We start from the raw sequence: 56,181 nt of genomic DNA, 5'->3' as shown, positions 1-56,181 counted from the left end.
GTGGATGACGCTTCCGTCCTGAAGGTTCGAGCGCGCGCCGATGCGGATCAGGTTCATGTCGCCGCGAAGGACGCAATTGTACCAGATGCTCGCTTCCGGGCCCAATTCGACGTTGCCGACGATCTGGGCGCCGGGCGCGACGAAGGCGCTCGGATCGATCCGCGGGGATGTGCCTTCGAATATGTGGGCGGTCATCGTTTCAGCTGTCCCGGGCGGATGTCGTAGACGATCGTTGGGTTGAGCGCCGGAAACCGCTCGTCGTCATAATCGAGCTCGGGCCGCCGGGTCATGCCGAGCCGCTCCATCAGGCCCCAGCTGGCCTCGTTCTGGATGAAGGTGAGCGCGATCACGCGGTCCGCGCCCAGCGTTCCGAAGGCGAAATCGAGCGAGGCGATCGCCGCCTCTTTGGCGTAGCCCCGCCCCCAGCAATCCTCGCGCAGCCGCCAGCCGATCTCATGCATCCCCTCGACCGGGCTTCCGGCCGTGTCGGCGATCTTGATCCCGCAAAAGCCGAGCACCTCGCGATCGGCCTTGCGCTCGACCAGCCAGAAGGTGAAGCCCCGCTGCTCCTGCCACGGGATGATCCGCTTCGTGATCCGCTCGCTGGCCTCCGGCTCCGGCGTGACTCCGCCGAGCCAGCGCATCACCGCCGGCGTGTTGGTGTGGCGCAGGAAGGGCTCGATGTCGGCTTCGGTCCAGTCGCGCAGGATCAGCCTTTCGGTTTCGATCATCGGCGCCAGGGCATCATCGAGCGGAAGTTGATGATCGGCAGGATCGAGGCGTGATCGTCGCTCCAGCCCGCGAAGCCGGGCGTCGGCTCGATCGGCTCCCAATAGAGCCCGTCGTCGCCCGAGAGCGCGATCAGGCGGTCGATCGTCGCCGGATTGCGCGAAAGGGCGATCCAAACCGAAATGGTGGCGTTCATCGCCTCCTCGTTTCCCTCCGGCACATATTGGAGCAGGGCAGCGCGCCACCCTTCGTGCGCGGCGAGATCGGCGATCACCGGCTTGAGATCGAGATAGCGGTTCGAAATGTGGAACAGGACGATCCCGTCGCTCGAGAGGGCACGGCCGTAGACCGCCAGCGCCTCGCGCGTCAGGAGATGCATCGGGACCGCGTCGGAAGAAAAAGCGTCAACGGCAAGGATGTCGAGCGCGCCCGGCGCCTGGCGTGAAAGGCTGATCCGGGCATCGCCGAGCACGATCCGCACCTGCGGCGCGCAACGCGACAGGAAGGAGAATCGGTTGCGCGCGACCTGGACCATCGCAGGGTCGATCTCGAAGAAGGTCCACGCCTGGTTCGGCCGGGCGTAGCAGGACAGCGTTCCGCTGCCGAGGCCGACGACTCCGATCCGCGGGTGCGTGCCGAACAGGGCATCGGCATTGCTCAGCGCCAGCCCGACGCCCGAGCGGCGGGCATAATAAGACGTCGGAACCGTCTCCTGCCCCGGCACCAGGCTCTGGATTCCGTGCAATGTCGTGCCGTGGGTCAGTATCCTGGCCGTGGCCTGGCGGTTCTCGTCGAGCCGCTCGGAGACCTCGTAGATGCCGAAATAGGAGCGCGTGCGCATCCCATCGACCGAGTGGACGATCGTGGTCCAGCCACCATAGCTCAGCATCAGTGCGGCGAGGCTGGCGGCGAACGGCCAGCGCCGGCCGAGGCAGGCCAAAGCGAGCAGCGACACGGCAACGTTGCCGACCATGGTGGCAATGCCGGCCCGCTGGAGGAAACCGGCGTCGGTCAGGAAGGAGAGGAGGAAAGCGACCGACGGGATGGTGAGACAGAGCATGAAGCCATATTGCCGCGGCCAGGGCAAAAGCGGGAATTGCGGTACGAGCAGCGCGGCGGCGACGATCAGGATGGGATGTTCGTAGGCCCAGTCGAACAGAAGCGGCGCGACGATCGCGCAAAAGAGGCCGCCGAGCATGCCGCCGAGCGACATGGCCAGGTAGAAGCGGGTCAGGTGACCGACGGCGGGGCGCAGGCGAAACAGCTCCGAATGAAGCGCCACGGCGATGAAGAAGAGAAGGCCGAGCCCGAGCGTTGCCGAGAAGAACGGGCTTCGCGTGCCGTCGCTGAAGGCCAATCCGCCGGCGATCAGGATCACCAGCGGGGCGAGCATGGTCATGAAGTTCGCGACTCCGCGCCGGTGGGCGAAGGCGATGACGAAGCTCAGCAAATAGAGGCCGAGCGGAAGCACCCAAAGCAGCGGGATGGCGACGATGTCTGTGGTCAGGTGGGTCGTCGTCGAGAGCATGAGACCCGATGGCACCGCGGCGAGCGCTACCCAGTGAAGCATCTGGCGGCGCGTGGGGGCCGGGGTGGACTCTTCGGGCACCGCCTCGACTGCTTGAGCGGGGACGGTCAAGGCGCAGGCCGCGACGAGCAATACGAGGGCGGCGTAGAGCGCCGTCCACAGCCAGCTCTGCGCTGCCAGGCTCATCGTCGGCTCGACGATCAGCGGGTAGGAAAGGAGGCCCGCGAAGCTGCCGAGGTTCGACGCCGCATAGAGCGTGTAGGGCTCGCCGCGCGCGGTCTCCAGCGCGTACCAGCGCTGCATCAGCGGCGCTTGGCTCGAAACGATGAAGAAGAGCGGCCCGATCGAGGCGATCAGGAACCAGGGCACCCACAAGGCCGGCTCGGCGTCGGCCGCGGGCGAGAAGGCGATGAGGTGGATCGGCAGCCAGATGGCGGCCACGCCGAGCAGGACGAGGTGGATCCCGACCTGCCGCCGCGGCTTCAGGCGGGCGATCCAGTGGGCATAGGCATAGCCCGCCAACAGCAGCAGCTGGTAGACCAGCATCGCGCTGTTCCAGATCGACGGCGAGCCGCCGACGCGCGGCAGCGCCATTCGGGCGACCATCGGCTGGGTCAGGAACAGCAGGAACGAGCCGGTGATGATCGTGAGCAGGAACAAGGGCCGCGCGAAACGCTCGTGAACCTGGCTCGCTGCGGCGGCGTCACTCGTCACTGGCATTTCCCCTGATCGGACTGGAGCGCGGCGGCGAGGCGGCACAGGATTTCGATCGTCTCGTCGATATGCGCCAGATGGGTGCGGAACGACAAGATCGCGCAGCGCAGCCACGCCTCGCCGTCGATCTTCGTGCCGCTGAGGAACACCCGTCCCTCCTCCTGCAGGCTGCGCAGCAGGCGGTCGTTGAACGCGTTCGCGTCGCCCTTCGCCGGGCGGTAGCGGAAGGCGACGACCGAGAGATCGGGCGGAGCGCCCACCTCCCAGCCTTCCAATGCACACAGCTGTGCATGGAAATAGCGGGCGAGCTTGATCTTCTCCGACTGGGCGGCGCGAAACGCGGCGACGCCGGCGATCTGGAGCGGGAGCCAGAGCCTGAGGGCTCGGAAATGGCGAGTCAGCTCCGGCGAGAGGTCCGCCGGCGATGGGCCGACCTCGCTCTCGCCGAGCGGGCGGATGTAATCCGCGCTGGCGCTGAAAGCGTCGAGCAGATGACGCGAATCGCGGGCGACCACCGCGCCGGTGCCGTAGGGAAGGAACAGGGTCTTGTGCGGATCGAGCGCCACGGTGTCGGCCCGCTCGATCCCGCCGAGCACCGCCCGCCCCTCGTCGCACAGCATGAACAGGCCGCCATAAGCGCCGTCGACGTGCATCCAGATGCCGTGCCGGGCGCAAATGTCGGCGATTCGATCGAGCGGATCGACCGCGCCCGTATCGACCGTTCCCGCCGAGGCCACCACGAGCCAGGGCCGGACGCCCGCGGCCACGTCGCGCTCGATCGCCGCGGCAAGCGCGTCGGCCCGCATGCGATTCCGTTCGTCGGTCTCGACCAGCCGGCGCGGCGCCCTTCGCCGGCCCGCGATGTGGAGCGCCTTATCGATGCAATAATGGGCGAATTTGGTCAGATAGACCGCGCCTCCTCCCTCGGCATCGCGCGCCTCGCGGGCGGCGACGATCGCCGTCAGATTGGCCATGCTTCCGCCCGTCGTCAGCGTTCCCGCCGCGTCTTCGGGAAAGCCGATCACCCCGGCCAGCCACGCCGAGGTGGCGTTTTCGAGCCGCACCGCGCCGGGAGCGGCCGAGGCGAATCCCGCATATTTGTTCGAGGCGGCGGCGAGGAAATCGCCGAGCGCCGAATGGAACAGCCCGCCGCCCGGAATATAGCCCATGAAACGGGGCGAGGCGGTGGTGAAGCCGGGCGCGTCCACGCAGCGGGCGAGGTAGGCGAGCACGTCTTCCGCGCCGCGGCCGCCTTCGGTGAATTCGGGCTCGAGCCGCTCGTCGAACACTTGCTCGCGCGCCACGTTCGACGGGCCGTTCGCGAGGCCTTCCCAGAAAGCTTCCGCGTGATCGAAGCCCTGCCGCAGCATCGCGCCCCGCTCGCCGGCGTCCGGCTCCAGCGGCGCGGCTTCGGCGGCGAGCGCCTCGATCTCGGCGCGAAGCGCTTCGAGCATCAGGATCCGAGCAGCCGCGCGGCGTGGGCCGCGTGATAGGTGAGGACTCCCGAGCAGCCGGCCCGCTTGAACGCCATCAAGGTCTCGAGCACGAGCGCGTCGCGCTCCCCCGCGCCGGCGGCCGCCGCGGCCTCGATCATCGCATATTCGCCGGAAACCTGGTAAGCGAAAACAGGGACTTCGAAGCGATCCTTCACGCGGCGAATGATGTCGAGATAGGGCAGGCCCGGCTTGACCATCACGCTGTCGGCGCCCTCGGCCAAATCGAGCGCCACCTCGCGCAGCGCCTCCTCCGCATTGGCCGGGTCCATCTGGTAGCCCTTCTTGTCGCCCTTCAGCAGGCCGCGCGAGCCGACCGCGTCGCGAAACGGGCCGTAGAAGGCCGAGGCATATTTGGCGGCGTAGGCCATGATCTGGACGTTGACGTGGTCCGCTTCTTCGAGCGCTGACCGGATGGCGCCGACCCGGCCGTCCATCATGTCCGAAGGCGCGATGATGTCCGCGCCGGCCTCGGCCTGAACGAGCGCCTGGTCGACAAGAATCGCGCTCGTCACGTCGTTGAGCACGTAACCGCTCTCGTCGACGATTCCGTCATGACCATGGGCCGTATAGGGATCGAGCGCGACGTCGGTGAGCACGCCGACCTCGGGCGCCGAGTCCTTCAGCGCCTTGACCGCCCGGCAGATCAGGTTGCCTGGATTGAGCGCCTCGCGCGCATCCTCCGTGCGAAGCGCCGGCGGCGTGTTCGGAAACAGCGCGACGCAGGGAATGCCGAGCTCCCGCGCCTCTTTGGCCCGCTCCCCGATCCGGTCCACGCTCCAGCGCGAGACGCCCGGCAGCGTGGCGATCGGCTCCTCGACGCCGGAGCCTTCGGTGACGAACAGCGGCCAGATCAGGTCGGAAGGGGTCAGCACAGTCTCGGCGAACAGCGCCCGGCTCCAGGCGGCCGCGCGCGTGCGGCGCATGCGGATTGCGGGAAAGGCGGCGCGGCTCATCTCGCGCGAGGACTTAGCGCGCCCCACTGCACCTGCAAAGGCGCGCTTTCTTGAATGAACCCCCAATCGGTGGCATTGTCGTTTCGTCGGTGAAACGCCGGCGAGGGGGAAAATCCCGAAAGCGTCCGAGTCCTTCGTCTGCAAACGGAAAGGACAGATGATGAATACATCCAAGCTGCGCGCCTATGTTGCCGCCGGTCTGCTCGCCCTGACGATGGGCGCCACGCCCGCGCGGGCCGTTCCACCCAACCCGATTTTGTACATGACGGGCAACGAATATTATACCGTCAACGGCCAGAACTTCGTCCGCTACCGCTACGACGTGTTCAACAAGGACCAGTATCCGGCCGACATGTTCGCCGCCGCCCCGGGCCTGCCGCCATGCGGCAACAACACCAATTCGTCCCGCACCTGGGTCGATTTTTTCAACGGCCGCACGAACCAGCGTATCTACGGCTTCTGCGCGCTGGGCAGCCCAGCCAATCTCGGCTCGATCTGGTTCGCGCTGCCCGAGGGCCAGATCCCGCCGAGCTACGTCTACATCAAGATCATCGACCGCCAGACCAACACCACCTACCAGTCGAACCTGGCGGACACGACGCTCTGAGGAAGGCTCAGCCGGCCGGGTTGATCCGGCCGCCCGGCTCGGCGAGCCCTTCCGCTTCCTCGACCAGCTCCTCGGGCGGCGGAGGCGGCATGAGCCGCGCCTTGCGCCAGCCGCCGTGGAGGTAGAAGCCGATCGCCATCGCCATGTTGGCGAACGAGGCGACGGGGAAGCTTAGCCAGAGCGCGTCCGCGCCGAGCCAGGGATAGGCGCCGAGCGCGAAGCCGAGCCGCACCGGGTAAAGGCCGATGGCGAGGATGACGAGCGGCCCGATCACCGCGCCGTTGGCGCGCACGGTGCCGAAGATGATCATCGTCACTCCGAAGAGCAGGAACGGCCAGGTCGCCAGCAGCTGGATATGGCGCGCGATCGGCATCGCCGGGCTCTCTCCGCCGAGGAACAAGGCGAGCAGTGGACGGTCGGCCACCGCCAGCACCGCGACCAGCACGCCGGTGATCAGCAGGTTGTAGACGATTCCGGATCGCGTGATCGCGCCCACGCGGTCCCACTTGCCCGCGCCGATATTCTGAGCGGCCATCGCGCTCGCCGCGGCGCCCAGCGCCATCGCCGGCATCTGCACATAGGTCCACAGCTGAAGCGCGACTCCGAACGCCGCGGTCGTCTCGACGCCCTCCCTGTTGACCAGCCCCATCGTCGCCAGCGCGGAAGAAGAGACGACGATCATCTGCAGGCCCATCGGCAGGCCCTTGACGACGATCGCCTTCAGGATGGCCGGATCGGGCTTGAGATAGCCAAGCTCCGCCCCGCGCAGCCTGAGCGGCAGATCCCTCCAGTAGATGTAGATGAAGAGGCCGAAGAGAGCCACATAATTGGCGACCACCGTCGCGAAGGCCGAGCCGGCGATTCCCATTGCCGGGATCGGCCCGAGGCCGAGGATGAAGACCGGGTTCAGACCGCAATCGAGCGCCACCGCGACGATCATGAACCACAAGGGCGTCAGCGCGTCCCCCGCACCGCGAAGGCCCATCATCAGGACGATGACGATCAGGATGGCGGGCATGGCGAGGAAGATGACCCGAAGATAGGCGAGCGCCAGCGGCAGCGACTCCGCGGGCGTCGCGAGCAGCCGGAGCAAGGCCGGCGCGCCGGCCCATCCGACGATGGCGACCGCCAAAGCGAGGGGCATGAAGCCGCCGATCGCGGTGCCGATCACGCGCCGCGCCTGGTCCACGTCGCGGCGGCCCATCGCCTGGCCGATCATCACCGTCGCCGCCATGCCGAAGCCGAAGACGAAGGCCATCAGCAGGAACATCACCATATTGGCGTTGGACGTTGCCGCGAGCGCCTCCTCGCCGAGGAAACGGCCGATCCAGATCGTGTTGACCGAGCCATTGAGCGACTGGATGATCGAGGAGATCAGGGTCGGGACGGCGAAGGCCAGCAGAGTGGCGCCGATCGGGCCGGTTGTGAGGTCGCGCTGGGCGGGCCGCGAAGCCATCAGCCAAGCCTTGCCAGAGCAGCCCGATATTTTTCCGCGTCCGACGCCTTCTCGGCGTGATCGGCGCGGGCCTTCTCCACGGCCTCCGGCTTGGCGCGCTCGACGAACGAGGGATTGTTAAGGCGGGCGGCGAGCGAATCGCGCTCCTTCTCGGCGGCTTCGGCGGCCTTGGCGAGACGCGCTTGCTCAGCGGCAATGTCGATTGCGCCTTCCAGCGGCAGGATGAAAGTGGCTTCGTCGACTACCAACTGCGCAGCAGCGCCGAAAGGCGCATCTTGTCCCTGCGCCCAATTAGCTCGAGCCAGGCGTTTGAGACCGATATTATTCTTCAAGAGACGCTGGCGCGTCAATTCGCTGGAGTCGCGAACGTAGAGCGGAAGTTGGGCTCCGGGCGGAACGTTAAGCTCAGCCCTGGCGGCTCGAATCTGACTAACCAGCGCAATTAGCCAATTGACCTCTGGTCCTGCGTCCGGATCGAGCGCGCGTGCGTCAGGCATCGGCCATTTGGCGAGGATCAGCGGATAGGGCCGCTCGCCCATCGCGTTCCAAAGCTCCTCGGTGACGAAGGGCATGAATGGGTGGAGCATGACCAGGATCTGGTCGAGCACCCAGCCGGCGACGTCCTTGGTCTCCTCGTCGATCTGGCCTTTGATCAGCTCCAGATACCAGTCGCAGAAGGTCGCCCAGACGAAGTGGTAGATGGTGTTGGCGCTCTCGTCGTAGCGAAGCTCCGCCAGCGCGAGGTCGAGCGCCTGGACTGTCTTCACCGTCTCGCCGACGATCCAGTGGTTGACCGGGAGGGTGGCCGCGGGCGGCTCGATCGCCGTGGAGGCGCCGATGCCGTAGGCCTGGCAGAAGCGGGCCGCGTTCCACAGCTTGGTGGCGAAGTTGCGGTAGCCCTCGACCCGCTTCTCATCGAGCTTGATATCGCGCCCCTGGCTCTCCATCGCCGCCAGCGTGAAGCGCAAGGCATCGGCGCCGAATCGGTCGACGAGCAGCAGCGGATCGACCGTGTTGCCCTTCGACTTGGACATCTTCTGGCCCTTGGAATCGCGGACCAGACCGTGGAGGTAGAGCGTCTTCCACGGGCGCTCGCCCATGAACTGATAGCCCTGCATCGCCATCCGGGCGTCCCAGAAGAAGATGATGTCGAAGCCGGAGATAAGGACGTCGTTGGGATAGTGGCGGCGGAGGGTCTCGGTTTCCTCCGGCCAGCCGAGGGTTGCGAACGGCCAGAGCGCCGAGGAGAACCAGGTATCGAGCACGTCGGGGTCGCGGCGAAGGGCGGCGCCCTCCCCCGCCTCGGCCTGCGCATCCGCTTCGGTCTCGGCCACATAGACGTTGCCGGCGTCGTCGTACCAGGCCGGTATCCGGTGCCCCCACCAGAGCTGGCGCGAGACGCACCAGGGCTGGATGTTCTCGAGCCAGTTGAACCAGGTCTTCTTCCAGGTCTCGGGCACGACGCGGATCTCGCCCGAGCGCACCGCCTCGATCGGCTTCTTCGCCAGCGTCGCCGCGTCGACATACCATTGATCGGTCAGCCAGGGCTCGATCACCACGCCTGAGCGGTCGCCATAGGGCGTGGCGATCATCCGGTCCTCGACCTTTTCGAGCAGGCCCTCCGCCTCCAGCATCCCGACGACGCGTCCCCGCGCCTCGAAACGGTCGAGGCCGAGCAGCTCGGCCGGAATCAGGCCGTCGGCGGCCTGGATCACCTTGGCGTCGCCATCGAGCATGTTGAGCATCTCGGCCGGCCTGAACCCGGCGCGCTTGCCGACCTCGAAATCGTTGAAGTCGTGCCCCGGCGTGATCTTGACCGCGCCGGAGCCGAGCTCCGGATCGGCATGCTCGTCGGCGATGATCGGAATCAGCCGTCCGGTGATGGGGTGGCGAATCTGCTTGCCGAGCAAAGCGGCGTAGCGCGCGTCCTCCGGATGCACCGCGACCGCCATGTCGGCGAGCATCGTCTCGGGCCGGGTGGTGGCGACGTGGATGAAGCCCGAGCTGTCCTCGAGCGGATATTTGAGGTGCCAGAACTTGCCCTGAACGTCGGTGGTCTCGACCTCGAGGTCGGAGATGGCGGTCTTGAGGCCCGGATCCCAGTTCACCAGCCTCTTGTCGCGGTAGAGCAGGTTCTGGCGGTAGAGATCGACGAACACCTTGAGGACGGCGCGGCTGAAGCCTTCGTCCATGGTGAAGCGCTCGTTCGCCCAGTCGCAGGACGCGCCGAGCCGGCGAAGCTGGCGGGTGATCGCCCCGCCGCTCTCCGCCTTCCATTCCCACACCTTGGCGACGAACTCGTCGCGGGTGAAGTCGGTGCGCTTCTGCTGCTTCTCGTTCAGCTGCCGCTCGACCACCATCTGCGTCGCGATGCCGGCATGGTCCATCCCCGCGACCCATAAGGCGTCCTTACCCTGGAGCCTGGCATGGCGGGTCAGGATGTCCTGAAGCGTGACGTCCAGCGCGTGGCCGATGTGCAAGGACCCCGTTACGTTGGGCGGGGGCATGACGATCGTCCACGGCTCGGCGTCCGGCCGGTCGGGGCGGAACAGCCCCTCGCCTTCCCAGCGCGCATACCAGCGCGCCTCGATCTCGGCGGGGTCGAAGGTCTTGGGCAGCTCGCTCATGGAGGGCGCTTAACCGGCTTTCACTTTCCCGTCACTCCCGCGAAAGCGGGAGTCCAGCCTGGGCAGGAACGAGGGAGAAGAAGCGGGATTCCCGCTTTCGCGGGAATGAAGGTTACTGGGTGGACGCCTGCCGGCCCCCTCTCAGCCACTGGTTGAGCCAGCCATGGACCTCGCGGTACCACTGGATCGAGTTTTGCGGCTTGAGGATCCAGTGATTCTCGTCGGGGAAGACGACCAGCCGTGAAGGGATGTTGAGCCGCTGGAGCGCGTTGAAGACCCCGAGCGACTGGCTGTACGGGATTCGGAAATCGCGCTCGCCGTGGATCACCAGCATCGGCGTGCGCCAGTTCTGGACGAAGTTGACCGGGTTGCTGCGCTCGTAATTCGCCGCCGCCGCGGGGCTGTAATAGGGGCCGCCGAACTCCCATTCGTTGAACCAGAGCTCTTCGGTCTCATAGGCCATGGAGCGCTGGTCGAAGACGCCGGAATGGCTGACCAGGCATTTGAAGCCGTCGTTCCAGTTGCCGGCGATCCAATCGACCATGAAGCCGCCATAGGAGCCGCCGAGCGCGCAGGCGTTGGATATGTCGAGCCTGGGATCCTCGCGGCCGGCAGCGGCGAGGCCGAGGCGCAAATCCTGAAGCGGCGCCCCGCCCCAATCGCGGTTGATCGCATCGGTGAAGGCCTGGCCGTAGCCGGTCGAGCCGTGGAAATCGACGGTCACCGCGCCATAGCCCGGAGCGGCGAACACCCACGGATTCCAGCGATAGGACCAGCCGTTGCCGAACGAGCCCTGCGGGCCGCCGTGGATGAGCAGCAGCGTCGGCAAGCGCTCCGTCCCGCCGACGGGTTCGACGATCTGGCCCCAGACGGTGTCGCCATGCGCTCCGGCGAAATGGAAGCGGCGCACGCTGACGGGATCGAGCCCGTCGAGCTTGTCCGCATTGACCGCCGTGAGCCGCGCAGGACCGCCGCGGCGGGACAAACGCCACAAGTCGTCCGGAGCGGTCAGCGAATTGAGCGTGTAGAGGATCGAGCCGTCGGGCAGCGGCACGACGTTGCCCGCCGTGCCCGCCTGGGTGAGGCGGGTCACGCGGCCGCTGCCGGCATCGACCCGGAACACCGGCGTGTCGAGCGTGTCGCCGGCGGTGACGAGCAGGCTTCGGCCGTCCGGCGCCCAGGCGATCGAGCCGACCGAGCGGTCCCACGCCTGAGTCAGCGCGCGGGTTTCGCCGCTGCGCAGGTCGCGCAACTGGACGACCTGGCGGTCGGCTTCGTAGGTTGCCCTGGCCATCGCCGTATAGGCGAGCCAACGCCCGTCCGGAGATACGACCGGGCCGGTGTCCATCCCTTCATTCGCGGCGGTGAGGTTGGTCGGCGCCGCGCTGCCGTCGGCCGGAACGGCGAAGATGTCCATATTGGTCGAGTTCGGCTCGTGCCGGCCAGCCTCGCGCATGGTGAAATAGAGGGTGCGGCCGTCCGGGCTCCAGGCGATTTCCTCGGCGCCGCCGAAAGGCTTGGTCGGCGCGTCGCCGACAAGGCGCGGCGCGAGCGGAGTCCCCGCCCCCTGAGCCACGCCGTCCACCAGCGGAAAGGTGAAGATGCGCGAGCGAACGCCCGGCTCGCTCCACGTGTCCCAGTGGCGCACGAAGGTTTCGTCATAGACCCTGCCGCTGCCCTGGCCGACACGGACGGTCGGAATGTCCGCGCAATTGGCGTCGGTGCACCGCATGTCCCGATCGGCCCAGATGGCGATCCGGTCTCCGGTCGGGGCGATCGAATAGCCGGAGAGGCCGCCTTCGACGCTTGTTACCTGAGACGGGGGCTCGTTGCGTTGTTTGCGCCAGACCTGGTCGTCACCGGAACGGTTGGAGATGAAGTAAATCCACTCGCTGTCCGGCGAGAAGCTCGGCGAGCCTTCGTTATATTCCGGGGAGTTGAGCAGGCGTGCCGGTTGCGCCCCGGGTCGGCTGAGGTCCAGGAACCACAGGTCGGTGCGTCCACGATTCGCCGCGAGATCGGTCTCACGCAGCTGATAGACGAGCGTTCGCCCATCGGGCGAGACGGCCGGCGCCCCGATGCGCCGCATCGTGGCGAGGTCGGTCGCGGTGATGGGGCGGGCGAGAGCGGCCGGGGCCGCGGCGAAGGCGAGCAAAGCGAGGCTCGCGGACAGCGTCTTTCTCATGGATCGGCGGCGTAGCACCGCCACTTTAACTAAACTAGATGTCGCGGCCCGTAATCCGCGCAATCTCGCGGGTGACGAGATCCTCGACGATCTCGGGAAGATGCTGGTCGAGCCATTCCTTGAGGACCGGCCGGAGCATGTCGCGGACGATCGCTTCCAGCGCGCCGGTGTCGGCTGGAGCGTCGCTTCGCTGGCGCAAGGTGGAAAGCTTAGCGAGCCGCTGGCGGCTCGATTCCGCCGCGTCGTCGGAGAGGAGGCCGGCCGAGTCGGTCACGGGATCGTCGAGCTCGAGCACGTCCTCCTCGGTATCGGCCACCGGCTCCGGCCGCGGAACGCGCCGGCGCGGCGGCGAAAGCCCGCCGCGGCGCTCGCCGGCGCCGACGTCCTCCGCGATGACGCGCTTGATGGAAGCGAGAATGTCCTCCATCGACGGATCCTTGTGAATATCCCCCATGACGAAGGCCTTATGGCCTATTGGGGCAATTGAGTCACGGGGCTCTGTGCGCCCGGCGGGGCGGTTCGCGTCGAGACCGGCGCGATTCGCGGCCCGTCGTTCCAGTCCGACCAGCTTCGCGAATAGCGGTTGTAGTTGATCGTCGGATCGTAGAGCGGCCCGGCCTCCAGATTGAGGTCCTGGGCCTCGGCCATGCCCATCGCGTTGAGCAGCTGGAAGCCGGCGACATAGGCGTTGCGCCGCGCCGTCACGAGCAGCACCTGGCTGTTGAGCAGCTCCTGTTCGGCGTTGAGCACGTCGAGAATGTTGCGCGTGCCGACCGTCTGCTCGGCCCGCGTGCCTTCGAGCGCGAGCTGGTTGGCCGCGACGGCGACGGTCTGCGATTCGATCTCGTCGTTGGCCGCCTGATAGGTCGCATAGGCGCCGCGAACGTTGGAGATGACGAGCCGCTCGATGCCGATCGCCTGCTCGATCAACTGGCCGCGAAGTGCCTGCGCCTGGCGCACGCGCGCGCTTGCCCCACCGCCCTGGTAGAGCGGCAGGCTCATCGAGATGCCGAAGCCCGTGCTGGTGTTGCTGTCGGGAAGGATGCCGAGGCCGCCGGTTCCGTTGTTCGCGGTTCCGAGGGCATCGAAGTGGCGGGCGACTCCGGACGCAGTCACGGTCGGCAGACGGAAGCCGCGGGCGACCCTTACGTCGAAGCCCGCCGCGCGCGCCCGGGCGGCGATCGACTCGAGATCCGGATTGCCGGCCAACGCCGTCGTGGTCGCCGTATCGATATCCGCGGGCAAGGCCGGCAGCGGCGGCGGCGGCTGGAGATCGGGCGGCAGCTGGCCGATCACCCGGCGGTAATTCTCCTCGCTCGCCTGCAGGCGCCCTTCCGAGTTGGCGAGTTGGCTCCGCGAGAGCGAGAGCCGCGCCTCGGACTGAGCCACGTCGGTGCGGGTGAGATCGCCGACCTCGAAGCGGTCGCGGGTGGCCTGGAGGTTGGTTTCGAGAATGCGGACCTGGTTTTGGTTGAGCTGCCGGATCGATCGGTCGCGGATCACGTCCATGTAGGCGGCAACCGCCTCGGTGAAGACGTCTCCCTCGGTCGCGCGCAGATCGGCGCGGCCAGCCTCGACTCGGGTATTCGCCGCGCGCACCGAATTGCGAATGCGGCCGCCGGCATAAAGCGGCATCGAAACCGTGCCGCTGACGCTGAAGTCGCGCTGGTTGCTGCCGAGATTGCGGGTGACCACGTCCTGGTTGAAGCCGGCGTTCGTATCCACCTGCGGACGCCCCTCGGCGCGGGCAAGGGCGACGCTCTCGTCCGTCGCGCGCAGCGACTGGCGCTGGGCCATGATCGTCGGGTTGGTCTGGTAGGTCGCAGCCAAAGCCTCGCGCAGCGTCTGCGTCGGCCCGGCCGGGGGCAGCACGCCGCCTTCGGGCCTCGGCACCGTGCCGACCTGTGCAAAGGCGCCCCCGCCCATCGCGATCATGGCGACCGCCGCCAACATGCGTCCCCGCATCAATTCACTCCGTATCACGAAAAACTGAAGCCGCGGGGTTCGGCGAACCCGGGCAGGAAGGCCGCCGCCACGTCGGCGAAGGCGGTGAGTCCGAACGCGCCGGAGACCGAACGCCCGACGGCGAGCCGGCTGACCCCCTGATCGACGATCGCCAGCGCCATCTGACCGCCGTCCGCGAGCTGGGCGATCAGCGCCTGCGGCACGTGCTCGACCGCGCCGTCGATCAATATGAAATCGTAGGGCGCGGCCTTGACCCAGCCCTTGGCCAGCGGCCCCTTCGCTACAATCACCTGCGTTCCACGGAGCGCCTGCCTTGCGGAAGCCGCAAGGTCGTCCTCTTCCTCCAGCGCGACCACAGAGGTTACCAGCTCGGCAAGCAGGGCGGCGGCATAGCCCGTCGCGGCGCCGACCACGAGGGCATGCTCCGTCCCGCGAAGCCGCGCCTCGGTCAGCATTCGTCCCAGCGCCATCGGCGAATTGAGCGAGCGGCCCGGGGTGAGCGGCACCAGCGCATCCGCGTAAGCGAGCGCGCGCCGTTCTTCCGGCACGAAGCGCTCGCGCGGCACGCGCCCCATCGCCGCCACGACTCGAGGATCGTTGACCCCGGTCGTTCGCAGCTGGCTCGCGACCATCGCGCGGCGCATCGGCTCGAAGGCATGTTCCGTCATTGCGGTCCGTTTACTCGCACAACTGTTTTAGTGATGCAATACACTTGTTCGGTTAAGCGGCTTTTATCGGCAAGCCGGAGGAAGGCCAAGCCAAGATAAGAACCCGCAATCATTTGGTAAGCCGCAAAAGCCATGCCAGCTGTGTAATACAGAGCCGTGCGGCCCAATTTCGGCGCAACTGTCCGAAACCGGACAGGAAAGCTGTCCGGCCCCGGACGCTTTGCTATAGCCGGGCGGTGAACGAGCATGATCCCTTCGAGCGGCCGTTCGACCGCCGTCTGCGACGGTTGCGGCGCGACCGGGCGGCGGCGAGCGGCCCGGGTGCTGACTATCTGTTCCGCCGAATGGCCGACGAAATCGCGGAGCGGCTGGACCTCGTCCAGCGGCCCTTCGCGGATGCGCTCGATCTCGGCTGCGGGGGCGGTTACCTGACGGCGCTGCTGCGGGCGCGAGGCCTCGAGGTCACCCCGGCCGATGCCGGGGCGGCATATGCCGCCGGCGGAATGCAGACGGATGAGGATCGCCTCCCTTTTCCACCCGCAAGCTTCGATCTGATCGTCTCGGCAGGCGCGCTGGACACGGTCAACGATCTTCCCGGCGCGCTTGCTCTGATCCGCCGCGCGCTCCGCCCGGACGGCTTGTTTCTGGCCGCCTTCGCCGGAGCCGGAAGCCTGCCCCGGTTGCGCGCCGCGATGCACGCTGCCGAAGAAGCGGCGTCGCCCAGAATCCACCCGCAGATCGACGTTCGCGCGGCGGGCGATCTGCTCGTGCGCGCGGGCTTCGCGCTGCCCGTGGCGGATTCGGAGACGCTGACGGTGCGCTTTTCGTCGCTCGCTTCGCTGGTTCGCGACCTCAGGGCGATGGGCGCGACCAACATTCTCACCGATCGCTCGCGCCGCCCGATTGGCCGGGCGGGTCTTGCAGCCGCTGCGGCGGCCTTCGCCGGCGGTGCGGATGCAGACGGCAAGGTCCCCGAACGATTCGAGATCGTTCACATGAGCGGATGGGCGCCCGCACCCGGCCAGCCGCGCCCCGCCCCTCGCGGCAGCGCGACGGCGTCGCTCGCGGACGCGCTCAGGCCGCCAGCACGGCGCTGAGCAAGCCGATCAGCGGCCGGTCCGCCGGCGGCATCTCGTCGGCGATCATGTCCTCGACGGGCAGCCATTTCAGCGCCGACGCGTCGAGCGGCACCGGATCGCCCCGCCACTCGCGGCAAAGGTAGAGCAGCAGAAGCAAATGCCCGTCGCCGAGCGGTGCGCTTGCGAAGCAGGCAGGGCGCAGGGCCCGCGCCTCGATCCCGATACCGAGCTCCTCCTCGATCTCGCGAATCAACGCCTCCTCGGGCAATTCCCCGTCCTCGACCTTGCCGCCCGGAAATTCCCAAAGCCCGGCCATCGATCGTCCGGGCGCGCGTTGCTGAAGCAAGATCCGTCCCGCCCGATCGACCAGGGCGGCGGCCACCACCGTCAGTGTCGGATTTTTTTGCAACGAGGCGCCTTCCGGTAGCGGTTCATTAACGACACTCGGCTACGATCCCGCACATGACGGGCATCGAAGCCCGCAGGGACGACGGGGGAACGATGCGGCGTTTGCTGAAGATTATCAAGGATCAGCAGGGTGCGACGGCCGTGGAATACGGCCTCATCCTGGCGCTCATCTTCCTGGCCATGGTCGGCGCTCTGACCACCGTCGCAAGCACCACCACCAACATGTGGAATCACGTCGCTACCGAAGTGACCAGCGTTTAGCGCGACGCCGCGTTAAACCTTTTTCAACCCGCCGTCTTTAGTTTGAGAAATTAGCTGGCCCGATCAAGACAAATGGGGGCGCGGCGAGGAAGTGTGGACTTCCGAAAGACGTGGAACCAAGGAGACCGGAAATGTTCATTCGTAAGCTGATCAAGGACAAGAAGGGCGCCACCGCCATCGAGTATGGCCTGATTGCCGCCCTTATCGCTGTCGCCGCCATCACGGCCATGCAGGGCCTGGGCAGCAGCCTCAGCTCGACCTTCGAGAACGTCTCGGGCGCCATGGACGGCACGGCCGCGCCGGCCGCGTAATCCGAGCATCCGAGTTATGAAGCGAGGGGCGGCGCAAGCGATTGCGCCGCCCTTTCGTATTCAAGCCAATGCCAGGAATTTCTCGCGGCGGTGCGCCCGGACCTCCTGGCGCGACAATGTTCCCAAGGCCTCCAGCTCCTCCCCGATCGCCTCGCCCAGGGCGGCGACGGCCTCGGCCGAATGACGGTGCGCGCCGCCGACGGGTTCGGTCACGATGCGGTCGATCGCCCCGAGTTGCTTGAGGTCCGCGGCGGTAACTCTCATTGCCTCGGCGGCGTCGGCAGCCTTCTCCGCGGTCCGCCATAGAATGGAGGCGCAGCCTTCCGGCGAAATGACCGAATAGATCGAGTGCTCGAGCATCAGCACCTTGTTGGCGGCGGCGATGGCGATCGCGCCGCCCGAGCCCCCTTCCCCGACGATCGCGGCAACCAGCGGCACTCCCAGGGCGAGGCACTGCTCGGTCGAGCGGGCGATCGCCTCGGCCTGGCCTCGTTCCTCCGCCTGGACGCCCGGAAAGGCGCCCGGCGTATCGACCAGGGTGACCACCGGCAATCCGAAGCGGTCGGCGATCTGCATCAGCCGGATCGCCTTGCGATAGCCTTCGGGGCGGGCCATGCCGAAATTGTGCCGGAGGCGGCTCGCGGTGTCGTCGCCCTTCTCGTGGCCGATCAGAATAACCTTGCGGCCGCCCAGCCGCGCGAGCCCGCCGATGATCGCCTGGTCGTCGGCGAAGTTGCGGTCGCCGGCCAGCGGGACGAAATCGTCGGCAAGGGCGGCGACATAATCCTTGAAGTGCGGCCGTTCGGGATGGCGCGCGACCTGGGTCTTCTGCCACGGCGTCAGCTTCGCATAGGTGTCCCGAAGCAGCTTCGCCGAACGCTCCTCGAGCTTGGCGATTTCGGCCTCGATATTGGGCTCGCCCGCCGAAGCCGTCTCGCGCAGCTCCTCGATGCGCGCTTCCAGCTCGGCGATCGGCTTTTCGAAATCCAGGAAGGTGGCCATGAGCGGCGCGAGTTAGATGCGCTTGCGCGGCGCGTCAACGAGCGGATGGCGCTGGTTGACCAGGTCGATCAGCCGGCGCGAATCGACATGGGTGTAGATCTGGGTGGTGGCGATGTCGGCGTGACCGAGCAAAGTCTGCACCGCGCGAAGGTCGGCGCCGCCTTCGAGCAAATGGGTGGCGAAGGCGTGGCGAAGCACGTGCGGGCTGATCCTTTCGGGGGGGATTCCGGCGCTTGCGGCGAGCTCGCGCACCAGCTGGTACAGCCGCACCCGGCTGAGATGCTTCTTGCCCGATGGAAAGAGGTAGAGCGAGTCGCGCGGCACGCCGGCGGCATGGTCTGCGACCGCTGCTCGGGCGCGATCCGAGATCGGCACAAGCCGCTCTCGGCCGCCCTTGCCCTTGAGGATGATGAACGGCCGGTCGGGCGAGACGGCATTGCGGGGCAGCGAGACGAGCTCGGTGGCGCGAAGGCCGGAGCCGTAGAGCATCTCGATGAGGGCGGCGAGCCGCAGAGCCCCGGCTGCGCCTTCCGCCTTGCGCCGGTCGATCTCGGCGAACAGCGCGTCGACCGCCCGGTGATCGAGGATGCGCGGCAGCGGACGCTCGCTCGCGGGGCGCGGAAGCGCCGGCGAGGGATCGTCGCTCCGCATGCCTTCGTCGTGAAGGAAGGCGAAGAAGCGGCGAAGCGCCGCGGACTTGCGCGCGACGGTCGCGCGCTTCAGCGGCATCCATGCCTCGGCCAGCCCCTTCAGGGCAGCCGGCGCCGCCGCGGCGAGTTCGCCTCCGAGCAGCGACGAAGCGCCGTTCAGATCGCGCTCGTAAGCGAGCAACGTGTTGCGCGCCGCTCCGGCTTCGGCGGCCATCATTTCGAGGAAGGCGGCGATGGCCTGCCCGTCCTCGGGGGCGTTCACAGCCGCGCCACGGCCTCGGCCGCGATCATCCGCGCCTCATAATCCAGGCCGACCGCGCGCAGCGACCGGACGATTCGATAGAGATAGGAGGGCGGAACGCCCTGCCAGCTCGCGGTTTGCATTCCGACACCAGCAAGCAGCGCCACCGCGCCCGGAGCGCGCTGGCGCGCCGCCTGGTCGATCGCGGCCGTCCAGCGGTCTTCGGGCGCGAGCCGCAAACCGGCGCCAGCCGCCTGATCGCCGTTGATCCTGCCCAGGCCCAACAGCGCCGCGGCGAGCAGTTGCGAGCGCTGGCGGCCGAGGCTGTCGTCGGCCGCAACGAAATCGTCGAGCCGGTCGGTGACCATCGGCCGGGGCGCACCGACAGCGAGAAGCGCCCAGGCACGATCGCCTTGATCCGCCTCCTCGACCACTCCCGCCCAGCGCGCCGCTTCGCGGTCCATGCCCGCGCTCAGCATCGAGGCGATCAACGCGCCCGCGTCGCCAGCGAAATCGGCCGACGGGGCGATCCGCGCCGCCGCGCCGGCGGTGAGAATCGAGCGCGCATAAGGATCGGCGTCGGTCGCTCCCCAGAGCGCGCGCATCGCCGTCATCCGGTCTCCCAGATCGCGGCCGACCCAGGCCGTGCGGAGGCGCTCGGCGACCGAGCCGGAAACCTCGGCCGGATCGGTCTCGTCCAGCATCAGGCTGTAGAGCTCCACAAGCGCGTGCGAGGAGAAGACGCCGAGCGTCGCCGCGGTCGAGGCGGCTTCGAGGCGCTGCTCCAGCGGCACCATCGGGGCGCGCGCGAGCCATGCGCGCATCTCGGGCGGAGCGCTTCCGATGAGCCTGTCGGGAATCTGCAGCCCGACGGCGCTGGCGAGGCCGAAGCGCCACGGATTGATCTCGTCGACCCCGTCCCACTGGATGTCGACGGCCCGCCGAGTCTCCGCACCCGCACCGACCACCTTCTCCGCGAGCAACAGGTCGACGCTCGTGCCCGCCTGGTCGCGGGCCTGGTCTATGAGGGCGGTCGCCCGGGCCGCCTCGCCTTCGAGAGCAGCGCACATGCCGTCCGCCAATATCCAGACCGTGTCGCGCGACCAGCCGCGCGCCGGAGCGACCAGGGGGCAAAGCGCGGAGGGATCGGCGGTGGCGAGCGCGGTTTGCGCCGCGACCTCGACCATCCTCGGCGTGTAATTTTCCGCGTCGACGGCCTCGACGAGCAAACGCGCCCCATCGGCCTCGCCCATGCGCAGCAGCAGGGCGGCGCGCTCGGCGACCCAATCGACCGGCTGCACGCCGGCCGGCGATGCGAGGTGCGATAGCAAGACGCGCCGAAGCAGGATCGAGGTCCAGCGCGATGGCAGGGGCGCGTGAACGCGCCGCATGAGCGCCGCGTAGAGCCGCGCGTCCCCGGCGCCGAAGGCGTTGGGCCCGAGCCCGAAATTGCCCGGCTCCAGCGGCCCGACGAAATCGATCGGCCGCGCGGCGCCTTCGGGAATCGTGAAATAGTTGGTCGGGCGCGGAATCGCGGCCTGATCGAGCGCGACCTCTTCGACGTCGCCAAGCGTGTTGCCGGAAGGCGGGGCGGCCGGCGCGGGGCCCGGCACGCCCGGCTGGAAGGCCGGCCGTTCGGGCGCCTGCTGGGGCGCCGCCTTGTTCTCCGCCGGCGGCAGGGTCTGCGGATCGTTGAAGCCGGGAGGAAGGATCGATTCGGGCGCGTCGCGGCTCTGCCCGAGAACGGGAAGAGCGATCACCAGGGCCCCGGCGCCGGCGAGAAGGAGCGCCTTAGCGCGCAAGCGCATTGGTGACGTCCTGCTCCATGTTCGTCGGAGCGACCTCGGTATCCTTCGACCAGGCATAGACCAGCAGGCCAACGAGCCCGGCGAGGACGAGGAGGAGAATGATGGGAACCGGCGAACGGCGGCGGCGGGCGGGAGCGAAATCGTATCTGGGCATGGCGGCCTTTTGCCCCACAGGGGCGCGCTCTGTATAGCCCCCGATCATGGAGAAGGCCCCGCCGAGCGATGAAAGGCCGATCGTGCTCGTCGGGCTGATGGGCGCCGGCAAGACGACTATCGGCCGACGCCTGGCACGACGGCTGAACCTCCCTTTCGTCGATGCAGACGAGGAGATCGAGGCCGCGGCCGGGCTCAGCATCGCCGAGATTTTCGAACGCTATGGAGAGCCGCATTTCCGGGACGGCGAGCGGCGGATCGTCGCCCGACTGATCGAGGGACCGCGCCGGGTGATCGCGGCCGGCGGGGGCGCCTTCGTCGATCGGGGAACCCGCGCGCTGATTCTGGAGCGCTGCATCGCCGTCTGGCTCGATGCGGACGTCGAGCTGTTGGCGGAACGCGTGAGTCGCCGCGACCATCGGCCGCTGGCACGGGGCAAGAACCCGCTCGCCCTCCTTCGCACCCTGGCCAAGGAGCGCAGTCCGGCCTACGCCGAGGCGCATTTCACGATCCGTCCCGGCGACCTCGAGCAAACCGTCGACCAGATCGTCGCGGCCCTCGGGTGACTCAGATCGACACGCTCGGCTACCCGATCGCCATCGGCGCGCTCGACGACGCCGCCCTGCCCGCGACCCGGCTGTTCCTGGTCACCGACGAGAATGTCGCGCGCTCCGGCTGGGCCGATCGGCTCCGATGCGCCTTCGTCGGCCGCTTGGTCCTGCCCCCGGGCGAGGCGAGCAAGACGCTGGCGACGGTGGAGCGCCTGCTCGATGCGATGATCGATGCCGGAATGGGCAGGGCCGACCATGTCGTGGCCGTCGGCGGCGGAGTGGTCGGCGACGTAGCGGGCTTCGCGGCCTCGCTGCTCAAGCGAGGCTGCAACTGGATCGCAGTGCCGACGAGCCTGCTCGCCCAGGCGGATTCGGCCGTGGGCGGCAAGACCGGGGTCAACGCGCCGCAGGGCAAGAACCTCATCGGCGCCTTCCACCCCCCATCGCTGGTGCTGATCGATCCCGAAACGCTCTCCAGCCTGCCCGAAGCCGAGTTGCGGGCCGGCTATGCGGAAGTGGTGAAATACGGCCTGATCGCCGACCCCGGCTTCTTCGCCTGGTGCGAGGCCAATGGCGCGGCCTTGATCGCCGGCGACCGGGAAGCGCGGCGCTACGCGATCGAGACGTGCGTCCGCGCCAAGGCGCAACTGGTGGCGGGCGACGAGCGCGACCTCAACGGCCGCCGCGCCCTGCTCAACTTCGGTCACAGCTTCGGCCACGCGATCGAGGCCGAGACGGGGATTCGCCACGGCGAGGCGGTGGCGATCGGCATGGCCATGGCGCTTCGCCTTTCCGTGGAGCGCGGGCTTTGCCCGCCGGCCGACGCCGAGCGCGCCGTCGCCCATCTGGAGTCGGTTGGGCTGCCGACCGAGACGGATCTCGAGGCGGGCCGACTGGAAGCGCGCATGGCGCACGACAAGAAGGGGGCAGCGCTCATCCTCAGCCGCGGCATCGGCCAGGCCTTTCTCGACAGCGGGCCGCCATAAGATGTTCCCCGGCGAAGGCCGGGGCCCAGGCCGGCGCGAGCCGGTCTCACACGAGAGCTTCCAACCTCAATGAGCCGTTGGCTCCTGGACCCCGGCCTTCGCCGGGGAACGGCAGGTAACCGGCTCGAGCTAGCGCTAACCCGGTTACCCCTCCCCGCCCTCCACGACCGGCTCGGTGACGATCCGTTCCTGCTGGACTCGCAGGTCCCCGGCCTCGATCTGGGCCTTGAGGCGCTCGCGGTCGCGCTTGCGGTAGAGGTCCTCGGTGCGCTCGATCTGCTCGTCGCCGACGCCCACCGCCTTCATCGCCATCCGCGCCATGCGCACGGCCGAATCGAGCAGCTCGCGAACGGCGCCGCCGATCGGCGCGCCCTTGAGCTGGAGGAGCGCCCGCCGGTCGAATACCCGGACGAAGATGGTCGCCTGCGGGAATGCCTCGTGCACCGCTTCGATCAGTTCGGGCCCGATCTGGTCGCCGTCGGTGCAGAACAGGATCAGCTCGGCCTCCCCCGCGCCCGCCTGGCGAAGCATGTCGATCCGTGTTCCGTCGCCATAATAGACCTTCGCGCCGAAGCTGCCGGCGACGTCGATCATCTCGATGTCGGTGTCGATCAGGGTGACGGCGATGCCCTGGGTCAACAGCATCTGCGCCACCGTCTGGCCGAAGCGGCCGTAGCCGACGATCAGCGCGTTGGAGCCGTCGGCGACCGGCCCGTCGCGGACCTCCTTGCTCACCGGCTCGGAGCGCATCCGGCTGGTGGCCATCATCAGGAACGGCGTCGTCGCCATCGAGAGCGTGACGATCGCCCCGAACAGGCTCGCCGCCTCGGGCGCGATCAGGAAGGCGTTCTGCGCCTGGGCGAACAGGACGAAGCCGAACTCGCCGCCCTGGCTGAGCAGCAGGCCGAGCGCGAGCGCGGGGCGCCACGCCATCCGCGCGGCCATTGCGAGGCCGGTGATGAAGACCGCCTTGATCGCGATCAGCGCCAGCGCCATGCCGATCACGAAGAAGGGCCGCTCGGCAATGGCGTGGAGATCGAGCATCATTCCGACTGCGAGGAAGAACAGGCCGAGCAGGATCGAGCGGAAGGGCTCGACGTCCGCCTCAAGCTCGTGCCGGTAGGGCGAATCGGCGAGCATCACTCCGGCGATGAAGGCACCCAAAGCGGTCGAGAGGCCGAGCGCCTGCATCAGGGCCGAGCTGGCGATCACCGTGAACAGGCCGGCGAAGACGAACATCTCGCGCTCGCCGAGATTGCCGATCAGCCGGAACAGCGGCCGCAGGATGTAGCGCCCGGCAAGGACCAGCCCGACGATGGCGCCGAGCGTGTAGGCGGCGAGCAGCCAGCCCGGGGGGCCGGCCGCGTCGGCAGGGTTGCGCGACATCGCCGCGACGATGGTGATCAGCGGAACGATCGACAGGTCCTGGAACAGCAGGATCGAGAAGGCGCGCTCGCCGAACGGGGTCCGAAGCCGCCCCGCCGACTGAAGCAGCGGCAGCACCTGCGCGGTCGAGGAGAGCGCGAGCGGCAGGCCGAGCGCCAGCGCCGCAGCGATCGAGGATCCCGTGGCAAGCCAGACCATCGCCGCGATGGCGATTCCGCAGAGCACCACCTGGGCGAGGCCGAAGACGAAGATGTCGTGCCGCATCCGCCACAGCCGCGTGAGGTTGAGCTCGAGCCCCACCAGGAACAGCAGCAGAGTGATTCCGATCTCGGCGAACTGCATCTTGGTCTCGGCGCCGCCGACGAGGCCGAGCAGCTGCGGCCCGACCACCGCTCCGGCGATGAGATAGCCGAGGGTCGCGCCGAGCCCGAGGCGGCGGAACAGCAGCACGAAGCCGAGCGCGAAGCCGAGCAGGATCACCGCGTCGTGGAGCAGCGGCGCCGCGGCGTGAACCTCAGGCGGCATCGGCGCGGGCGGCGATGGCCGCGGCCTCTGCGGCGGCGGCGAAGGCGAGCAGGATGGCGGCGTGGCGGGCTGGATAGCCGCGGGCGGGGGCGAGGGCTTCGAGGCCCGGCCAGTCGCCGGGATGATCGCGGGCGCCGGCGAGCCAGGCGGCCAGGGCATCGCGGGCGGCTTCGAGCTCAGCGGCGGTGCGGCCGATGGCGTTGGCCCCCATCAGGGCCGCCGAAGCCTGGCCGAGGGCGCAGGCCTTCACTTCCTGGCCGATCGCGGCGATGCGGCCCTCGCCATCGGCGGTGACATCGACGATCACCTGGCTGCCGCACACAGGCGAGTTCTTTTCGGCGCTCGCGCGAGGCCGCTCCAGGCGCCCCAGATGCGGAATGGCCGAGGCGAGGCGAAGGATGTCGCGGGTGTAGAGCGCGGACGGCATGGGGGGTTCCTATAAGTCGCCGCGCCGCGAATGGCACCCCTTAGCCCCCTCTCCCGTGGGAGAGGGCTGGGGTGAGGGGTTCGGGCATAGGAGAATAATCGCCAACACCGAACCCCCTCACCCTACCCTCTCCCCCACGGGAGAGGGTTTTCAGGCCCGACGCCAGATCGTGCCTTTGGGACCATCCTCAAGCACGATCCCCTCTTCGGCCAGCTCGGCGCGAATCTGGTCCGCCGCGGCAAAGTCGCGCCGTGCCTTGGCCTCGGTCCGAGCAGCGATCAGGTCCTCAATCTTGCACGCGTCCACGTCATCAGGCCGAAACCATCGGCTACCCTCTTGCAGTAACCCTAGGAACTTGGCTGTCGAGGCAACCTCCACATCGTTTCGCAGTGCGCTGAGGCGGCTCAAAGCCAACGGGGTGTTCAGATCATCACACAAGGCATCCACGACATCCTGGTCGGGCGGAGGAAGTTCGTCAGGCTCGAAGTCGCCCTCTCCCGTCTGGTATCGCTTCACACGGCAATATAGTCCGTGCAGCGTCGCTTGGCTTTGGTCGATGAGAGATCGTGACCATTCCAACGGCTGGCGGTAGTGCGCAGTAAGCAACGCGAATCGAAGCACCTCTCCCTTGTGGCCCTCGGCCAGCAACTCCGCAGGGGTGACCACGTTCCCCAGGCTCTTCGACATCTTCTCCGAGCCGGCCATCGACAGAAACCCATTATGCACCCAGTAGCGCGCCAGCGGCGCCCCGCCGTGGGCGCAGCGGCTCTGGGCGATCTCGTTCTCGTGGTGGGGGAAAATGAGGTCGAGGCCGCCGCCGTGGATGTCGATCGTCTCGCCCAGATGCTCGGCAATCATCGCCGAACATTCGATGTGCCAGCCGGGGCGGCCCCTGCCCCATGGTGAGTCCCAGCCGATCATGTCCTCGCCCGAAGGCTTCCACAGCACGAAATCGGCCGGGTCCTTCTTGTAGCTGGCGACCTCGACGCGGGCCCCGGCGATCATCGCGTCGCGATCCCGCCGGCCGAGCGCGCCGTAATCGGGGTCGGAGGGGACGTTGAACAGGACGTGCCCGTCGGCCTCATAGGCGTTGCCGGTCTCGATCAGCCGCGCGATCATCGCGATCATCTGCCCGACATGGGCCGTCGCATGGGGCGCGATGTCCGGCAGGCGAACGCCGAGCGCGCCCATGTCCGCGTTGTAATGCTCCTCGTAGCGCGCCGTGATCACCGGGGGATCGACGCCCTCGGCGCGCGCCGCCTCGATGATCTTGTCGTCGACGTCGGTGACGTTGCGGGCGTAGACGAGGCTCTGCTCGCCATAAACGTGGCGCAGCAGCCGGGCGAGCACGTCGAACACCACCGCGGGCCGGGCGTTGCCGATATGGGCGCGGTTGTAGACCGTGGGCCCGCAGACATACATCGTCACGCGGCTGGGGTCCGCGGGCTCGAAGACGCGCTTCTCGCGCGCCATCGTGTCGTGGAGGCGGATCCGGGTCATTGGCCGTTCGAAGGAGCGGGCTCGATCGCATTGCCCTGGGCGGGGCCGCGGCGGGCATCCACCAGGTCGACGATCGTCGCGCTGCTCGACTGGAGCAAAGGATAGGTGCGCGACTGCGCCATCCATTCGGGACGAAGCGCCGCCCGCCCCCAGATCACGTCGTAGACGAGGTTCGCGCCGAGATAGAGCAAGGTCGCGCCGATCAGCCCCTTGAGCGCGCCGAAGCCCGCGCCGAGAACGCGGTCCACCGGCCCTACCACCGACTGGCGAACCCGGGTCCCCATCCGCCGCGAGGCGAGCTTGCCGCCGACGAAGACGAGCCCGAAGACCAAAGCGAAGGAGAGCATCGAGGCGCCCGAGACGGTGCCGACCGGCCCGACCAGCAAATCGCGCACCGGCGCGTGAAGGTAGCGAAGCGCCATGATCGCCAGGAACCAGGCGAGGAGCGACAGCACCTCGAACACGAAACCGCGCAGAAAGCCGAGCACGAGCCCGGCGCCGACGAGCAGGATGACGACGATGTCGAGTGCGGTGAGGGACATGGGGCTTGCCTAATAGAGCTTTCGCTCTGGGGGAAGACTCCCTCTCCCATGGGGAGAGGGCTGGGGTGAGGGGTTACGGAATCAGCGCATATCCGCCAAGGCCGAACACCCTCACCCTACCCTCTCCCTGAGGGAGAAGGTTTTCATTCAGCGGCCCAGCAAATGATCGACCAAATTACCGAGCGTCCGGAAGCCGGAGAGAGGCATCGCCGCCTTCTCTCCTCCGACCACAGCCGGGACCAGCGCCCGCTCGAACCCCAATTTCGCGGCTTCCTTGAGCCTCAGCCCCGAATGCGCCACCGGCCGCAGCTCGCCCGACAGCGCCACCTCGCCGAACGCCACCGTCTCCGCCGGCACCGGCCGCTCGGCCAGCGCCGAGACCAAAGCGGCCGCGACCGCGAGGTCGGCCGCTGGATCGGTGATGCGGTAGCCCCCGGCGACGTTGAGATAGACCTCGGCGGTCGAGAAGCTGAGCCCGCAGCGCGCCTCCAGCACGGCGAGGATCATCGCGAGGCGCCCCGAATCCCAGCCGACTGCGGCGCGGCGCGGAGTCGCGCCGCTGGCGAGGCGCACGGTTAGCGCCTGGATCTCGACCAGCACGGGCCGAGTGCCTTCGAGCGCGGGAAAGACGACTGCGCCCGGCACCGCCTCTCCGCGATGGGTGAGGAACAAAGCGGAAGGGTTGGCGACCTCGGCCAGCCCCTCCTCGCCCATCGCGAACACGCCGATCTCGTCGGTTCCGCCGAAGCGGTTCTTGGTCGCGCGAAGGATTCGATATTGATGGCTTCGCTCGCCTTCGAAGGAGAGCACCGTATCGACCATATGCTCGAGCACGCGCGGGCCGGCGATCGCCCCGTCCTTGGTGACGTGGCCGACGAGCACCAGGGCCGAGCCCGATTCCTTGGCGAAGCGGATCAATTCGTGCGCCGCCGCGCGGACCTGGCTGACCGTGCCGGGCGCGCCCTCGATCAGGTCCGAATACATGGTCTGGATCGAATCGATCACCACCAGCGCCGGCGGCGCCGATTCGGCGAGCGTGGTCAGAATATCGCGCACCGAGGTCGCGGCCGCGAGCCGCAGCGGCGCCGCGCCAAGCCCCAGCCGGCGCGCGCGCAGGCGCACCTGATCGGTCGCCTCCTCGCCAGAAATATAGGCGACTTCATTGTCTTGCGAGGCGATCTTCGCGGCGGCTTGCAACAGCAGGGTCGACTTGCCGATGCCCGGATCGCCGCCGATCAGGGTTGCAGAGCCGGCGACCAGGCCGCCACCCATCGCGCGGTCGAGCTCCGCGATCCCGGTCGAAAGCCGCGCCGGCAGCGCCACCTCCGCGTCGAGCCCGACCAGATCGATCCGCCGCCCGCCGCCACGCAGATTGTGCTTGGCCGAGAAGGGCGTCACCACTCCTTCGGCGTCCTCGACGAGGCTGTTCCATTCGCCGCAATCGGCGCACTGCCCCGCCCAGCGCGGGCTGACCGAGCCGCACAGCTGGCAGACATAGCGTTTCTTGAGCTTAGCCATGACCTAAGTTTAGCGAAACATAAAGAGAACGGCTAGTCCAAACTTGTCCCGATGGAACGCCGCCGCCCCGCGCGGCATTATGAAGGCGAGACCCTTAGCGAGGAGGCCAAGACGTGTTCGTCCAGATCCGCACCGACAACCAGATCATCAGCGATTCGGAAGCCAATGACAGGCTCGAGCAGAAGGTGCGCGCGAAGCTTCGCCGCTTCGAGCAGAGGCTGACCCACGTCGAGGTGCATATCGCGGACGTCAATGGCGCCAAGGGCGGCGATGCCGACAAAAGGGTCACGATCGAGACCCGGCCCGCCGGCCATCCGCCGGTCGCCGTCCACGCCGAGGCGGCGCGGGTCGAAAATGCCGTGACGCTCGCGGCGGACAAGGCGGCCAAGGCGCTGGAGCATGCGCTCGAAAAAATCGCGCATTGAGGTTGCGCTGATCCGCCGGGGCCTTCACCAGACGCCATGATCCGCGTCGCCTCCTACAATATGCGCAAGGCGATCGGGACCGACCGGCGGCGGCGGCCCGAGCGGACGATCGAGGTGCTCAACGAGCTCGGCGCCGACGTGATCGCGCTTCAGGAGGCGGATCGGCGCTTCGGATCGAAATCGAGCGCCATCCCGCTTTCGATGCTGGAGGCGCGCAGCGACTACAAGGCGGTGGAGATGGACGTTCGCGCCGGCTCGATCGGCTGGCACGGCAACGCCCTTCTGGTGCGCAAGAGCACCGAGGTGCGCGAGCATCACCTGTTCAGGCTGCCGGCACTGGAGCCGAGGGGCGCGGTTCTGGCGGAGATCGTGGTGGACGGCGCCTTGCTGCGGATCGTCGGAATGCACCTCGATCTTTCGGGCCTGTGGCGCAGGCGGCAGGCGCAGGCGATCCTTTCCCACTTGCACGAGCGCGACGGCGAGCCGCCGACCGTTCTGATGGGCGACCTCAACGAGTGGAGCAGCCGCGGCGGCTGCCTTCGCGATTTCGGCGCTCATCACGATTTCGCGCCGTGCGGACCAAGCTTTCACGCCCGCCGCCCGATCGCCTCGCTCGATCGGATCATGATCAGCCGCGACCTCAGGGTCGTCGCCAGCGGAGTCCACCGCAGCGCCTGCTCGCGCACCGCCTCGGACCATCTCCCGATCTGGGCGGAGCTCAAGCCCAACCCTCTCCCCTCTGGGGAGAGGGAAGAGCCGCGATAGCGGCGAAGGGAGAGGGGGTGTCGTAGTCCTGCCCCTCTCCCCAACCCCCTCCCCAGAGGGGAGAGGGAGTTAGCCGCCGCCCTCGTTGTCGGCGGGATGCACGGCATTGCCCGGGGCTTCGCTCTCGTCGGGCACGCGCAGATCGTCGAGATCCAGCCAGTCTCGGAACGGCAGGCGATAGACCATGTCCATCACCTCATATTCGATCCCGTTGGGCCGCGGGCTGGACGAGTTCCAGAGCACGACCACGCCCGCCTTGAGCGCCGGATCGAACATGATCATCGAGCGGTAGCCGCGCACGCCGCCATGATGGCCGATCACCCGGTGCCCGGCATAATCCATGATCCGCCAGCCGAGCCCGTAAGCGGTCGCCGCCGTCCGCTCGCGAAACTTGCGGCGGCGAAAATTCTCTCCCGGGGTGCGGATTCGCGGAGTCTGCACCGTGGCGAGGACCTGGGCCGGCAGGACGTCGTGCGCGAGCCCCATCTGCGCCAGCATCCAGATCGAAAGATCCTTGATCGTGCCGTTCACGCCCCCTGCCGCGGGAACGCGATAATAGGCCTCGTTGACCTCCTCGGGGCCGCGCGGATGGCCGCCGACATGCGGCCGCGCCCAGCTCGGCGCGCCGAGCAGCCCGTCGCGGCTGGCGCTGGCGCCGGTCATGCCGAGCGGCGCGAAGAAGCGTTCGTGCAGGAATTCGCCATAGGGCTTGCCCGAGATTCGCTCGACGATCTCGGAAGCCGCGTCGTAGGCGACGTTCTGATAGGCGTGGCAGGCGCCCGGCGCGCAGATGTTGTGCAGCGTGGCCAGTGTTCCGCGGAGGTAATGCGGGTCCATCCCGTCCTCGAGCTTCCCGTCCTGCGCATGGCCGAACAGGCCGAGCGTATGCGACAGCAAATTGGCGACGGTCGCGACATTCTCGTTGCCGCCGGGAAGATGGAGCGAAGCGGCGTAGCGGCCGACCGGTTCGTCGAGCGACAGGCGATGCTCGGCCGCGAGCAGGGCCACCGCGTCGGCGGCGACGCCCTTCGAGAGCGACGCCCAGCGGAACACGGTGTCGGCAGTGACCCGGTCGCTGCCTCCGGCGGCGGTAGTGCCGTAGCCTTTGATGAAGCGGATCTGGCCGCCCTCGACCACGCCCACCGCGAGGCCGACCATCGCCGGGTCCTGCATCAACCGCTGCAGCCTCGCGTCGAGCTGGTCGTAATTGACCGCGTGCGGCTGCCGCGCCGCCTCGCCGACCGCGACGTCGAAGCGGCGTGAAGGGGCTGCGCCCGGAACCGGCGCGCTGAAGCGCAACGCGACCGCCCACAGGGCGACCGCGGCAACCACTCCTGCAACGAGAAACCAGGCGATGCGCCGAACGTGCACGAAAGCGAGAATCCAGGTCCTTTGCGCCGGTTCCCATGAGCCGTCCGGCGCCTTCGCCTTAGCCGGGCGATTCCGCTAAAGGAAGCGAGGCCGTCACGGCTTTTCGAGCCTTGCTCGACAGGCCGCCCGCTTCCTGCCACGCTTGAGCGTATGCAAGAGAAGGAGCTGCGGATCGCCCTCGTCTGCTATGGCGGCGTCAGCCTCGCGGTCTACATGCACGGCATCACCAAGGAGATCTGGCGGCTGGCGAAGGCCAGCCAGGCGGTCCATTCGCGCAACCCGCCCGAGACCGGCCCCGAGGATCTCTACGCCCGGCTGCTGAAGACGATCGCGGCCGAGGCCAGCGTCGACATCCGGATCATCGTCGATATCCTCGCCGGGGCAAGCGCGGGCGGGATCAACGCCATCTTCCTCGGCCACGCCATCGCCTCGGGCCAGGCGCTCGATCCGCTGACCGACCTGTGGCTCGATTCCGCGGATGTGGACGCGCTGGTCGACAGCGACGTCAGTTCCCTTTCGCGCTTGGCCAAGATGTCGGCCATCCCAGTGGCCTGGGCTTTGTCGGCGCGCTCGGGAATCGACAAAACCGTCGAGCACGGCCACCGCGCCGAAATCCGCGCCAAGCTCGCCAATTTCGTCCGCGCGCCCTGGCTGTCGCCGCCCTTCGGGGGTCCGGAGCTGACCAACCTGATCCTCAACGCCTTCGACGCGATGGCGAAGGGTCCGCGCGGCGCCCCTCTCCTGCCGGACTATCAGCCACTCGACCTGTTCGTGACCGTCACCGATTTTCACGGCTATCCGGAGCAGCTCAGGCTCAACTCGCCGCGCGAGGTGATCGAGACGGAGCACCGGCTGACCCTGTCGTTCAACGATCCGGGCGGGCCCGGCCGCCGCCTCGCCGACCCCGCCGAGCTGGCCTTCGCAGCGCGCGCCACGGCGAGCTTCCCGGGCGCCTTCCCGCCCTTCCAGGTCGCCGAGCTCGACCGCTGCCTCGAGAAGCGAAAGCGCGCCTGGCCTGGCCGCGACTCGTTCCTCATTCGGGCGCTTCCGGGCCATGCGACTCTGCACGATGCCGAAAAAGCCGTGCTGATCGACGGGTCGGTGCTTCACAACGCGCCGTTCGGGCCGGCCGTCGCCGCGCTCGAGAAGCGCCCGGCGCGGCGCGAGGTCGACCGGCGCTTCGTCTACATCGATCCCAAGCCGGGGATGAAGAGCGTTCGGCTCGCCGCCAACGGCGAGGCCGAGCCGCCGGGATTCTTCGCCACCATCTTCGGCGCGCTTTCCGACATTCCGCGCGAGCAGCCGATCCGCGACAATCTGGAGGCGATGGACCGGATGTCTGCGCGGATCCGGCGCCTGAGGCGGATCATCGACGCGATCCGGCCCGAGGTGGAGGCCGCGATCGAGCGCGCCATCGGCCGCGCCTTTTTCCTCAGCAGCCCGACGCCGGCGCGGATCGCGGCGTGGCGAGCCAAAGCGCACAATCTCTCGGCGCGCGAGGCCGGCTATGCCTATGCCGCCTACGGCCAGCTCAAGATCGCGACCGTGGTCGAGGAGGCGGTTGGCATCGTCTTCCGGCTTGGCGGCGGCGGCGACAACCACCGGCGCAAGATGGTCCGCCGGGCGCTCTGGCGGCACATCCGCGATTCCGGCCTGGTCGATTCCGAAGCGGTGACCGCAAAGGGCGCGCGCGACGACGTGATCCGCTTCCTCGTCGATCTCGACATCACCTTTCGCACCCGCCGGCTGCGCCTCGTCGCGCGCCGGATCACCGAGACGACCGAGGTGATGGAAGCGTCGCGCGAGGCCCAGGAGGGGGTGCTGCGGGTCTTGCACGGCCTGATCGGCGCCTATCGGCAGCGCGTCCCGGAAGCGGCTCCGGCGCCCTTTCAGGGGGCATTCGCGAACGTCGAAGCCGACCCGGCCGCCGCTTTGGCCGCGCTCGCCAGGATGTTCGATCTCGAGCCGCTCGACCGCGAGGCCGACCTCGCGCTGAGCCGGGCGCTGCTGACTCTTCCGAAGGGAGACCGTCGGGCCCTGATCCTCGCCTATCTGGGCTATCCCTATTACGACATCGCCACCCTGCCGCTGCTCCAGGGCGAGGGTCTCGACGAGTTCGACCCGATCAAGGTCGACCGAATCTCGCCCAACGACGCGACCGCAATCCGGCAGGGCGATCCGCGCGCGACGCTCAAAGGGCTTCAATTCAACAGCTTCGGCGCCTTCTTCAGCCGCGCCTATCGGGAGAACGACTATCTTTGGGGTCGCCTGCACGGCGCCGACCGGCTGATCGACATCGTCAATTCCTCGGTTCCGAAGGCGCGCCAGCTTGCGCCGGACGCCGTCGCCGCGTTGAAACGCGACGCCTTCCGAGCGATCCTCGCCGAGGAAAGGCCGCGGCTGAAGGCGATCGACGCCCTGTTCGCCGAGCTCGAGCGCGAGATCGGCTGAGTCTGGACGCGGCGGGCGTTTTCGGAGAAGGGAGAGGGATGCAGTTCCTGAAGACTCTGTTCTGGATAATCGTCACCGCCGCGGCGACGCTGGTCGGCTACAACAATTGGTATTCGATCGATATCAGCCTCGGCGACGTCATCGTCAGCGTTCGGATGCCCCTGCTCGTCCTGGCCGCCTTCCTGCTCGGTTTCCTTCCGACCTTCGTCCTCTATCGCACCCGTTTGTGGTCGGTGCAGCGGCGGCTCGACGTCCAGACACAGGCCTATGCCGTGAGCCACCCGGCGCCGGTGCCGACCGGCAATGCACCGAATCGTCCGCCGGTCGGCGCCCCCGCGGAATGACGCGGCCGATCTTCGTCGCGATCGACACGCCCGATCTGGAACGCGCCAGCGCTCTCGCCGCCAAGGTCAAGGGCCATGTCGGCGGGATCAAGCTCGGCCTTGAATTCTTCAGCGCGAACGGCCCCGAGGGCGTTCGCGAAATGGCCGCGCACGATCTGCCGATCTTCCTCGACCTCAAGCTGCACGACATTCCCAACACCGTCGCCAACGCCGTCCAGGCGCTGCGCCGGATCGAGCCCGCCATCCTGACCGTCCACGCGGCAGGCGGGCGGGCGATGATGGAGGACGCCAAGGCCGCCGCTCCGTCCGGGACCAGGGTGGTCGCGGTCACCGTCCTGACCAGCCTCGACGATTCCGACCTCGCCGCCACCGGCGCTTCGGGCAATGTCCACGATCAGGTCGCCCGACTCACCGGGCTGGCGCGCGAGGCGGGGCTCGACGGAGTCGTCTGCTCCGGGGCCGAGGTCGGCGCGGCGCGCAAGCTCTGGCCGGACGGCTTCTTCGTCGTCCCCGGCGTTCGCCCGGCCGACTCCTCTGCCGGCGATCAGAAGCGAGTCGTCACCCCTCGCCAGGCGCTCGACGCCGGCGCCTCGATCCTCGTCATCGGCCGGCCGATCACCCAGGCCGAGGATCCCGGCCAGGCGGCACGCGCGATCGCGGCGACGCTTTAAACCAGGGAATTGAAATTCCGAAGCCGCTCCCCTCGATGGGGAGGGTTTGGGGTGGGGTGGACTCTCCGCATTGGCCGCGATCTTCATTGACTCCACCCCCCAACCAACCCTCCCCCATCGAGGGGGAGGGCTTTTGACAAAGGCCGTGCCCACGTCCTATCCGCCCGCCCCGAGGAGAAGTGCATGAGCTGGCTGAACCGGGTTCGCAACTCGATCCCCTTCCTGCCCAAGCGGGAGACGCCCGACAATCTGTGGCACAAATGCCCGGAATGCGAGGCGATGGTCTTCACCAAGGAATATGAGGACAATCTCTACGTCTGCCCGCGCTGCGACCATCACGGGCGGATCGGCGCGACCTTGCGCTTCGATCTGCTGCTCGACCCCGGCTACACGGTCCTTCCGCCGCCCGAGGTAAGGGAGGACCCGCTCAAGTTCCGCGATTCCAAGCGCTACGCCGACCGCATCAAGGCCGCCCGCGCGGCGACCGGGGAGCCCGACGCCTTGCTCAACGCGCGCGGCGCCGTCGACGGCAACCGCGTGGTTCTCGGAGTCCAGGATTTCTCGTTCATGGGCGGATCGATGGGCATGGCGGTCGGCGCCGCCTTCGTCGCCGGTGCCCGTGCGGCGATCGCCGACCGCTCGCCCTACGTCATCGTCACCGCGGCGGGCGGAGCGCGGATGCAGGAGGGCATTCTCTCGCTGATGCAGATGCCCAAGGCGACCGTCGCGATCGCCGAGCTCAAGGAAGCGGGGCTGCCCTATATCGTCATCCTCGCCGACCCGACGACCGGCGGAGTCACCGCCTCCTACGCGATGCTCGGCGACGTCCAGATCGCCGAACCCGGGGCGCTGATCGGTTTCGCCGGCCAGCGGGTGATCGAAAGCACGATCCGCGAGAAGCTCCCCGAAGGCTTCCAGCGCGCGGAATATCTGCTCGACCACGGGATGGTCGACATGGTCGTTCACAGGAAGGAGCTGCGGGAGACGCTGGCGCTTCTGCTCGATTATCTGACCCCGGCGAGGGAGGCGGCGTGACCGTCAAATCCTCCCCGGAACGGGGAGGGGGACCGCACGAAGTGCGGTGGTGGGGTCGACAGACGCCGGAGCGGCCCCTCCACCACGGCGCTTCGCACCGCGGTCCCCCTCCCCGTTCCGGGGAGGATTGATTGGCCGACCGCGCTTGCTCCGATAACCCCGCCGTCCAGGCCCAGCTCGACCGGCTCTCAGCCCTCTCGCCGGGGCGGGACATTCTCGGCCTCGAGCGAATCTCCGCGCTGCTCGACCGGCTCGGCAACCCGGAGCGGGCCCTGCCGCCGGTGCTCCACGTCGCCGGAACCAACGGCAAGGGCTCGACCTGCGCCTTTCTGCGCGCGGCGGTCGAGGCGGCGGGGCTCGCCGCCCACGTCTATTCGAGCCCGCACCTCGTCCGCTTCAACGAGCGCATCCGCCTCGCCGGCCGGCTGATCGACGACGAGCCGCTCGCCGCGCTCCTCGCCGAGACGCTCGACGCCGCGGACGGCATGGAGATCAGCTTCTTCGAAGCGACCACCGCCGCCGCCTTCCTCGCCTTCGCCCGCACGCCGGCCGACGCCTGCATCGTCGAGGTCGGCCTCGGCGGGCGGCTCGACGCGACCAACGTCGTCCCCTCCCCGATCGCCTGCGGGATCGCCCAGCTCGGCCACGACCATCACGCCTTCCTGGGCGAGAGGATCGAGCAGATCGCCGCCGAGAAGGCCGGAATCGCGAAGGCCGGCGTGCCGCTGCTCACCCAGCTCTATTCGCCCGACGTGGCTGCCGTGGTTGGCGAAGCGGCGGCTAAGGCGGACGCCTCGTGGCTCCCGCGCGGCGGCGAGTGGGATGCCGAAATCGGCAGCGCCTTCGCCTATCGCGACCGTTGGGGCGCGATCGAAGGCCCTCTGCCGGAGCTTTCGGGCGCGCACCAGGGGCTCAACGCCGCTTTGGCGATCGCCATGCTGCGTCACCAGCGCGTTCTCGACGTGCCGGAGAGCGCGCTCAAGGCCGCATTGCGCTGGGCGGAGTGGCCGGCGAGGCTTCAGCGGCTCGGGGCGGGACCCTTGGCGAGCGTCCTTCCGGCCGGCTCGGAGCTATGGCTCGACGGCGCCCACAATCCCGCGGCGGCGCGCGCCGTCGCCGATCATTTCCGTGGCCTCGACCGGCCGTTCCACATGATCTTCGGCCTCCTCGCCAACAAGGATGCGCCGGGCGTGCTCCAGCCCTTTCGCGGGCGGTCGCTGACCCTGCACGCAATTCCAGTCGCCGACCACGAGCACCACGCCCCGGCAGCGCTGGCCGCGGCGGCGCGCGCGATGGGGATGAACGCGATGGCCGCAACGGATGTGCGCGACGCGCTCGGCTGGATCGCCCGCCACGCCGACCCGGCGAGGCCGGCGGTGGTGCTGATCCTGGGCTCGCTCTATCTCGCCGGCGAGGTGCTCGCCGGAAACGATCAGCCTCCGGGCTGAGCCTCGGCCCGGGCGTCGCCCTCGCCTTCCTTGCCCGCGGTGCCGATCGAGGCGTCGATCAGGCCCATCCGCATCATCCACCAGAAGAGCAGGATGCCGGGCAGCGCCGCGAGGGTCGTCAGCCAGTAGAAATTGACGAAGCCCATCGCCTCCACCAGCGCGCCGGCCGTAGTGCCAGTCAGCAGGCGGCCGACGATGCTCGTGCCGGCCGAGATCAGGGCATATTGCGAGGCGGTGAAGCGCAAATCGGTCAGCGCCGAGAAATAGGCCACGAGCACCACTCCACCGACCCCGCTCGCCATGTTCTCGAAGGTCATGCAGGCGGCGAGCCCGATATTGCTGTGCCCGCCGATCGCAAGCAGCGCGAAGCTGGCGTTGGAAACACCCATCAAGACAAGGCTCAGCAGGACCGATCGCTTCATCCCGAGCTGCGCATAGAGCCAGCCGCCGATGAAAATGCCGATCAAATAGGCCCAGAAGCCGACCGCGACGTCCCAAAGCGCGATCTCGTCGTTGGAATAGCCCATATTGTCGAGCAGCAGCCGAAGGACGAGTTGCCCCAGCGTGTCGCCGATCTTGTGGAGCAGGATGAAGAGAAGGACGAGCACGGCGCCCGTTCGCATGAAGAATTCGGTGAAAGGCCTCCAGATCGCGGCCAAGCTCTGCCGCGCGCCCTTGCGCGCCGCCGCCTCGCGATGCCGCTCGGGTTCGCCGAGCACGAGGCCGGTGATCATCGCCGGCAAAGCGAACAGCGCGCAGGCCATATAGGCCCATTGCCAGCCAATCCGGTCAGCGAGCACCAGGGCGAGGGCGCCGGCCGCGGTAGAGCCGATCCGCCAGCCATATTGCGACATTCCCGAGCCTTCGCCGAGCTGGCGCGGCTGCAGCATTTCGATGCGATAGGCGTCGATGACGATGTCGTAGGTGGCGCCCGCGAAAGCGACCAGGATTGCGGCGAGGGCTGTCTGCCACAGATTGGCCGCCGGGTCCTGGAACGCCAGGTTGGCGATCGCCGCGACGACCATCACGCAGGCCACGATCAGCCAGGAGACTCGCTGGCCGAGACGGCCCAGGACCGGGATCCTCACGCCGTCGACGATCCAGGCCCAGAGCGGCTTGAAATTGTAGACGAGGATGGCGAGCGTGAAAGCGGTGACGCTGCTCGCTTCGATGCCGGACTGCGCCAATCGGCTCGTCAGGGTCGCTCCGATCATCGCATAGGGGGCACCGGACGACAGGCCGACAAAGAAGGCGGCCATCGGTTCGCGCTCGAAATAGGCGCGCATCCGGCGCGGCATTCGGTCGCCCAGAATCCTCGCCAGGACGTAACCCAGCGCGATGATCGCGACGACGATGATTGCGGCAAGCTGGCTTCTGCTCATGCCTTGTTGTAACGAGTCGATCCCGCCCGCCTAGCCCCTACGGAAGGGCCGAAACTTGCCTTGCGTGGCGACGCGGCGCAAGATCGCGGAATGGACATGCCGATCCGGCAGCGGCCGACGCAAGGCCAGCTCAATCTCGCCCGCAAGATCGTCGAAGGCGGCGAAATGACGGGCTCGGGGATCACCACCGTCCCCGCTTCCGTCTATACCGATCCCGCGCGCTTCGCCGCCGAGAAGGCGAAGCTGTTCGACCGGATACCAATGGTCATCGCCCCTTCCGCCCTGCTCCCGCAACCGAACATGGCGGTCGCCCACGATGGCTTCGGCATCCCGCTGCTGCTGACGCGCGACAAGCAAGGCATCGCGCATGTCTTTTGGAACGTCTGCCGCCACCGCGGCACGCGGCTGGTCGAGCAGGGCGACGTCCACAAATGCCCGCGCATCGTCTGCCCCTACCACGCCTGGACCTACGCCGCCGACGGCGCGCTTGCGGCGATGCCGCGTCCGGACAGCTTTCCCGGGCTCGACAAGGCCGACCATCATCTGAAGGAGCTGCCCAACATCGAGGCCGGCGGGCTGATCTGGTTCGCCCGCGAGAGCACGGACTTCGCCGACGGCCGGGCGCTCGCGCCCGAATTCGACGCGTTCGGCCTCGCCGGCCATCACCTGTTTCGCCGCAAGGTCCACGACGTCGCCGCCAACTGGAAGCTGATCATGGACGCGTTCCTCGAAAGCTACCACGTCCAGCGGCTCCATTCGCAGACCATCGCCCGCTTCTTCACCGACGGAATCACGGTCGGCGACACGATCGGCGTCCACCAGCGCTCGGCGGTCGGCCGGACCGACTATCTCGCCAGCGTCGACCATCACGATTGGGCGGCGCTGCGCGCCGTGATCACCTTCGCCTACCAGCTCCTCCCGGCGACGATCATAATCATGAGCCCGGATTACGTGAACCTGATGGTGCTGATGCCGCAGAACGAGGGCCGCACCCTCGTCGAGGATTTCATGCTGATCCCGCAGGCGCCCTCGAGCCCCGAGGAGGTCGGCCATTGGGAGAAGAGCTGGACCCTGCTCGACGAAGGCGTCTTCGCCGGCGAGGATTATCGCGCCGCCGCGCTCGGCCAGAACGGCCTCGCCTCGGGCTCGATCGATGTGGTGACTTTGGGCACGCTCGAAACCGGCATCCGCCGCTTCCACGACGAGGTGGAGCGGGCGCTCAGCTAGAAGCAGGCGCGTAGAGCGTGAGCTGCTTCGGCCGGCGTTTCGGCTTTTCCCCCTGGATGTGCCGGTCGACCGCGGCAAGGGCGTCGAGCAGCACCTTTTCGGAATAGGGCTTGGCCAGGCAGCCGAGCGCGAGCGCCTTGGCATCCTCGGCGCAATAATGGGCGGTGACGAACAGCACGGGGACACCCTTCGCCTGCGCCGCGCGCGCGACGTCGACGCCCGAGCCCTCGCCGGCCAGGCTGAGGTCGGTCATCACCAGGTCGATCTCGTTCGCGTCGATCGCCTCGGCCGCGTCGGCATAAGAATCGACCGTCGCGACGATCTCGTAATCGTCGTCCTTGAGCATATGTTCGTTGTCGAAGGCGACCAGAGGCTCGTCCTCGACGATCAGGATCCGCCGGATCGACCTTTCGCGCTTGGCAAAGAGCATGTAGTGCGCGTGCCTCCCTGTTTTTTCGTTCGCTGGCGTAACGGACGATCTGGACGTTGGTGCCCCGCGCCGCAATCGGGGCTACGAATATTCGCCTCGAACCGCCCGGGACAAGAGACCAAATATGGCCCCGCTTAAGGAATCGACCAAAGACACGCAGCGCATCGCCAAGCTGATGGCCCGCGCGGGCGTCGCTTCGCGGCGCGAAATCGAGCGGATGATCGCCGAAGGGCGAATCGCGATCGACGGGAAGACGGTCGAAACGCCCGCGACTCTGCTGGCCTCGCTCCACGGAGTCACGGTCGACGGCCAGCCGGTCAAGGCGCCCGCCCCCGCGCGCCTGTTCCGCTACCACAAGCCGGCCGGACTTCTCACCGCCGAGCGCGACCCCAAGGGCCGCCCGACCATCTACGACCGCCTGCCGAAGGACCTGCCCCGGGTGATGCCGGTCGGCCGGCTCGACCTCAACACCGAGGGGCTGCTTCTGCTCACCACCGACGGCGAGCTCAAGCGCCAGCTCGAGCTGCCCGCCACCGGCGTCGAACGCAGCTATCGCGCCCGCGTGTTCGGCGAGATTAGCCAGGCGCAGCTCGAGGAGCTGATCCACGGCATCGAGATCGAGGGCGTCCGCTACGGCGCGATCGACGCCAATCTGGAGCGGCGCACCGGCCGCAACGCCTGGGTCGAGATGCGCCTTCGCGAAGGCAAGAACCGCGAAGTCCGCCGGGTGCTCGAGCATCTCGGCCTGCAGGTCTCCCGCCTGATCCGCACCGCCTACGGCCCCTTCCCCGTCGCCGATCTGGCGCCCGGCGCGGTCGAGGAGGTGCGCCAGCACGATCTGGTCGAGTTCCGCCGCATGCTGAGCGGCCTCAAGCCGATGGCCGCGCCGGAATCGAGCGAACACAGGCCGCGCCCTGCCCGCCCTCCGGCGCCGAAGCGCGCCTTCGTCCGGCGTAATGCGCCGCGAGACGAGCGCCCCGCCGTCGCCCCCGCCCGGCCGCCGCGCGCGCGCACCGGCCCTCCCCGCGAGGAACGCCCCGCCGACGCCCCACCGCGGCCCTCGCGCGCCCGCACCGGCCCTCCCCGCGAAGAGCGAGCGCGCACGGGCCCGGCCCGCAATGTGCCGCCACGCGAAGATCGAGTCCGTTCAGGCCCTCGGCGAGAGGAACGCGAACGCCGCGGCAAGCCCGGAGGCCGCCCCCAACGCAGCGGCCCGGCAAGGGGCACTCCCACTCGTGGCGGCCCCGGCCGCGGCGGTCCCAAAGGCCGCCCGCCGGGCAAGCGCGGCTAGACGTGAGGATCATCGCCGGACAATGGCGGGGGCGGACGATCGGGGCGCCGTCGGGCCACGCCACCCGCCCGACCAGCGACCGCGCCCGCGAAGGCCTGTTCTCGATGCTGCAGAGCCGCCTCGGCAGCTTCGAGGGCCTGAAGGTCGCCGATCTCTTCGCCGGCACCGGCGCGCTCGGCCTGGAGGCGCTCTCGCGTGGCGCCGCCCATTGCGCGTTCGTCGAGAAGGACCGCGCCGCGCTCGATATCCTCAAGCGCAACATCGCCAGGCTCGGTGCGGAGGCGCGGAGCGACGTTCGCGCCCAATCCGTCGAGCATGTGTCGCTTCCGCCCTGCGACCTCGTCCTGATGGACCCGCCCTATGGCAAGGGCCTCGCCCAGGCCGCGCTCGACCGGGCCCCGGCCTGGCTCGCACCCGGCGGCTGGCTGAGCGTGGAGCTGCACGGCGAGACTCTGGTTCCTCCACCGGGCCTGGAGCTTGCGGTCGAGCGCCGATTCGGCAAGGCGACGGTGATTTTGCTTCGAAACCCCGCATGAGGCGTTGAGTGAAGCGCTCCCGTTCTCTACCTGTTCGCCCGTGACCGACGCTCCCGCCAACGAACCGCCTTATCTCGCCGGCCTCAACCCGCCGCAGCGCGAGGCGGTGCTGACCACCGAGGGCCCGCTGCTGGTGCTCGCCGGCGCCGGCACCGGGAAGACCGCGGCGCTGACCGCACGGCTGGCGCACCTCCTCTACACGCGGCGGGCCTGGCCCTCCGAGCTGCTCTCCGTGACTTTCACCAACAAGGCCGCGCGCGAGATGCGCGAGCGGGTCGGCCGGATCGTCGGCGAGGTCGTCGAGGGCATGCCCTGGCTCGGCACCTTCCATTCGATCGGCGCCAAGATGCTCCGCCGCCACGCCGAGCTGGTCGGCCTCAAGAGCAATTTCACCATCCTCGACACCGACGATCAACTGCGCCTGCTCAAGCAGCTGATCGCCGCCGCCGACATCGACGAGAAACGCTGGCCGGCGCGGATGATTGCCGGGATGATCGACCGCTGGAAGAACAAGGGCTGGACTCCCGACCAGGTCGATGCCGGCGAGGCGGAAGGCTATGCCAACGGCAAGGGCGCCAAGCTTTACGCGGTCTATCAGGCGCGCCTTCGCGACCTCAACGCCTGCGATTTCGGCGATCTGCTGCTGCACATGCTGGTGATCCTGAAAGGCCACCGCGACGTGCTGGAGCATTACCAGCAGCGCTTCAAATATATCCTGGTCGACGAATATCAGGACACCAACCAGGCCCAGTATCTCTGGCTCCGCCTGCTCGCCCAGGAGCGAAAGAATATCTGCTGCGTCGGCGACGATGACCAGTCGATCTACTCCTGGCGCGGGGCCGAGGTCTCCAATATCTTGCGTTTTGAGAAGGACTTCCCGGGCGCCGTTATTATCAGGCTTGAGCAAAATTACCGCTCGACGCCGAACATCCTCGCCGCCGCCTCGGGCCTGATCGCCCAGAATTCGGGCCGGCTCGGGAAGACGCTCTGGACCGAGGTCGACGAGGGCGACAAGGTCCAGGTGATCGGCGTCTGGGACGGGCCGGAGGAGGCGCGCCGGATCGGCGAGGAGCTGGAGACGATCCAGCATCGCGGAGGCCGCCTCGACGATTGCGCGATCCTGGTCCGCGCCCAGTTCCAGACCCGCGAGCTCGAGGACCGCTTCATCGCCATCGGCCTGCCCTACCGGATCGTCGGCGGCTTCCGCTTCTACGAGCGCGCCGAGATTCGCGACGCGCTCGCATATCTCCGAGTCATCGCGCAGCCCGCCGACGATCTCGCCTTCGAACGGATCGTCAACACGCCCAAGCGCGGCCTCGGCGACAAGGCGATCGCCAAGCTCCACCAGCTCGCCCGAGCCGAGAGCATTCCCCTCTCCCTCGCCGCCGCCCGAATCCTCGACACGGACGAGCTGACCGGCGCCGCGCGCAAATCGCTCGGCAATCTGGTGGGCGATTTCGCCCGCTGGCGCGCGAAGCTCGACGACGAGATGCCGCATCCCGAGCTCGCCCGCCTCATCCTCGACGAGAGCGGCTACACCGCGATGCTCCAGGCCGACCGCTCGGCCGAGAGCGCCGGCCGGCTCGAGAACCTCGCCGAGCTGGCGCGGGCGATGGAGGAATACGAGACTCTCGGCGCCTTCCTCGAACATGTCAGCCTGGTCATGGACAACGACGCCGACCGGGAGACCGACAAGGTCACGATCATGACCATCCACGCCGCCAAGGGGCTGGAATTCGACACCGTCTTCCTCGCCGGCTGGGAGGAAGGCGTCTTCCCCTCGCAGCGCGCGATGGACGAGGGCGGCAATGCGTCATTGGAGGAGGAGCGCCGCCTCGCCTACGTCGCGATCACTCGGGCGCGGCGCAAATGCGTCATCCTCCACGCCGCCAACCGCCGGATCTACGGCCAGTGGACCTCGTCCATCCCCAGCCGCTTCGTCACCGAGCTGCCCGAGGCGCATATCGAGGCGGAAACGAGCATGACCGGCGGCGCCTCGCTCTGGCGCGCCAACTGGTCCGAACGCGCCGACCCCTTCGCCAACGTCGCGCGAGGCAACGGCCGCGGCCCCGGCTGGCAACGCGCCGCCTCCAGCGGAGCGTTCGAGCGCACGCCCTCGCGGGTGCTGGAGGTCAAGGCCAGCGCGATCAGCCTCGGGAATCCGGGGAGGAGCGACATCGCACTCGGCCAGCGGGTCTTCCACTCGAAGTTCGGCTACGGCAGGGTGGCCGAGATCGAGGGCAACAAACTGGAGATCGATTTCGAGAAGGCGGGGCGCAAGCGGGTGTTGGATAGCTTCGTGAGCGTGGAATAATCTGTAGCTTTGTGGTATAGGTCTGAGCCCAGACATCGAAGGAACACCAAGATGACTTTAAATCAAGCTTGGTCTACCGCAGTTGTCGATCTTTCCCGCCACCAGGATGGTGATATCGATTGGCTAGAGATGAAGCAGGCTGGGATTATTGCTATAATACACAAGGCACTGAGGGCATAGACGTAGAAGATGCTAAGTATCTATATCGCCGGGATAAGGCTCGCGAAGCAGGCTTGCTATGGGGATCTTATCACTTTGCGGGCTTAGAAGGATCAGACGGCGTTCGACAGGCTGATCATTATATTGGTTTTGTAAGACCCAGAGACGATGAGTTTATATGTTTTGATTGTGAGAAACATGGCACGTTTGAAAATATGCGTCTATTCGTTGAACGAGTGCGTCAACGATTGGGTCGATATCCAGCTATCTATGGACGGCGTCTTCTTCGAACTCTGATGCACGGAAACGGCGAGTCGATCGTCACACGAGGCATATTGTGGTACGATGAGTATCCGCCGCCCACATACAACCTCCCTCGTCAGTCCCTGCCTGAAGGATGGGACGACTGGACGCTCTGGCAATACACCGACGGCAGGTCTGGGCCGCAACCTCAAGTAACTCCAGGCGCTGGTCGCGTAGATCGCAGCGTCTTCAAGGGATCGTCCGAGGCCTTGATATCTGCATGGCCTTTCGCACGCGATTAACTTTGAGCACTAATCGGCGGAAAACTCCGGAAATCTGTGACAGTGCACCAGGTTACTGAAGCATGTTCGGCGATTGCTTCACGAATCGCCCGGCGGCATCGGGCACGCCCTTTCCCGAGATAAAGGCTTCGATTGACTGGCAATACGCGATCGCCGCCGCGCGGAAGGTAATGCGATATTGCGCCAACTCCTCGCTTGCCGCCGCTTGCGCGCCTCCTCGACTCGCGATCCCTCGCCTAGCGATCGGTGCAGTGGGCGCCTCAGCGCGCCGGCGCGTCCGCCGCAACGAGCAACCCGTCGATCCGCTCGATCGCCCCGTTCGACGCCAAGGTCTCCTCGACCAGCCGCCCTCGCCCGCCCGTGTCCGAGGCGACGACGATCGCGTCGCCGTCGCGGGTGAAGGTCAGCGTGCCGCCGGCCATGGTTCGCATCTGCGTCGGCCGCGACCCGCCCCGCGCCAGCGCCGCCTCGAGATCGCGGCGGGTGACGACGCCCGGGACGATATGGGCGCGGAGCAGAGCGATGGCCTGCGGCCGCATCGCCTCCCCCTTCAGCGCATCGGCCTGAGCGCCCAGGGCGTTGAACGCGCCATTGTCGGGCGCGAAGACGGTGTAGGGGCCGGTGCCGCCGAGCAGATCAGCCAGGCCCGCATTGCCGGCAATCTCGTTCAGCTTTCCAAGGTCGCCGTCTCCCGCCAAAGCCGCCGCGACTGTCTGGCTGCCTGGCTCAGCCGTGTTGGCCGCCGCCGCGCCGTTCGCGGCGGTCGCGTTGCCGCTGTCCGCGGCGCGGTTGCAGCCGGCGAGGAGGACGACGGCGGTGGCCGCCGCCAAGCCGATGCGCGAAAGGTTCATGCGTTTCGTCCTTCTGATGACCTGCGGTCAGGAAAGCAGGCTGATCGCCGCCTGCACCAGCTGGGTCGTCGGATCCATCTGGTAGATGTAGCCGTCGCTGTAGCGGTACATGTTGTCCGGCGTGTCGTAATATTGGCCGCGATAGGCGTAGGGCACGTTGTAGATGTCGTAGCCCGTCGGCATCGCCTGGCCGATATTCCACTGATCGCCGGTGAGCAGCCCGGCCACCTGCTGGATCATCTGCGTCTGCGGATCGAGCCCATAGACCACGCCGTCGGCGTAGCGATAATCGTAAGGATCGTTCCAACCGTAATATTGGCTGAGATAGGTCGGCACGGGGGCGTAGCCGTAGCTGGCGGGCCAGGGATTGCCCTGCCACAAGGCGCCGCCGGCAAGCGGAACGAAGCCCTGGACCATGCCGCTCGGGGCAAGCTTGTAGAGATAGCCGTCAGCATAAGCGTAATTGCCCTCGCGGTAGCGCGGCCACAGGCTTGCGTCCCAGCTCCGCTCGGCGAGGTGGCGCGCCTGGCCCGGCGGCAGGCAGCCGTTGTTGCGGCGGGCGAGGCCCGGCGGGCAGCCGTTCACCAGGCCCCGGGCCGGCTCCCAGCGGACCCGCACGATCTCCGCCGGATTGGTGACCAGAACCGCCCGGCGCTCGAGGCGGGCGCGCCCGCGGTCCTCTGCATGGCCGCGCCCGCGGCCGTTGCCGTCGAGGCGGACGCCGGGGCGAAGCACGTCCTCGTTGCGAACGTGGGCGACGGGGCGTCCGCGATCCTCGGCATGGCCGCGGCCATGACCCCGGCCCGGCTCCTCGGCGACATGGACCGCGCCGCCGCGATCCGGGCGCTGCGCTTCGGCGCGCGCCTCATGGCCGCGGCCGCGCTGAGCGTCGTCGGCGCCGCGGGCCTGATGGGCGTTACCGTTGCCGTGATCGCCGCCACCGCCGCCGCCGTGCCTGTTCTGAGCCTGGCCATGACCCTGGCCGCCGCCATGGCCGCCGCCGTGTCCGCCGCCATGGCCTTGCGCCTGAAGCGGCGCCGCGAGCGCGATCGTCGCCGCGCTCATCGTGAGCAGCACTTTACGCATGTTGGAATCTCCTTCTGAACCGCAACGGGTGGAGATCGGCGGTAGTTCCGCGCCTCATCGCGCGCCTCTCTCGGGACAAACCCGCATTGAGTCGCGCGGGCGCTCCCTCCATTTCAGCCGGGCATCCTTGCGGGAGAGAGGCGATCACGATCTTCGGCCAGGCGATCATGCTCACCGTCGGCGCGCTGCTGCCGATCATGAACCCGTTCAGCACCGCGCCCTTGTTCGTCTCGCTGACCGCGGGCTTCGACGACAAGTGGCGCAACCGCCAGGCGCTGCTCGCCTGCATTTACGCCTTCGCGATCCTCGTCACCTTCCTTCTGCTCGGCGCCTGGATCATCGATTTCTTCGGCATCTCGGTGCCGGGCCTCAGAGTAGCCGGGGGGCTGATCATCGGCTTCATCGGCTTCCGCATGCTGTTTCCTCCGCCCGCGGCGCCCCAGGCCGCCGGTGCCGAAGGCCAGCCCCAGGCGCGCGACGTCGCTTTCACGCCGCTCGCCATGCCGAGCCTCGCCGGGCCGGGCTCGATTTCCGTCGTGCTCACCGCCGCCGCCCAGATCCGCAGCCACTATCCGGAAGATTTCGTGCTGATCTACGCCGGAGTGATCGCGGGAATGGCGCTTACCCTGCTCTTCTCGCTCCTCGTGCTGCGCGGGGCGGCGATGATGGTCCGCTTCCTCGGCCAGGGCGGGATCGACGCGATGACCAAGATTTTCGGTTTCCTCCTGATCGCCATCGGCATGCAATTCCTGCTCACCGGGATCAGCGACTTCTACGGGATAGGGGGCGCTTGAACCGCACGCGCCATTTCCCGCTCATCCTGAGGAGCCGTTGAGCCTGTCGAAACGGCGTCTCGAAGGACGGTCCTTCGAGACGGGCCTTCGCCAAGCTCAGTCCCTCCTCAGGATGAGCGAGAAGGTTAGAACACGGCCCTCGGCGTACCGCCCATCATCTGCGCCCTAACCAACGGGATCGGCGGGCCGCCGAAGCTGAGGAAGCGGTCATGGAACGCCTTCCAGCCGCTCCGCCCGCCATGGCCGCGCACCCAATCCTCGCGCAGGCGCCTGATCATCAGCTTGCCCATCGTATAGTTGAGATAGGCGGGATCGTAGGTGCCGCGCGCCGCCTGCTGACGGGCATTGCCTTCGTCCTGATAGCATTGCTCGCGGAACATCGCCCGCGACTGCGCCTGGGTCATCCGCCCGGTGTGCATTCCGATCGCCGAGAGGAAGCGGCAATCGCGCAGCAGGGCGTTGGAGAGCTGGCCGACATGGGTCTCGGCGTCGCCATTGCCGAGCCCCGCGTCCCACATCATCTCTTCGGCATAATGGGCCCAGCCTTCCGCGAAGGCATAGCCGACATAGACCCGGCCGAAGGTGAAGGGCGAGCGGTTGGCGTGGAGGAAGTTGAGGAAGTGGCCGGGCCAGACTTCGTGGACCGAGGTGAACATGAGGTCCGCCTCGCCGGGAACGAACGCGGCCTGGACTTCGGGCGTCCAGCTCGGGTCCGGCGGGGCGATATAATAGACCGAGGGCAGGCCGGTCTCGTAGGGTCCCGGAATGTCGATATAGGCCGAGTTCTGCCTATTGTAGGGCGGCGCCTCCTCGACATGGGCTTCCTCGGTTCCGGGAATGCTGACCAGATCGTGGTCGCGGATGAATTGCCTCAGGCCGGCCAGCTGCCGCCGCGCACCGGCGACCGGGCCGCCCTCGGGCTTGCGCGCGTTCATCCGGTCCATGCAGGCGGGCACCGTCGCGCCGGGCGCGAATTGGGCGCAGGCGGCCTGCAGCGCCTGCTGGTTGCGGAGCAGATCGGCGCGGCCGATCGCCTCGAGCTCGGCCAGCGGCACGTCGACCATCTCGGTGTCGCGGATCATTTGGGCGAACCGCTCCGGCCCGAGGGCGAAGTTCGTCGTCGCCCGCGGCCGCTGGGCTTCGAGCCAGTCGGCGAGGCCCCGCATCGCACGCGCCGCCTCTCGCGCCGCCGTTCGAAGTTCGGCCTGGAGCTCGGCATCCCGGACTTCGGCGAAGGCCCGGGTGCCGTCGCCGGGATAATATTCCGCGAAGCCGCCGAAGGCGGACTTGCCGTAGTCGATGAAGCTGACCGGAAGCGGCGTGCGCAAATTGGCCCGGATCTGCCCGGCGGCGCGCGGGATCTCGCGCAGATAGGCGATGAAGGCCCTGAGCCGGGTCGCGGCAGGCGCGTAGGGCCGGGTGACGTAGACCGACGGATCGAGCCCGTTGTTCATGTAATAAGCGGGGTTGCTGTGTGGCTGATCGGCGGCGTCCACCCAGAAGAGCGCGCCGCGCGTGCGGGCCATCAGGTAGTCGCGCTCGAACCGCTGCTCCGGGGTGAGGCGGCGGGGATCGAAGGCCTCGGCGGCGGCAAGCGCGCTTCGCAGCCGCGCTTTCTCGTTCTGAAGCCCCGTTTCGCTCCAGTCGGGCAGCCGGCCGTCATATTCGTGCTTTCCCTGGACCACCGCGAAGGCCGGATTGGCGCGGAAATCCTGATCGATGTAGCGGGCCATGAAGGCGGGCCAAGTCTCCCCGGCCTGGACGTCGGGCGGCGGAGGCGAGCCCGGTCCCGTCGCGCAGGCCGCCAGCGCCAAAGCGGCCGCCGAAACCAGCAAAGCCGTGAACCCATGCTTCATCGCACCCTCCACGTCCCCAAAGGCCCCAAGCGCTTTTGCGGGGGATTTCGTTCCGGCGCCAGCATGGCCTTCCGCAAATATCGCGACGGCGATGTTGAAGCCTCCCGCCCGGCGGCCTAACTGCCGCCTGATGCAGCCGAGCTCGCCCTTCGCCGTTCGCGATTTCCGTTTCTACTGGGTGGCCCGGCTGGCCTCGACGATCGCGCAGATGATCACCGTGATCGTCATCGGCTGGCAGGTCTACGACATCGCCCGCCAGACCATGGATCTGAAGGCCGCCTCGTTCCAGCTCGGTCTCGTCGGAGTCGTCCAGTTCGTTCCTCTGTTCGCGCTTACGCTGGTGACAGGCTGGACCGCCGACCGGCTCGACCGGCGCTTCATCGCCCGGGCGACGATCGCGCTCGAACTGCTCTGCGCGGGCATCCTTGGCTGGTGCTCCTGGCAGGGCACGATCACCCTTCCCATACTCTTCGCCGTCGCCGCCTTGCTCGGCGTGGCGCGCGCCTTCGCCATGCCGGCCTTGCAGGCCCTCTCGCCCAACCTCGTCCCGCGCGAGATACTGCCAAAGGCGATCGCGATGAGCTCGATCGCCTGGCAATCCGGATCGATCGTCGGGCCCGCGCTCGGCGGCTATCTCTACGCCTGGGCGCCGCCCGCGCCCTATGCGGTCGCGGCCGGCCTGTTCGCGCTGTCGCTGCTGTGCATGTTCATGATCGGGTCGAAGCCTCGAACCCCGATCGAAGGCTCGAAGCATCCCTGGCACCAGATGGTCGACGGGCTTCGCTACGTGCGCGGCAACAAGCTCGTGCTGGGGGCGATCTCGCTCGATCTGTTCGCGGTCCTGCTCGGGGGCGCGACGGCGATGCTGCCGGTGTTCGCGCGCGATATCCTCCACGCCGGCCCCACCGGCCTCGGCCATCTGCGCGCCGCGCCGGCGCTCGGCGCGACGTTGACCGCCATCTATTTTTCCTTCCGCCCCCTGAAGAACGAGGTCGGGCTCAAGATGCTCGGAGCGGTGGCGGCGTTCGGCGCGGCGACGATCGTCTTCGGCCTGTCGCGCTCGATGGAATTGTCGCTCGTCTGCCTCGCCTTGCTCGGCGCGGCCGACATGCTCTCCGTCTACGTCCGCCAATCGCTGATCCAGCTCCATACGCCGGACGACAAGCGCGGGCGCGTGGGCGCGGTCTCGTCTTTGTTCATCTCCGCGTCGAACGAGCTGGGCGAGGCGGAAAGCGGCTTTCTCGCCGCGGTCATCGGGCCGGTGGCCGCGGTGGTCGCCGGCGGGATCGGCGCCATCGGCGTGACCCTGCTGTGGGCCAAATGGTTTCCCGAGCTTCGGCGCGCCCGAAACTTCGACCCGCCCGAGCTCAAGGCCGCCGAATGACGTCAGGGCCCGCCCGTCCAGGCGACCAGCGCCCAGCGCGTGCCGCGGGTCACCGGAGTCACCCGGTGAAGCGCGCGCGAGGGAAAGAGCTGGGCGCTGCCGCGCGGAAGGGTGCGCGTGCGGCCGATCAGGTCGGGAACGGTCTCCAGCTCACCGCCCTCATAATCCTCCCGCTCGGACAGCTCGATCGAGAGGGAAACGAGGCGCTGCCGGTCGGCGTCGGTCCCGCCATCGGTGTGCCACAGCGCGAAATGGCCGCCCTCGTCGTAGCGCAGCAGCTGGATCTGCTCGGCAATCGGGCCGACAGGCAGGCCGAACTCTGCCCCGCCGAGCGCCAGCAAGGCGTCGAGGCGCTCGAACAACCAACCCGCCTCGGCGCGCGCGATCAGGCGCGAGCGGACGTTGCGCACCGCCGGATCGATCTGCCGTTCGCCGCCGCCGTAAACCGGCGCGGCTTCCATCGCGCCCGCCAATGCTATGATCGCGTCGCATTCCGCCGCGTCGAAAGCGGCGGGAACGGCAAGATAGGATTTCGTCACCCCCCGATCCTAACCGCCCTCGCAACAGGAGCACAGCCATGAAAGCCGGCAACATTCTCGAGACGATCGGCAACACGCCCCATGTCCGCGTCAACCGCCTGTTCGGCGACGCCGAGGTGTGGATCAAGCAGGAGCGCTCCAATCCGGGCGCCTCGGTCAAGGACCGGATCGCGCTGGCCATGGTCGAAGACGCCGAGGCCTCCGGCAGGCTCAAGCCCGGCGGGACGATCATCGAGCCGACCAGCGGCAATACCGGGATCGGCCTGGCGATGGTCGCCGCGGTCAAGGGCTACAAGCTGGTGCTCGTCATGCCCGAGAGCATGAGCCTGGAGCGTCGCAGGCTGATGCTCGCTTATGGCGCGAGCTTCGATCTCACGCCCAAGGAAAAGGGCATGAAGGGCGCGATCGCCCGCGCCGAGGAGCTGATCGCGGCGACCGGGAACAGCTGGATGCCGCAGCAGTTCGAAAATCCGGCCAATCTCGAGGTCCACCGGCGGACCACGGCGCGGGAGATCCTCGCCGACTTCGGCGACGCGCCGATCGACGCTCTGATCACCGGCGTCGGCACCGGCGGTCACATCACGGCCTGCGCCGAGGTGCTGAAGGCGGAATGGCCGGGCCTGCAAGTGTTCGCGGTCGAGCCGACCCTGTCGCCGGTCCTTTCGGGCGGCGATCCCGGGCCGCATCCGATCCAGGGCATCGGCGCCGGCTTCATTCCGGCGATCATGGACACCAGCCGGCTCGACGGAATCATCCAGGTCGACCCGGCCGACGCCAAGGAAATGGCCCGCCGCGCCGCGCGCGAGGAAGGGATGCTGGTCGGCATCAGCTCCGGCGCGACGCTGGCGGCGATCGCGCAGAAGCTTCCCGAGCTTTCGGGCAAGCGCATCCTCGGCTTCAACTACGACACCGGCGAGCGCTACCTTTCGGTACCCGATTTTTTGCCCGAAGCCTGAGCCCTATCGCTGTTCCTCCTCGCGGCGGAGCCTTTCCTGCTCGTCGCGCGGCGGCTGCGGCATCGGCGCGTCGACGATGATGGCGACCTCGCCGATCCGGACCGGGGCACGCGGTTGCACCGTCTCGGCGCGCCGGCCGCGATCGAGCCCGGAGACCGGCACGAACGTCACTTCCAGCGTCGCGGGATCGAGGTCGCGCAGGACCCGGCCCAGCGGGAAGACGAATTCGGCGGGATGGTAATGGTGGGCGCGGTCCTTGATGCCGGCCCCGAACAACGCGAAAATCCCGATGAGAGTCCGCTCATTGGGGGCAGTTCCCCGCGGTCCGACATGCACCTCCCAGCTGATTTCCGGTGCCCTGTCGGCCTCGACATTGCGGATCTGAAGGGCGACATTGCGCTCCCGCATCCGCACCGTCTCGCGCAGCCGCGGGACCGCGTTTCGCGCCTCGGGCGGAATGAGCGGTACCCTCACCGGAATCCGCTCCAGCACGAGCGGCCGCCGCGACAGCGCCAGGATCGCGACCTCCAGGACCGCAGGGTTGAATATGCGCGGGCAATATTGATTCACCTGGGGCGGCTCGCCTTCATAGGCGTAGCTCAGTTGCAGCGCGGCGCGCAGCACGTCGCAGCCTTTCAGGCTGACCGGCTCGCAGCATTCGTCAAAGAAGGTATAGGTCGTGTTGCGCCAGGTCGTATTCCCGACCGGGCTGCTCCGGCCGCCGCCCTGCGCCAGCCACAGGTTCCAGAGCCGGTCGACATGGGCGTGGTGCAGGTAGAAGATCGGGTCCAGCGCCGCGGTCACGACGCAGCACATGTTCCCGCTGACTGCGCCGTGGACGGAGCCGTGCGGCCCGTTCACGGAGCTTTGCGTGTTGAAATAGTCCAGCAACGTCATGGCGCTCGTCACGGACGTTCCGAGGGAAGCCGACAACGGGGTGCCGGCATTCACGCCCGCGTCGCGGGAGGCATCGAACAGCTGCGCGTCGGTGGTGACGCGGAACGGGGCGGGAAGCGCGCGCTCGGCGGGGTTGCCCCAGTCCCAATAGGGGATCGCCCAGTCGTACATGCCGGACTGCTTCCGGACGATCCGCTCGAAGAAATAGAGGTACATGCGGTGCCAGGCCCAAAAGAAGGCCGGGTCGGTGTGGCATGTATTCCACGAGGGAAGGTTGGCCGGGTCGGTCGTGCCGTGGATCGCGGCCTGATAGAACCAGCTGCACGGATTGTTGTTGGGGAGCAGGCGCATCGCCCGGATTGCGCGGCGGTAGCCCCTGAGGATCGGGTCGTTCTCCGCCATCGTGGAAGCATTGCGCCTCATGGTCGGCCCGGCCGCGTAATCCGCGAGAGCGGGCACGCCGACGAACAACTGAGTGCCGGCGACGAAGGTCGCAGCTGCCCCCGTCTTGATCAACTGGCGTCGACTGAGCGAATTTTCCATGATCATCCCTCCCCAATGAGATTATCGGGGATAATATTATCATGAATGCGGTGCTCGGTGCACAAATACTTGCGCCCCGCCGTCTCCAACGCTTCTCGTTGAGCGCCTCCCACAGCGCGTCGTTCACAAGGCATCGGTTTTCGGTCCGCCCATTAACCTCCTTTCCCCGGAACCGCGCGTTGTGCGGCCCGTTCTCGACCCGCAACAAACAGGAGCGAGACGATGGACGACGACAGGCCCGTGGAACGCGAGACGGTGGTGGTCGCGAGCGGCGACCGGGGCGGCGGCGGAGGCGGCGCCATAGCGGCGATCCTCGTCGTGCTGGTGATCGCTGTGCTCGCCTTCCTCTATTTCGGAGGATATCTCCAGCGCGCGGCCGACGAGACCAACATCAATGTCGGCATCGAGACGCCCAAGATCGAGCTTCCGGACATTCGAGTCGAAACCCCTCCCGTCGTGGTCCAGCAACAGCCGGCGCAGCAGCCCGCCCAGCCCGCGGAGGCCAACAAGCAATGATGTGCGAATGCGGCGTCGGGGATTCCGGCGCCGCTTCGCCGGGCGTGCGTAGCAATCAGCCCTGCGCTTCGCGATCGAACAAAAGAACGGCCGCTCAAAAGCGTTTCTTAACTTGAGATCGTCTATCCGTGAGTTCTGGGGGACGATACGACGAGCCTGTTCAACGGGGTGAGTACATGTCCCTATTCTCGATTGTCGGCTGGGGCGTGCTTCTCATTCTGGGGATCGTCTACGGTCTCGGCATGATCGGCAGAACCCGGCTGCGCAAGGCGCGCGAGCAATATGCCCAGATCCGGCGCGACCATGGCAGCAACGCCCCCTATCACTGCCCCCACGGCTTCGTGTCGCGCGGCCGGGACGCCGAATCGGGCCTCGGGCGCACATGGTGCCGGGTCTGCGGCAAGCATATCGGCACGGAAGCGCCGGCCGCGCCGGGGTTCGGCTTTCGCCGAGGGTGAGGCGCCGAGCCTGCGATTTCCCCGCATTAACGGGTTGCCAAGCCTCCGCCGCTAAAGCTCGCGAGGCGGAGGAAAGCCGACCCATATGCGACCGATCGTTTCCCTCGCCCTTGCGGCGCTGGTTCTCCTGTCTGGCGCGCCTGCCCGCGCCTCGGACGCGGCTGAGCCGTTCGCCGCCAGCCCCGATCCCGAGATGTTCGAACGCTCGCTGCAATGCCTGACCGAAGCGGTTTATTACGAGGCGCGCAGCGAATCCGAGGAAGGCCAGCGGGCGGTCGCGCAAGTGGTGCTCAACAGGGTCCGCCATCCGGCCTACCCCAACAGCGTCTGCGGCGTCGTCTACCAGGGATCCGAGCGGGTCACTGGCTGCCAGTTCAGCTTCACCTGCGACGGCTCGATGGGCCGCGGCATCGAGCCTTATGCGTGGGACGTCGCGCGGAGCATCGCGGCGTCGGCCCTGCGCGGCAGCGTCTATCGTCCCGTGGGCCTCGCCACCAACTATCACACGACCGCGATCCGCCCCTATTGGGCGCCGAGCCTGGTCCAGCAGACGGTGATCGGAGCGCACATCTTCTATCGCCGCCCCGGCTATGGAGGCCTGGCCGAAGCCTTCGATCAGGCGCCGTCGGCCGAAGAACCTGAAGCCGCGCCCCCGGTGCGCTATGCCAGCCCGGGAAGGCAGGCGCGCGCGCGGGTCCAGCAGGCGATGGTGGAAATCCCGATCGTCGAGCGCCGCCTGGTCGAACGTCCGGTCCTCTACCGCACGTCGGGGAGCCAGACGGCCGCCACGCGCGCCACCCGCTCCGCCCAGCGGCCGGCGGTCCGCGCCCCGCGCGTTTCGATCGAAGGCGGCGTCCGAGTCATCCGCGGCTCCTAGTTGCGCGGCGCCTGCCGCCGGTAGCTGAGCGCTTCCGCTACGTGCACCCGCCCCACGCTCTCGCTGCCGGCGAGGTCGGCGATCGTGCGGGCGACGCGCATGACGCGGTGATAGCCGCGCGCGGAGAGGCGCATCGCCTCCGACGCCTGGGCGAGCAGGCGGCGGCCCGGCTCCTCCGGCGTCGCCACCGCGTCGAGCAGCTCGCCGTCCGCCTCTGCATTGGTGCGGATGCCGCGCTCCTCATAGCGCCGCGTTTGAACGGCGCGCGCCGCCGCGACGCGCCTGGCGACCTCGGGAGATCCTTCCGCCGGCGGAGGCAATACGAGATCGGCGGCGGCGACGGCCGCGACCTCGACGTGAATATCGATCCGGTCGAGCAAGGGCCCGGAGACCTTGGCCTGATAGTCCGCGGCGCAGCGCGGCGCCCGGGCGCAGGCGAGCGCCGGATCGCCGAGATGGCCGCAGCGGCAGGGATTCATCGCCGCGACGAGCTGGACCCGCGCCGGAAAGGTCACATGGGCGTTGGCGCGGGCGACCTGGACTCGCCCGGTCTCGAGCGGCTGGCGCAGGGAATCCAGCACGCCGCGCTGGAATTCGGGCAGCTCGTCGAGAAACAGGACCCCGAGATGGGCAAGGCTGACCTCCCCGGGGCGAACCTTGAGCCCGCCGCCGACCAACGCCGGCATCGAGGCGCTGTGGTGCGGCGCGCGATAGGGCCGCGTGCGGATGAGCCGGCCGTCCTTGAGCTCCCCGG

The 56,181-nt window shown here is 68.0% G+C and carries 52 protein-coding genes and 1 pseudogene (2 of these 53 running past the window's edge); 24 read left to right on the top strand and 29 right to left on the bottom strand.

The features are described from left to right. The 5 genes in view from E6G92_03850 to hemB are tightly spaced (each overlapping or abutting the next) and all read right to left on the bottom strand, a layout consistent with a single transcriptional unit that may run on beyond the window. Positions 1-195, bottom strand: the beginning of a protein-coding gene (locus E6G92_03850; GenBank protein ID TMJ18959.1) for a gamma carbonic anhydrase family protein. It extends 348 nt beyond the left edge of the window; only the first 195 of its 543 coding nucleotides appear in the window; the start codon lies at positions 193-195; the stop codon falls past the left edge of the window. Beyond that, on the bottom strand, positions 192-731 hold the full coding sequence (locus E6G92_03845) for a GNAT family N-acetyltransferase (protein TMJ18958.1): 540 nt from the start codon (positions 729-731) through the stop codon (positions 192-194). Before E6G92_03845 ends, E6G92_03850 begins: the two co-directional genes overlap by 4 nt. Then, complete coding sequence (locus E6G92_03840) at positions 728-2,977, bottom strand: hypothetical protein (GenBank protein ID TMJ18957.1); 2,250 nt, start codon at positions 2,975-2,977, stop codon at positions 728-730. The genes E6G92_03845 and E6G92_03840 overlap by 4 nt, the downstream gene beginning before the upstream one ends. Beyond that, a complete protein-coding gene (locus E6G92_03835; protein TMJ18956.1) occupies positions 2,968-4,425 on the bottom strand; it encodes an aminotransferase class I/II-fold pyridoxal phosphate-dependent enzyme in 1,458 nt (485 codons plus the stop codon). Before E6G92_03835 ends, E6G92_03840 begins: the two co-directional genes overlap by 10 nt. Then, positions 4,425-5,420 carry a porphobilinogen synthase gene (hemB, locus tag E6G92_03830; GenBank protein ID TMJ20698.1) on the bottom strand — a complete coding sequence of 332 codons (996 nt, stop codon included), beginning with the start codon at positions 5,418-5,420 and terminating at the stop codon, positions 4,425-4,427. Before hemB ends, E6G92_03835 begins: the two co-directional genes overlap by 1 nt. Positions 5,421-5,577: 157 nt before the next feature. On the opposite strand from hemB, the gene E6G92_03825 reads away from it, so the two are divergent. Then, entirely contained in the window at positions 5,578-6,027 is a 450-nt protein-coding gene (locus tag E6G92_03825) for a hypothetical protein (protein ID TMJ18955.1), read from the top strand. Positions 6,028-6,034: 7 nt separating this feature from the next. Here E6G92_03825 and E6G92_03820 read toward each other — a convergent pair whose 3' ends face one another. The 6 genes from E6G92_03820 to E6G92_03795 all read right to left on the bottom strand — a co-directional run bounded on the left by E6G92_03820 (position 6,035) and on the right by E6G92_03795 (position 14,928). Beyond that, positions 6,035-7,483 carry an MATE family efflux transporter gene (locus tag E6G92_03820; GenBank protein ID TMJ18954.1) on the bottom strand — a complete coding sequence of 483 codons (1,449 nt, stop codon included), beginning with the start codon at positions 7,481-7,483 and terminating at the stop codon, positions 6,035-6,037. Further along, on the bottom strand, positions 7,483-10,110 hold the full coding sequence (locus E6G92_03815) for a valine--tRNA ligase (protein TMJ18953.1): 2,628 nt from the start codon (positions 10,108-10,110) through the stop codon (positions 7,483-7,485). Before E6G92_03815 ends, E6G92_03820 begins: the two co-directional genes overlap by 1 nt. A gap of 112 nt (positions 10,111-10,222) precedes the next feature. Further along, positions 10,223-12,295 (bottom strand): S9 family peptidase, encoded by a 2,073-nt coding sequence (locus tag E6G92_03810; GenBank protein ID TMJ18952.1) that lies wholly within the window; start codon positions 12,293-12,295, stop codon positions 10,223-10,225. Positions 12,296-12,329: 34 nt separating this feature from the next. Beyond that, the gene (locus E6G92_03805; protein ID TMJ18951.1) at positions 12,330-12,749 is read right to left on the bottom strand and encodes a DUF2497 domain-containing protein; all 420 of its coding nucleotides are present in this window, start codon (positions 12,747-12,749) and stop codon (positions 12,330-12,332) included. Positions 12,750-12,766: 17 nt separating this feature from the next. Continuing rightward, entirely contained in the window at positions 12,767-14,260 is a 1,494-nt protein-coding gene (locus E6G92_03800; protein ID TMJ18950.1) for a TolC family outer membrane protein, read from the bottom strand. 14 nt (positions 14,261-14,274) lie between these two features. Then, positions 14,275-14,928 carry a protein-L-isoaspartate O-methyltransferase gene (locus E6G92_03795; protein ID TMJ18949.1) on the bottom strand — a complete coding sequence of 218 codons (654 nt, stop codon included), beginning with the start codon at positions 14,926-14,928 and terminating at the stop codon, positions 14,275-14,277. A 344-nt stretch (positions 14,929-15,272) separates the two neighbouring features. On the opposite strand from E6G92_03795, the gene E6G92_03790 reads away from it, so the two are divergent. Next, positions 15,273-16,025 carry a methyltransferase domain-containing protein gene (locus E6G92_03790; GenBank protein TMJ20696.1) on the top strand — a complete coding sequence of 251 codons (753 nt, stop codon included), beginning with the start codon at positions 15,273-15,275 and terminating at the stop codon, positions 16,023-16,025. On the opposite strand, the gene E6G92_03785 is transcribed toward E6G92_03790, so the two are convergent. Then, on the bottom strand, positions 16,003-16,392 hold the full coding sequence (locus E6G92_03785; protein ID TMJ20697.1) for a (deoxy)nucleoside triphosphate pyrophosphohydrolase: 390 nt from the start codon (positions 16,390-16,392) through the stop codon (positions 16,003-16,005). The genes E6G92_03790 and E6G92_03785 overlap by 23 nt on opposite strands. A 116-nt stretch (positions 16,393-16,508) precedes the next feature. On the opposite strand from E6G92_03785, the gene E6G92_03780 reads away from it, so the two are divergent. Together E6G92_03780 and E6G92_03775 are read left to right on the top strand one after the other, a co-directional pair. After that, entirely contained in the window at positions 16,509-16,676 is a 168-nt protein-coding gene (locus E6G92_03780) for a Flp family type IVb pilin (GenBank protein ID TMJ20695.1), read from the top strand. Positions 16,677-16,807: 131 nt separating this feature from the next. Continuing rightward, positions 16,808-16,987, top strand: a complete 180-nt coding sequence (locus tag E6G92_03775) for a Flp family type IVb pilin (GenBank protein ID TMJ18948.1) — start codon at positions 16,808-16,810, stop codon at positions 16,985-16,987. Positions 16,988-17,047: 60 nt separating this feature from the next. Here E6G92_03775 and E6G92_03770 read toward each other — a convergent pair whose 3' ends face one another. From E6G92_03770 to E6G92_03760, 3 genes are read right to left on the bottom strand one after another with little or no spacing between them, the layout of a single operon-like run. After that, complete coding sequence (locus E6G92_03770) at positions 17,048-17,989, bottom strand: acetyl-CoA carboxylase carboxyltransferase subunit alpha (GenBank protein TMJ18947.1); 942 nt, start codon at positions 17,987-17,989, stop codon at positions 17,048-17,050. Between the two features lie 12 nt (positions 17,990-18,001). Beyond that, positions 18,002-18,856, bottom strand: a complete 855-nt coding sequence (locus E6G92_03765) for a recombinase XerD (GenBank protein ID TMJ20694.1) — start codon at positions 18,854-18,856, stop codon at positions 18,002-18,004. Between the two features lie 41 nt (positions 18,857-18,897). Further along, the gene (locus tag E6G92_03760) at positions 18,898-20,688 is read right to left on the bottom strand and encodes a hypothetical protein (protein TMJ18946.1); all 1,791 of its coding nucleotides are present in this window, start codon (positions 20,686-20,688) and stop codon (positions 18,898-18,900) included. Positions 20,689-20,888: 200 nt separating this feature from the next. On the opposite strand from E6G92_03760, the gene E6G92_03755 reads away from it, so the two are divergent. Together E6G92_03755 and aroB are read left to right on the top strand one after the other, a co-directional pair. Next, positions 20,889-21,407 carry a shikimate kinase gene (locus E6G92_03755; protein ID TMJ18945.1) on the top strand — a complete coding sequence of 173 codons (519 nt, stop codon included), beginning with the start codon at positions 20,889-20,891 and terminating at the stop codon, positions 21,405-21,407. After that, a complete protein-coding gene (aroB, locus tag E6G92_03750) occupies positions 21,404-22,378 on the top strand; it encodes a 3-dehydroquinate synthase (protein ID TMJ18944.1) in 975 nt (324 codons plus the stop codon). The genes E6G92_03755 and aroB overlap by 4 nt, the downstream gene beginning before the upstream one ends. A gap of 144 nt (positions 22,379-22,522) precedes the next feature. On the opposite strand, the gene E6G92_03745 is transcribed toward aroB, so the two are convergent. From E6G92_03745 to radA, 5 genes are all read right to left on the bottom strand, one after another. Then, positions 22,523-24,289 (bottom strand): sodium:proton exchanger, encoded by a 1,767-nt coding sequence (locus E6G92_03745; GenBank protein ID TMJ18943.1) that lies wholly within the window; start codon positions 24,287-24,289, stop codon positions 22,523-22,525. Continuing rightward, positions 24,279-24,716 (bottom strand): iron-sulfur cluster assembly scaffold protein, encoded by a 438-nt coding sequence (locus E6G92_03740; protein ID TMJ18942.1) that lies wholly within the window; start codon positions 24,714-24,716, stop codon positions 24,279-24,281. Before E6G92_03740 ends, E6G92_03745 begins: the two co-directional genes overlap by 11 nt. Before the next feature lie 150 nt (positions 24,717-24,866). Further along, positions 24,867-26,216 carry a cysteine--tRNA ligase gene (locus E6G92_03735; protein TMJ18941.1) on the bottom strand — a complete coding sequence of 450 codons (1,350 nt, stop codon included), beginning with the start codon at positions 26,214-26,216 and terminating at the stop codon, positions 24,867-24,869. Beyond that, positions 26,213-26,758 carry a CvpA family protein gene (locus E6G92_03730; protein ID TMJ18940.1) on the bottom strand — a complete coding sequence of 182 codons (546 nt, stop codon included), beginning with the start codon at positions 26,756-26,758 and terminating at the stop codon, positions 26,213-26,215. The genes E6G92_03735 and E6G92_03730 overlap by 4 nt, the downstream gene beginning before the upstream one ends. Positions 26,759-26,905: 147 nt before the next feature. Then, on the bottom strand, positions 26,906-28,276 hold the full coding sequence (gene radA, locus E6G92_03725) for a DNA repair protein RadA (GenBank protein TMJ18939.1): 1,371 nt from the start codon (positions 28,274-28,276) through the stop codon (positions 26,906-26,908). A gap of 113 nt (positions 28,277-28,389) precedes the next feature. On the opposite strand from radA, the gene E6G92_03720 reads away from it, so the two are divergent. Both E6G92_03720 and E6G92_03715 read left to right on the top strand, forming a co-directional pair. Further along, positions 28,390-28,701: an HPF/RaiA family ribosome-associated protein gene (locus E6G92_03720; GenBank protein ID TMJ18938.1), complete on the top strand. Its 312-nt coding sequence runs from the start codon at positions 28,390-28,392 to the stop codon at positions 28,699-28,701. A gap of 36 nt (positions 28,702-28,737) precedes the next feature. Further along, positions 28,738-29,466: an endonuclease gene (locus E6G92_03715; GenBank protein ID TMJ18937.1), complete on the top strand. Its 729-nt coding sequence runs from the start codon at positions 28,738-28,740 to the stop codon at positions 29,464-29,466. A gap of 69 nt (positions 29,467-29,535) precedes the next feature. On the opposite strand, the gene E6G92_03710 is transcribed toward E6G92_03715, so the two are convergent. Further along, on the bottom strand, positions 29,536-30,822 hold the full coding sequence (locus tag E6G92_03710) for a beta-lactamase family protein (GenBank protein ID TMJ20693.1): 1,287 nt from the start codon (positions 30,820-30,822) through the stop codon (positions 29,536-29,538). Between the two features lie 165 nt (positions 30,823-30,987). On the opposite strand from E6G92_03710, the gene E6G92_03705 reads away from it, so the two are divergent. The 5 genes from E6G92_03705 (at position 30,988) to E6G92_03685 (ending at position 36,786) form a co-directional block, all read left to right on the top strand. Continuing rightward, a complete protein-coding gene (locus tag E6G92_03705) occupies positions 30,988-33,288 on the top strand; it encodes a patatin-like protein (GenBank protein ID TMJ18936.1) in 2,301 nt (766 codons plus the stop codon). Between the two features lie 38 nt (positions 33,289-33,326). Further along, positions 33,327-33,632: a hypothetical protein gene (locus tag E6G92_03700; GenBank protein ID TMJ18935.1), complete on the top strand. Its 306-nt coding sequence runs from the start codon at positions 33,327-33,329 to the stop codon at positions 33,630-33,632. Further along, positions 33,629-34,303, top strand: a complete 675-nt coding sequence (pyrF, locus tag E6G92_03695) for an orotidine-5'-phosphate decarboxylase (GenBank protein TMJ18934.1) — start codon at positions 33,629-33,631, stop codon at positions 34,301-34,303. Before E6G92_03700 ends, pyrF begins: the two co-directional genes overlap by 4 nt. A 183-nt stretch (positions 34,304-34,486) precedes the next feature. After that, the gene (locus E6G92_03690; protein ID TMJ18933.1) at positions 34,487-35,338 is read left to right on the top strand and encodes an acetyl-CoA carboxylase carboxyltransferase subunit beta; all 852 of its coding nucleotides are present in this window, start codon (positions 34,487-34,489) and stop codon (positions 35,336-35,338) included. 131 nt (positions 35,339-35,469) lie between these two features. Next, the gene (locus E6G92_03685) at positions 35,470-36,786 is read left to right on the top strand and encodes a bifunctional folylpolyglutamate synthase/dihydrofolate synthase (protein ID TMJ18932.1); all 1,317 of its coding nucleotides are present in this window, start codon (positions 35,470-35,472) and stop codon (positions 36,784-36,786) included. Here the strand turns inward: E6G92_03685 and E6G92_03680 are convergent. After that, positions 36,771-38,084 (bottom strand): AmpG family muropeptide MFS transporter, encoded by a 1,314-nt coding sequence (locus E6G92_03680; protein ID TMJ20692.1) that lies wholly within the window; start codon positions 38,082-38,084, stop codon positions 36,771-36,773. The two genes, E6G92_03685 and E6G92_03680, sit on opposite strands and share 16 nt — an antisense overlap. A 174-nt stretch (positions 38,085-38,258) precedes the next feature. Between E6G92_03680 and E6G92_03675 the strand changes: the two genes are divergently transcribed. Then, positions 38,259-39,395, top strand: a complete 1,137-nt coding sequence (locus E6G92_03675; protein TMJ18931.1) for an aromatic ring-hydroxylating dioxygenase subunit alpha — start codon at positions 38,259-38,261, stop codon at positions 39,393-39,395. Here the strand turns inward: E6G92_03675 and E6G92_03670 are convergent. Then, positions 39,388-39,825, bottom strand: coding sequence for a response regulator (locus E6G92_03670; GenBank protein ID TMJ18930.1), 438 nt, complete (start codon positions 39,823-39,825; stop codon positions 39,388-39,390). The two genes, E6G92_03675 and E6G92_03670, sit on opposite strands and share 8 nt — an antisense overlap. A gap of 124 nt (positions 39,826-39,949) precedes the next feature. On the opposite strand from E6G92_03670, the gene E6G92_03665 reads away from it, so the two are divergent. From E6G92_03665 to E6G92_03650, 4 genes are all read left to right on the top strand, one after another. After that, positions 39,950-41,116 carry a pseudouridine synthase gene (locus tag E6G92_03665; GenBank protein ID TMJ18929.1) on the top strand — a complete coding sequence of 389 codons (1,167 nt, stop codon included), beginning with the start codon at positions 39,950-39,952 and terminating at the stop codon, positions 41,114-41,116. A gap of 2 nt (positions 41,117-41,118) precedes the next feature. Next, positions 41,119-41,652: a 16S rRNA (guanine(966)-N(2))-methyltransferase RsmD gene (gene rsmD, locus E6G92_03660; GenBank protein ID TMJ18928.1), complete on the top strand. Its 534-nt coding sequence runs from the start codon at positions 41,119-41,121 to the stop codon at positions 41,650-41,652. Between the two features lie 40 nt (positions 41,653-41,692). Then, positions 41,693-43,966, top strand: a complete 2,274-nt coding sequence (locus E6G92_03655; protein ID TMJ18927.1) for a DNA helicase II — start codon at positions 41,693-41,695, stop codon at positions 43,964-43,966. A 119-nt stretch (positions 43,967-44,085) separates the two neighbouring features. Continuing rightward, positions 44,086-44,670, top strand: coding sequence for a glycoside hydrolase (locus E6G92_03650; GenBank protein TMJ18926.1), 585 nt, complete (start codon positions 44,086-44,088; stop codon positions 44,668-44,670). A 260-nt stretch (positions 44,671-44,930) separates the two neighbouring features. Here the strand turns inward: E6G92_03650 and E6G92_03645 are convergent, their stop codons facing one another. Together E6G92_03645 and E6G92_03640 are read right to left on the bottom strand one after the other, a co-directional pair. Further along, a complete protein-coding gene (locus tag E6G92_03645) occupies positions 44,931-45,521 on the bottom strand; it encodes a hypothetical protein (GenBank protein ID TMJ18925.1) in 591 nt (196 codons plus the stop codon). Between the two features lie 27 nt (positions 45,522-45,548). After that, entirely contained in the window at positions 45,549-46,607 is a 1,059-nt protein-coding gene (locus E6G92_03640) for a hypothetical protein (GenBank protein ID TMJ18924.1), read from the bottom strand. A gap of 167 nt (positions 46,608-46,774) precedes the next feature. Between E6G92_03640 and E6G92_03635 the strand changes: the two genes are divergently transcribed. After that, positions 46,775-47,401: a MarC family NAAT transporter gene (locus tag E6G92_03635; protein TMJ18923.1), complete on the top strand. Its 627-nt coding sequence runs from the start codon at positions 46,775-46,777 to the stop codon at positions 47,399-47,401. 125 nt (positions 47,402-47,526) lie between these two features. Here E6G92_03635 and E6G92_03630 read toward each other — a convergent pair whose 3' ends face one another. Further along, complete coding sequence (locus E6G92_03630) at positions 47,527-49,257, bottom strand: DUF885 domain-containing protein (GenBank protein ID TMJ18922.1); 1,731 nt, start codon at positions 49,255-49,257, stop codon at positions 47,527-47,529. A gap of 130 nt (positions 49,258-49,387) precedes the next feature. On the opposite strand from E6G92_03630, the gene E6G92_03625 reads away from it, so the two are divergent. Beyond that, entirely contained in the window at positions 49,388-50,641 is a 1,254-nt protein-coding gene (locus E6G92_03625) for an MFS transporter (protein TMJ20691.1), read from the top strand. 2 nt (positions 50,642-50,643) lie between these two features. Here the strand turns inward: E6G92_03625 and E6G92_03620 are convergent, their stop codons facing one another. Beyond that, on the bottom strand, positions 50,644-51,180 hold the full coding sequence (locus E6G92_03620; GenBank protein ID TMJ18921.1) for a 2OG-Fe(II) oxygenase: 537 nt from the start codon (positions 51,178-51,180) through the stop codon (positions 50,644-50,646). A 38-nt stretch (positions 51,181-51,218) separates the two neighbouring features. Here E6G92_03620 and cysK point away from each other — a divergent pair, with 38 nt between their 5' ends. Further along, on the top strand, positions 51,219-52,136 hold the full coding sequence (gene cysK, locus E6G92_03615) for a cysteine synthase A (GenBank protein TMJ18920.1): 918 nt from the start codon (positions 51,219-51,221) through the stop codon (positions 52,134-52,136). Positions 52,137-52,139: 3 nt separating this feature from the next. Here the strand turns inward: cysK and E6G92_03610 are convergent, their stop codons facing one another. Beyond that, entirely contained in the window at positions 52,140-53,582 is a 1,443-nt protein-coding gene (locus E6G92_03610; GenBank protein ID TMJ18919.1) for a hypothetical protein, read from the bottom strand. Between the two features lie 216 nt (positions 53,583-53,798). On the opposite strand from E6G92_03610, the gene E6G92_03605 reads away from it, so the two are divergent. The 3 genes and pseudogenes from E6G92_03605 (at position 53,799) to E6G92_03595 (ending at position 55,139) form a co-directional block, all read left to right on the top strand. Further along, positions 53,799-54,092 (top strand): hypothetical protein, encoded by a 294-nt coding sequence (locus E6G92_03605; GenBank protein ID TMJ18918.1) that lies wholly within the window; start codon positions 53,799-53,801, stop codon positions 54,090-54,092. Between the two features lie 176 nt (positions 54,093-54,268). Then, positions 54,269-54,550 (top strand): hypothetical protein, encoded by a 282-nt coding sequence (locus E6G92_03600; GenBank protein TMJ18917.1) that lies wholly within the window; start codon positions 54,269-54,271, stop codon positions 54,548-54,550. 85 nt (positions 54,551-54,635) lie between these two features. Next, positions 54,636-55,139, top strand: a pseudogene (locus tag E6G92_03595) (cell wall hydrolase). A gap of 284 nt (positions 55,140-55,423) precedes the next feature. On the opposite strand, the gene E6G92_03590 reads toward E6G92_03595, so the two are convergent. After that, positions 55,424-56,181, bottom strand: the 3' portion of a protein-coding gene (locus E6G92_03590) for an ATP-binding protein (protein TMJ18916.1). Its footprint extends 751 nt past the window's final position; the window shows 758 of its 1,509 coding nt (coding positions 752-1,509); its start codon lies beyond the right edge, outside the window; the stop codon is at positions 55,424-55,426.

The organism is Alphaproteobacteria bacterium, assembly GCA_005883305.1.
Classification (GTDB): domain Bacteria; phylum Pseudomonadota; class Alphaproteobacteria; order Sphingomonadales; family Sphingomonadaceae; genus Allosphingosinicella.
This window is presented reverse-complemented; position numbering and strand designations above follow the sequence as displayed.

What these genes read in the sequence shown, in the direction of transcription:
- E6G92_03845 (TMJ18958.1), bottom strand. Translation starts at nt 731, where the DNA reads ATGATCGAAACCGAAAGGCTGATCCTGCGCGACTGGACCGAAGCCGAC.
- E6G92_03840 (TMJ18957.1), bottom strand. Translation starts at nt 2,977, where the DNA reads ATGCCAGTGACGAGTGACGCCGCCGCAGCGAGCCAGGTTCACGAGCGT.
- E6G92_03835 (TMJ18956.1), bottom strand. Translation starts at nt 4,425, where the DNA reads ATGCTCGAAGCGCTTCGCGCCGAGATCGAGGCGCTCGCCGCCGAAGCC.
- hemB (TMJ20698.1), bottom strand. Translation starts at nt 5,420, where the DNA reads ATGAGCCGCGCCGCCTTTCCCGCAATCCGCATGCGCCGCACGCGCGCG.
- E6G92_03825 (TMJ18955.1), top strand. Translation starts at nt 5,578, where the DNA reads ATGATGAATACATCCAAGCTGCGCGCCTATGTTGCCGCCGGTCTGCTC.
- E6G92_03820 (TMJ18954.1), bottom strand. Translation starts at nt 7,483, where the DNA reads ATGGCTTCGCGGCCCGCCCAGCGCGACCTCACAACCGGCCCGATCGGC.
- E6G92_03815 (TMJ18953.1), bottom strand. Translation starts at nt 10,110, where the DNA reads ATGAGCGAGCTGCCCAAGACCTTCGACCCCGCCGAGATCGAGGCGCGC.
- E6G92_03810 (TMJ18952.1), bottom strand. Translation starts at nt 12,295, where the DNA reads ATGAGAAAGACGCTGTCCGCGAGCCTCGCTTTGCTCGCCTTCGCCGCG.
- E6G92_03805 (TMJ18951.1), bottom strand. Translation starts at nt 12,749, where the DNA reads ATGGGGGATATTCACAAGGATCCGTCGATGGAGGACATTCTCGCTTCC.
- E6G92_03800 (TMJ18950.1), bottom strand. Translation starts at nt 14,260, where the DNA reads ATGCGGGGACGCATGTTGGCGGCGGTCGCCATGATCGCGATGGGCGGG.
- E6G92_03795 (TMJ18949.1), bottom strand. Translation starts at nt 14,928, where the DNA reads ATGACGGAACATGCCTTCGAGCCGATGCGCCGCGCGATGGTCGCGAGC.
- E6G92_03790 (TMJ20696.1), top strand. Translation starts at nt 15,273, where the DNA reads ATGGCCGACGAAATCGCGGAGCGGCTGGACCTCGTCCAGCGGCCCTTC.
- E6G92_03780 (TMJ20695.1), top strand. Translation starts at nt 16,509, where the DNA reads ATGCGGCGTTTGCTGAAGATTATCAAGGATCAGCAGGGTGCGACGGCC.
- E6G92_03775 (TMJ18948.1), top strand. Translation starts at nt 16,808, where the DNA reads ATGTTCATTCGTAAGCTGATCAAGGACAAGAAGGGCGCCACCGCCATC.
- E6G92_03770 (TMJ18947.1), bottom strand. Translation starts at nt 17,989, where the DNA reads ATGGCCACCTTCCTGGATTTCGAAAAGCCGATCGCCGAGCTGGAAGCG.
- E6G92_03765 (TMJ20694.1), bottom strand. Translation starts at nt 18,856, where the DNA reads ATGATGGCCGCCGAAGCCGGAGCGGCGCGCAACACGTTGCTCGCTTAC.
- E6G92_03760 (TMJ18946.1), bottom strand. Translation starts at nt 20,688, where the DNA reads ATGCGCTTGCGCGCTAAGGCGCTCCTTCTCGCCGGCGCCGGGGCCCTG.
- E6G92_03755 (TMJ18945.1), top strand. Translation starts at nt 20,889, where the DNA reads ATGGAGAAGGCCCCGCCGAGCGATGAAAGGCCGATCGTGCTCGTCGGG.
- E6G92_03745 (TMJ18943.1), bottom strand. Translation starts at nt 24,289, where the DNA reads ATGCCGCCTGAGGTTCACGCCGCGGCGCCGCTGCTCCACGACGCGGTG.
- E6G92_03740 (TMJ18942.1), bottom strand. Translation starts at nt 24,716, where the DNA reads ATGCCGTCCGCGCTCTACACCCGCGACATCCTTCGCCTCGCCTCGGCC.
- E6G92_03735 (TMJ18941.1), bottom strand. Translation starts at nt 26,216, where the DNA reads ATGACCCGGATCCGCCTCCACGACACGATGGCGCGCGAGAAGCGCGTC.
- E6G92_03730 (TMJ18940.1), bottom strand. Translation starts at nt 26,758, where the DNA reads ATGTCCCTCACCGCACTCGACATCGTCGTCATCCTGCTCGTCGGCGCC.
- radA (TMJ18939.1), bottom strand. Translation starts at nt 28,276, where the DNA reads ATGGCTAAGCTCAAGAAACGCTATGTCTGCCAGCTGTGCGGCTCGGTC.
- E6G92_03715 (TMJ18937.1), top strand. Translation starts at nt 28,738, where the DNA reads ATGATCCGCGTCGCCTCCTACAATATGCGCAAGGCGATCGGGACCGAC.
- E6G92_03705 (TMJ18936.1), top strand. Translation starts at nt 30,988, where the DNA reads ATGCAAGAGAAGGAGCTGCGGATCGCCCTCGTCTGCTATGGCGGCGTC.
- E6G92_03700 (TMJ18935.1), top strand. Translation starts at nt 33,327, where the DNA reads ATGCAGTTCCTGAAGACTCTGTTCTGGATAATCGTCACCGCCGCGGCG.
- pyrF (TMJ18934.1), top strand. Translation starts at nt 33,629, where the DNA reads ATGACGCGGCCGATCTTCGTCGCGATCGACACGCCCGATCTGGAACGC.
- E6G92_03690 (TMJ18933.1), top strand. Translation starts at nt 34,487, where the DNA reads ATGAGCTGGCTGAACCGGGTTCGCAACTCGATCCCCTTCCTGCCCAAG.
- E6G92_03680 (TMJ20692.1), bottom strand. Translation starts at nt 38,084, where the DNA reads ATGCCGCGCCGGATGCGCGCCTATTTCGAGCGCGAACCGATGGCCGCC.
- E6G92_03675 (TMJ18931.1), top strand. Translation starts at nt 38,259, where the DNA reads ATGGACATGCCGATCCGGCAGCGGCCGACGCAAGGCCAGCTCAATCTC.
- E6G92_03670 (TMJ18930.1), bottom strand. Translation starts at nt 39,825, where the DNA reads ATGCTCTTTGCCAAGCGCGAAAGGTCGATCCGGCGGATCCTGATCGTC.
- E6G92_03665 (TMJ18929.1), top strand. Translation starts at nt 39,950, where the DNA reads ATGGCCCCGCTTAAGGAATCGACCAAAGACACGCAGCGCATCGCCAAG.
- E6G92_03645 (TMJ18925.1), bottom strand. Translation starts at nt 45,521, where the DNA reads ATGAACCTTTCGCGCATCGGCTTGGCGGCGGCCACCGCCGTCGTCCTC.
- E6G92_03640 (TMJ18924.1), bottom strand. Translation starts at nt 46,607, where the DNA reads ATGCGTAAAGTGCTGCTCACGATGAGCGCGGCGACGATCGCGCTCGCG.
- E6G92_03635 (TMJ18923.1), top strand. Translation starts at nt 46,775, where the DNA reads ATGCTCACCGTCGGCGCGCTGCTGCCGATCATGAACCCGTTCAGCACC.
- E6G92_03630 (TMJ18922.1), bottom strand. Translation starts at nt 49,257, where the DNA reads ATGAAGCATGGGTTCACGGCTTTGCTGGTTTCGGCGGCCGCTTTGGCG.
- E6G92_03625 (TMJ20691.1), top strand. Translation starts at nt 49,388, where the DNA reads ATGCAGCCGAGCTCGCCCTTCGCCGTTCGCGATTTCCGTTTCTACTGG.
- cysK (TMJ18920.1), top strand. Translation starts at nt 51,219, where the DNA reads ATGAAAGCCGGCAACATTCTCGAGACGATCGGCAACACGCCCCATGTC.
- E6G92_03610 (TMJ18919.1), bottom strand. Translation starts at nt 53,582, where the DNA reads ATGATCATGGAAAATTCGCTCAGTCGACGCCAGTTGATCAAGACGGGG.
- E6G92_03605 (TMJ18918.1), top strand. Translation starts at nt 53,799, where the DNA reads ATGGACGACGACAGGCCCGTGGAACGCGAGACGGTGGTGGTCGCGAGC.
- E6G92_03600 (TMJ18917.1), top strand. Translation starts at nt 54,269, where the DNA reads ATGTCCCTATTCTCGATTGTCGGCTGGGGCGTGCTTCTCATTCTGGGG.